Origin of the sequence: Nonomuraea marmarensis (assembly GCF_043197025.1) — a bacterium.
Classification (GTDB): domain Bacteria; phylum Actinomycetota; class Actinomycetes; order Streptosporangiales; family Streptosporangiaceae; genus Nonomuraea; species Nonomuraea marmarensis.
The window spans coordinates 56,725-114,395 of record NZ_JBICRM010000013.1 but is presented as its reverse complement, the minus strand read 5'-3'; the positions used below and the strand labels follow the sequence as shown (position 1 = coordinate 114,395).

General features: G+C 69.9%; 46 protein-coding genes (2 of these 46 only partly in view). 21 read left to right on the top strand and 25 right to left on the bottom strand.

Features of this window, described 5'->3' with window-relative positions; all coding sequences use genetic code 11:
- Nucleotides 1–1,146 carry the 5' portion of a hypothetical protein gene (locus ACFLIM_RS22550; RefSeq protein WP_393168419.1) on the bottom strand. It extends 240 nt beyond the left edge of the window, so 1,146 of the gene's 1,386 nt are visible here — the first part of the coding sequence; the start codon lies at nucleotides 1,144–1,146; its stop codon lies off the left edge, out of view.
- Between the two features lie 849 nt (nucleotides 1,147–1,995).
- Here ACFLIM_RS22550 and leuS point away from each other — a divergent pair.
- Entirely contained in the window at nucleotides 1,996–4,476 is a 2,481-nt protein-coding gene (gene leuS, locus ACFLIM_RS22545) for a leucine--tRNA ligase (RefSeq protein ID WP_393168417.1), read from the top strand.
- Here leuS and ACFLIM_RS22540 read toward each other — a convergent pair whose 3' ends face one another.
- The gene (locus tag ACFLIM_RS22540) at nucleotides 4,477–5,445 is read right to left on the bottom strand and encodes a TIGR03557 family F420-dependent LLM class oxidoreductase (RefSeq protein ID WP_393168415.1); all 969 of its coding nucleotides are present in this window, start codon (nucleotides 5,443–5,445) and stop codon (nucleotides 4,477–4,479) included.
- Nucleotides 5,446–5,611: 166 nt separating this feature from the next.
- On the opposite strand from ACFLIM_RS22540, the gene ACFLIM_RS22535 reads away from it, so the two are divergent.
- Entirely contained in the window at nucleotides 5,612–8,758 is a 3,147-nt protein-coding gene (locus tag ACFLIM_RS22535; RefSeq protein WP_393168414.1) for a S41 family peptidase, read from the top strand.
- Nucleotides 8,759–9,000: 242 nt separating this feature from the next.
- Here ACFLIM_RS22535 and lexA read toward each other — a convergent pair whose 3' ends face one another.
- A complete protein-coding gene (gene lexA, locus ACFLIM_RS22530; RefSeq protein ID WP_393168413.1) occupies nucleotides 9,001–9,708 on the bottom strand; it encodes a transcriptional repressor LexA in 708 nt (235 codons plus the stop codon).
- 934 nt (nucleotides 9,709–10,642) lie between these two features.
- Here lexA and ACFLIM_RS22525 point away from each other — a divergent pair.
- The 3 genes from ACFLIM_RS22525 (at nucleotide 10,643) to ACFLIM_RS22515 (ending at nucleotide 14,794) form a co-directional block, all read left to right on the top strand.
- Entirely contained in the window at nucleotides 10,643–10,954 is a 312-nt protein-coding gene (locus ACFLIM_RS22525) for a LysM peptidoglycan-binding domain-containing protein (protein WP_393168412.1), read from the top strand.
- A gap of 577 nt (nucleotides 10,955–11,531) precedes the next feature.
- Nucleotides 11,532–11,987: a transcriptional regulator NrdR gene (gene nrdR / locus ACFLIM_RS22520; protein ID WP_138719270.1), complete on the top strand. Its 456-nt coding sequence runs from the start codon at nucleotides 11,532–11,534 to the stop codon at nucleotides 11,985–11,987.
- Nucleotides 11,984–14,794 carry a vitamin B12-dependent ribonucleotide reductase gene (locus ACFLIM_RS22515; RefSeq protein ID WP_393168410.1) on the top strand — a complete coding sequence of 937 codons (2,811 nt, stop codon included), beginning with the start codon at nucleotides 11,984–11,986 and terminating at the stop codon, nucleotides 14,792–14,794. The genes nrdR and ACFLIM_RS22515 overlap by 4 nt, the downstream gene beginning before the upstream one ends.
- A 113-nt stretch (nucleotides 14,795–14,907) precedes the next feature.
- Here ACFLIM_RS22515 and ACFLIM_RS22510 read toward each other — a convergent pair whose 3' ends face one another.
- Nucleotides 14,908–15,750, bottom strand: coding sequence for a nucleotidyltransferase domain-containing protein (locus ACFLIM_RS22510; RefSeq protein ID WP_393168657.1), 843 nt, complete (start codon nucleotides 15,748–15,750; stop codon nucleotides 14,908–14,910).
- Between the two features lie 140 nt (nucleotides 15,751–15,890).
- On the opposite strand from ACFLIM_RS22510, the gene ACFLIM_RS22505 reads away from it, so the two are divergent.
- Nucleotides 15,891–16,928, top strand: coding sequence for a MalY/PatB family protein (locus tag ACFLIM_RS22505; RefSeq protein ID WP_393168408.1), 1,038 nt, complete (start codon nucleotides 15,891–15,893; stop codon nucleotides 16,926–16,928).
- 10 nt (nucleotides 16,929–16,938) lie between these two features.
- Here ACFLIM_RS22505 and ACFLIM_RS22500 read toward each other — a convergent pair whose 3' ends face one another.
- Nucleotides 16,939–17,763, bottom strand: a complete 825-nt coding sequence (locus tag ACFLIM_RS22500; RefSeq protein ID WP_393168406.1) for a glycerophosphodiester phosphodiesterase — start codon at nucleotides 17,761–17,763, stop codon at nucleotides 16,939–16,941.
- A gap of 377 nt (nucleotides 17,764–18,140) precedes the next feature.
- Here ACFLIM_RS22500 and ACFLIM_RS22495 point away from each other — a divergent pair, with 377 nt between their 5' ends.
- Nucleotides 18,141–19,544: an MFS transporter gene (locus ACFLIM_RS22495; RefSeq protein WP_393168404.1), complete on the top strand. Its 1,404-nt coding sequence runs from the start codon at nucleotides 18,141–18,143 to the stop codon at nucleotides 19,542–19,544.
- On the opposite strand, the gene ACFLIM_RS22490 is transcribed toward ACFLIM_RS22495, so the two are convergent.
- Entirely contained in the window at nucleotides 19,495–19,965 is a 471-nt protein-coding gene (locus ACFLIM_RS22490) for a pyridoxamine 5'-phosphate oxidase family protein (RefSeq protein ID WP_393168402.1), read from the bottom strand. The two genes, ACFLIM_RS22495 and ACFLIM_RS22490, sit on opposite strands and share 50 nt — an antisense overlap.
- A 138-nt stretch (nucleotides 19,966–20,103) precedes the next feature.
- Here ACFLIM_RS22490 and ACFLIM_RS22485 point away from each other — a divergent pair, with 138 nt between their 5' ends.
- The 3 genes from ACFLIM_RS22485 to ACFLIM_RS22475 all read left to right on the top strand — a co-directional run bounded on the left by ACFLIM_RS22485 (nucleotide 20,104) and on the right by ACFLIM_RS22475 (nucleotide 23,126).
- Nucleotides 20,104–21,309 carry an amidohydrolase gene (locus tag ACFLIM_RS22485; RefSeq protein ID WP_393168400.1) on the top strand — a complete coding sequence of 402 codons (1,206 nt, stop codon included), beginning with the start codon at nucleotides 20,104–20,106 and terminating at the stop codon, nucleotides 21,307–21,309.
- 65 nt (nucleotides 21,310–21,374) lie between these two features.
- Nucleotides 21,375–22,460 (top strand): PrsW family intramembrane metalloprotease, encoded by a 1,086-nt coding sequence (locus ACFLIM_RS22480; RefSeq protein ID WP_393168398.1) that lies wholly within the window; start codon nucleotides 21,375–21,377, stop codon nucleotides 22,458–22,460.
- 45 nt (nucleotides 22,461–22,505) lie between these two features.
- Nucleotides 22,506–23,126 (top strand): pyridoxamine 5'-phosphate oxidase family protein, encoded by a 621-nt coding sequence (locus tag ACFLIM_RS22475; protein WP_393168396.1) that lies wholly within the window; start codon nucleotides 22,506–22,508, stop codon nucleotides 23,124–23,126.
- Nucleotides 23,127–23,147: 21 nt separating this feature from the next.
- Here the strand turns inward: ACFLIM_RS22475 and ACFLIM_RS22470 are convergent, their stop codons facing one another.
- The 3 genes from ACFLIM_RS22470 to ACFLIM_RS22460 all read right to left on the bottom strand — a co-directional run bounded on the left by ACFLIM_RS22470 (nucleotide 23,148) and on the right by ACFLIM_RS22460 (nucleotide 24,642).
- A complete protein-coding gene (locus tag ACFLIM_RS22470) occupies nucleotides 23,148–23,315 on the bottom strand; it encodes a hypothetical protein (protein ID WP_393168394.1) in 168 nt (55 codons plus the stop codon).
- 326 nt (nucleotides 23,316–23,641) lie between these two features.
- Complete coding sequence (locus ACFLIM_RS22465; protein WP_393168392.1) at nucleotides 23,642–24,085, bottom strand: carboxymuconolactone decarboxylase family protein; 444 nt, start codon at nucleotides 24,083–24,085, stop codon at nucleotides 23,642–23,644.
- A 107-nt stretch (nucleotides 24,086–24,192) separates the two neighbouring features.
- Nucleotides 24,193–24,642 (bottom strand): hypothetical protein, encoded by a 450-nt coding sequence (locus ACFLIM_RS22460; RefSeq protein WP_393168390.1) that lies wholly within the window; start codon nucleotides 24,640–24,642, stop codon nucleotides 24,193–24,195.
- A gap of 81 nt (nucleotides 24,643–24,723) precedes the next feature.
- Here ACFLIM_RS22460 and ACFLIM_RS22455 point away from each other — a divergent pair, with 81 nt between their 5' ends.
- Nucleotides 24,724–25,818 (top strand): MFS transporter, encoded by a 1,095-nt coding sequence (locus ACFLIM_RS22455; protein ID WP_393168388.1) that lies wholly within the window; start codon nucleotides 24,724–24,726, stop codon nucleotides 25,816–25,818.
- Between the two features lie 86 nt (nucleotides 25,819–25,904).
- The gene (locus ACFLIM_RS22450) at nucleotides 25,905–26,156 is read left to right on the top strand and encodes a hypothetical protein (RefSeq protein WP_393168386.1); all 252 of its coding nucleotides are present in this window, start codon (nucleotides 25,905–25,907) and stop codon (nucleotides 26,154–26,156) included.
- 311 nt (nucleotides 26,157–26,467) lie between these two features.
- Here the strand turns inward: ACFLIM_RS22450 and ACFLIM_RS22445 are convergent, their stop codons facing one another.
- The 7 genes from ACFLIM_RS22445 to ACFLIM_RS22415 form a co-directional block, all read right to left on the bottom strand.
- Nucleotides 26,468–28,162, bottom strand: a complete 1,695-nt coding sequence (locus ACFLIM_RS22445; RefSeq protein ID WP_393168384.1) for an ABC transporter family substrate-binding protein — start codon at nucleotides 28,160–28,162, stop codon at nucleotides 26,468–26,470.
- 31 nt (nucleotides 28,163–28,193) lie between these two features.
- Entirely contained in the window at nucleotides 28,194–30,212 is a 2,019-nt protein-coding gene (locus ACFLIM_RS22440; RefSeq protein WP_393168382.1) for a dipeptide ABC transporter ATP-binding protein, read from the bottom strand.
- Nucleotides 30,209–31,117 carry an ABC transporter permease gene (locus ACFLIM_RS22435; protein ID WP_393168655.1) on the bottom strand — a complete coding sequence of 303 codons (909 nt, stop codon included), beginning with the start codon at nucleotides 31,115–31,117 and terminating at the stop codon, nucleotides 30,209–30,211. Before ACFLIM_RS22435 ends, ACFLIM_RS22440 begins: the two co-directional genes overlap by 4 nt.
- Nucleotides 31,117–32,100, bottom strand: coding sequence for an ABC transporter permease (locus ACFLIM_RS22430; protein WP_393168380.1), 984 nt, complete (start codon nucleotides 32,098–32,100; stop codon nucleotides 31,117–31,119). The genes ACFLIM_RS22435 and ACFLIM_RS22430 overlap by 1 nt, the downstream gene beginning before the upstream one ends.
- Before the next feature lie 108 nt (nucleotides 32,101–32,208).
- Complete coding sequence (locus tag ACFLIM_RS22425; protein WP_393168378.1) at nucleotides 32,209–34,560, bottom strand: AAA family ATPase; 2,352 nt, start codon at nucleotides 34,558–34,560, stop codon at nucleotides 32,209–32,211.
- 64 nt (nucleotides 34,561–34,624) lie between these two features.
- Complete coding sequence (locus ACFLIM_RS22420; protein ID WP_393168376.1) at nucleotides 34,625–35,521, bottom strand: haloalkane dehalogenase; 897 nt, start codon at nucleotides 35,519–35,521, stop codon at nucleotides 34,625–34,627.
- Nucleotides 35,522–35,536: 15 nt separating this feature from the next.
- Nucleotides 35,537–37,192 carry a tetratricopeptide repeat protein gene (locus tag ACFLIM_RS22415; protein WP_393168374.1) on the bottom strand — a complete coding sequence of 552 codons (1,656 nt, stop codon included), beginning with the start codon at nucleotides 37,190–37,192 and terminating at the stop codon, nucleotides 35,537–35,539.
- 319 nt (nucleotides 37,193–37,511) lie between these two features.
- On the opposite strand from ACFLIM_RS22415, the gene ACFLIM_RS22410 reads away from it, so the two are divergent.
- The 4 genes from ACFLIM_RS22410 to ACFLIM_RS22395 all read left to right on the top strand — a co-directional run bounded on the left by ACFLIM_RS22410 (nucleotide 37,512) and on the right by ACFLIM_RS22395 (nucleotide 42,785).
- A complete protein-coding gene (locus ACFLIM_RS22410; protein ID WP_393168372.1) occupies nucleotides 37,512–39,041 on the top strand; it encodes an MFS transporter in 1,530 nt (509 codons plus the stop codon).
- Between the two features lie 8 nt (nucleotides 39,042–39,049).
- Entirely contained in the window at nucleotides 39,050–39,730 is a 681-nt protein-coding gene (locus tag ACFLIM_RS22405) for a DoxX family protein (RefSeq protein WP_393168371.1), read from the top strand.
- 52 nt (nucleotides 39,731–39,782) lie between these two features.
- Nucleotides 39,783–40,805: a LacI family DNA-binding transcriptional regulator gene (locus ACFLIM_RS22400; RefSeq protein WP_393168369.1), complete on the top strand. Its 1,023-nt coding sequence runs from the start codon at nucleotides 39,783–39,785 to the stop codon at nucleotides 40,803–40,805.
- Nucleotides 40,806–40,931: 126 nt separating this feature from the next.
- On the top strand, nucleotides 40,932–42,785 hold the full coding sequence (locus ACFLIM_RS22395; RefSeq protein ID WP_393168367.1) for a ricin-type beta-trefoil lectin domain protein: 1,854 nt from the start codon (nucleotides 40,932–40,934) through the stop codon (nucleotides 42,783–42,785).
- A 19-nt stretch (nucleotides 42,786–42,804) separates the two neighbouring features.
- On the opposite strand, the gene sthA is transcribed toward ACFLIM_RS22395, so the two are convergent.
- From sthA to ACFLIM_RS22360, 7 genes are all read right to left on the bottom strand, one after another.
- On the bottom strand, nucleotides 42,805–44,220 hold the full coding sequence (gene sthA / locus ACFLIM_RS22390; protein WP_393168365.1) for a Si-specific NAD(P)(+) transhydrogenase: 1,416 nt from the start codon (nucleotides 44,218–44,220) through the stop codon (nucleotides 42,805–42,807).
- A gap of 120 nt (nucleotides 44,221–44,340) precedes the next feature.
- Nucleotides 44,341–45,168: a 5-oxoprolinase subunit C family protein gene (locus ACFLIM_RS22385; protein ID WP_393168363.1), complete on the bottom strand. Its 828-nt coding sequence runs from the start codon at nucleotides 45,166–45,168 to the stop codon at nucleotides 44,341–44,343.
- A complete protein-coding gene (locus ACFLIM_RS22380) occupies nucleotides 45,165–45,779 on the bottom strand; it encodes a 5-oxoprolinase subunit B family protein (RefSeq protein ID WP_393168361.1) in 615 nt (204 codons plus the stop codon). Before ACFLIM_RS22380 ends, ACFLIM_RS22385 begins: the two co-directional genes overlap by 4 nt.
- Complete coding sequence (locus ACFLIM_RS22375; protein WP_393168359.1) at nucleotides 45,776–46,531, bottom strand: LamB/YcsF family protein; 756 nt, start codon at nucleotides 46,529–46,531, stop codon at nucleotides 45,776–45,778. Before ACFLIM_RS22375 ends, ACFLIM_RS22380 begins: the two co-directional genes overlap by 4 nt.
- Nucleotides 46,532–46,553: 22 nt before the next feature.
- Nucleotides 46,554–47,324, bottom strand: a complete 771-nt coding sequence (locus ACFLIM_RS22370) for a thioesterase family protein (protein ID WP_393168357.1) — start codon at nucleotides 47,322–47,324, stop codon at nucleotides 46,554–46,556.
- Between the two features lie 9 nt (nucleotides 47,325–47,333).
- Complete coding sequence (locus tag ACFLIM_RS22365; RefSeq protein ID WP_449291480.1) at nucleotides 47,334–48,884, bottom strand: hypothetical protein; 1,551 nt, start codon at nucleotides 48,882–48,884, stop codon at nucleotides 47,334–47,336.
- Nucleotides 48,885–49,033: 149 nt separating this feature from the next.
- Entirely contained in the window at nucleotides 49,034–49,258 is a 225-nt protein-coding gene (locus tag ACFLIM_RS22360) for a hypothetical protein (protein WP_393168355.1), read from the bottom strand.
- Nucleotides 49,259–49,412: 154 nt separating this feature from the next.
- On the opposite strand from ACFLIM_RS22360, the gene ACFLIM_RS22355 reads away from it, so the two are divergent.
- The 3 genes from ACFLIM_RS22355 (at nucleotide 49,413) to ACFLIM_RS22345 (ending at nucleotide 54,215) form a co-directional block, all read left to right on the top strand.
- Nucleotides 49,413–49,982 (top strand): HhH-GPD-type base excision DNA repair protein, encoded by a 570-nt coding sequence (locus ACFLIM_RS22355; RefSeq protein WP_393168353.1) that lies wholly within the window; start codon nucleotides 49,413–49,415, stop codon nucleotides 49,980–49,982.
- 232 nt (nucleotides 49,983–50,214) lie between these two features.
- The gene (locus tag ACFLIM_RS22350) at nucleotides 50,215–52,308 is read left to right on the top strand and encodes a SpoIIE family protein phosphatase (protein WP_393168351.1); all 2,094 of its coding nucleotides are present in this window, start codon (nucleotides 50,215–50,217) and stop codon (nucleotides 52,306–52,308) included.
- 242 nt (nucleotides 52,309–52,550) lie between these two features.
- On the top strand, nucleotides 52,551–54,215 hold the full coding sequence (locus tag ACFLIM_RS22345; RefSeq protein WP_393168349.1) for an RNA polymerase sigma factor: 1,665 nt from the start codon (nucleotides 52,551–52,553) through the stop codon (nucleotides 54,213–54,215).
- Between the two features lie 190 nt (nucleotides 54,216–54,405).
- Here the strand turns inward: ACFLIM_RS22345 and ACFLIM_RS22340 are convergent, their stop codons facing one another.
- Nucleotides 54,406–55,152, bottom strand: a complete 747-nt coding sequence (locus ACFLIM_RS22340; protein WP_393168347.1) for a YaaA family protein — start codon at nucleotides 55,150–55,152, stop codon at nucleotides 54,406–54,408.
- A 124-nt stretch (nucleotides 55,153–55,276) separates the two neighbouring features.
- Between ACFLIM_RS22340 and ACFLIM_RS22335 the strand changes: the two genes are divergently transcribed.
- The gene (locus tag ACFLIM_RS22335; RefSeq protein WP_393168345.1) at nucleotides 55,277–55,981 is read left to right on the top strand and encodes a GNAT family N-acetyltransferase; all 705 of its coding nucleotides are present in this window, start codon (nucleotides 55,277–55,279) and stop codon (nucleotides 55,979–55,981) included.
- 134 nt (nucleotides 55,982–56,115) lie between these two features.
- Here the strand turns inward: ACFLIM_RS22335 and ACFLIM_RS22330 are convergent, their stop codons facing one another.
- Entirely contained in the window at nucleotides 56,116–56,346 is a 231-nt protein-coding gene (locus tag ACFLIM_RS22330) for a DUF7455 domain-containing protein (protein ID WP_393168343.1), read from the bottom strand.
- Between the two features lie 247 nt (nucleotides 56,347–56,593).
- On the opposite strand from ACFLIM_RS22330, the gene ACFLIM_RS22325 reads away from it, so the two are divergent.
- Nucleotides 56,594–57,671, top strand: partial view of a DNA gyrase/topoisomerase IV subunit B gene (locus ACFLIM_RS22325; protein WP_393168341.1) — the 5' portion only. Its footprint extends 989 nt past the window's final position; 1,078 of the gene's 2,067 nt are visible here — the first part of the coding sequence; its start codon is at nucleotides 56,594–56,596; the stop codon falls past the right edge of the window.

Here is a 57,671-nt window from a genome sequence, read left to right as displayed (position 1 = left end):
CGGGAAGAAGCGCTTGCGGGCGGTCAGCACCACCTGCTTGATGACCGGCTCCAGGTTGTCCTGCTCGTAGTACGAGGCCAGCTTGGGCGACAGCGGGCCCGACAGGAGCTGGGCGAACTTCTCCGGCGCGACCTGGACGTACTGGCGGGTGTCGAAGCCGTAGGTGGCCTTGACCGTGGCGCGCTGGTCGAGTTGCCAGGTGCCGCCCAGCCGCGGGACCGAGATGCCGGCGGCGGCGTCCGGGACCCGGCCGACGACCGGAGCGGCCTTGCCCGGGTATTTCGGCAGCGGGCCGATCGAGGTCGAGGTCCTGGTGGCGCTCGGCTTCTGCGAGGCGGTGGAGTTGCCCTCGGCGGCGTTCGAGCTCGTGGGGTCGTCACTCGCCAGCGGCCCGGCCAGGAACGCCCACAGCAGCGCGGCCACCAGCGCGATCGCCACCGAGCCGCCGAGCGCGTAGATCCAGATGGGCTTGCCCCGCTCCTCGTCGTCCAAGGAGTCCTGGTCGTCCATGGCCTGGTAGTTGTCGCCGAAGACGGTGTTCCAGAGCTCCTGCTGGCGCTCGGGCGGCGGGGTGCGGGAGCCGCTGACCTGGCCCGCGGTCACGAACGGGCGGTCGGGGTCGGAGGGGTCGCGGCTCAGGTTCGAGCCGGGGCGGGGGCCCTGGTCCTCGGCCGGGAGCGCGCCGGTGTGGGCGGACTCCATGGGGGTGGAGGGCACGGCGCGGTCGTTGAGCAGGTTCTCCGAGTGCTGGTTGTAGGCGGTCGTTCGCTCGCCGGACGGGTGGGCCTGGGGCGGCTGCTGCGGCCCGGACGGCGGGCCCTGCGGCGGGGCGTCGAGCGGGGTGGACTGGTTGTACATGACCGTGTGCTCGGCGGAGTCTCCCGGATGGCGCTCGGCCTGCGGCCAAGGGGCGGGGGAGGCGAGGTTCGACCAGGCGTCGGGGGAGGGCGGCGGCGGTTGCGACCACGCGGGGACCGGGTCGGGGACCGACGGCGGCTCGGGCCGGGCGGAGTGCCGCGCGCTGCCCTGCGGCGACGCTTCCGGCCAGGAGACGGGTACGTCCTGCGCGGACGTGTCGGGCCACGACGTCGGTACGTCCTGACGGGGCGTGTCGGGCCACCCGGCGTCCTGACGGGGTGCGTCCACCCGCCCGGCGTCCTGACGGGATGCGTCGGGCCATCCGGCGTCCTGGCGAGGCGCCTCCGGCCAGGAGGGCGCGGCGTTCTGCGGCTGCGCATCTGGCCACGGTCCCTGCGGTGAGGTGTCCGGCCACGAAGACGGTCCGGCGGTGCCTTGCGGCGGCCACGACGAGGGCCCGGCGGTGCTTTGTGGTGGCGTTTCCGGCCACGAAGAGGGTCCCTGCTGTGGCGTGTCCGGCCAGGAGGAAGGGCCCGCGGCGTCGTGCTGCGGGGAATCGGGCCTGGAGTGGCGGGACGGCTCGGGCCAGGAGTCGTCCTTGCGCGGTGGCTCGGGCCAGGAGGGCTCCTGGTGGCCGGAGTGCCTGGGGGCTTCTGGCCAGGACTGCGGCAGGTGTGGTCCGGAATTCTCCGCTGCCATTGCTGCCGGCCCTCCCGAGGTTGTGTCCGGATATCCCGTTATATCCGGATTTGACGTACCAGGCATGATCTCATGGGATTTTCCAGGAGATGCTGGTGGTTCCGCAGCGAAACGAGCGAAGCCATGAGGATCGGTCGGCGGATCCTGCAGCGGCAGGTCGGCCTCCGGTCGATCAGGCTCAGCTGGGTACACCACGGCGACAAGGCTATTCTTGTGGGACGAATGAGGTCACAACGGATACATCACCATCAGGTCTCGCTGGACCTGAAGGGTCCATTGTGCCCGTGGACCTCGATCGAGTATCTGCATTCAGCCGAAGACGTGCGCTACGCTTGATACGTGCGTTCCGCGACCCTGCTTCTTAGCGGGCCGCGACGGCCCTAGAAGGTTCTCGCCGTCGCGGCTCCACCCCTCGTTGTGTGCGCGAGGGGTTTTCTTATGGGTCCGAGTCAAGCCAGAAGGACAGTAGCCGTGAGTGAGTACGATCCGCAGGCGCTGCAGGCCAAGTGGCAGCAGCGATGGGAGGAGCAGGACACCTATCGCGCGAGCGAGGACGCCGACGACCCCCGGGAGCGGCGCTACATGCTCGACATGTTCCCCTACCCGTCGGGCGACCTGCACATGGGGCATGGCGAGGTGTTCGCCATCGCCGACGTCATCGCGCGCTACTGGATGCAGCAGGGCTACAACGTCCTGCACCCGATCGGCTGGGACTCCTTCGGCCTGCCCGCGGAGAACGCCGCGATCAAGCGCAACGCCCACCCGGCCGAGTGGACCTACGCCAACATCGAGACGCAGGCCACCTCGTTCAAGCGCTACGGCATCTCCTTCGACTGGTCGCGCCGCCTGCACACCAGCGACCCCGACTACTACCGGTGGAACCAGTGGCTGTTCAACCGGTTCTTCGAGCGGGGCCTGGCCTACCGCAAGGGCGGCCTGGTCAACTGGTGCCCCAACGACCAGACCGTGCTGGCCAACGAGCAGGTCGTGGCGGGCAAGTGCGAGCGCTGCGGCGCCGACGTCATCCGCCGCGAGCTGACGCAGTGGTACTTCAAGATCACTGACTATGCGCAGCGCCTGCTGGACGACATGGAGGAGCTGAACGGCTGGCCGGAGCGGCTGCTGACCATGCAGCGCAACTGGATCGGCCGCTCCGAGGGCGCCGACGTGCTGTTCGAGATCGAGGGGCGCGAGGAGCCGGTCCACGTCTACACCACGCGGCCCGACACCCTGTTCGGCGCCACGTTCTTTGTGGTCGCCGTGGACGCCGCGCTGGCCGACGAGATCGTCACCGACGAGCACCGCGCCGAGTTCGAGGCCTACCGTGCCGAGGTCGCCAAGCTGAGCGACATCGAGCGGCTGTCCACCGACAAGGAGAAGACCGGCGTCTTCCTGGGCCGCTACGCGATCAACCCGGTCAACGGCGAGCGCATCCCGGTCTGGGCGGCCGACTACGTGTTGTCCGACTACGGCCACGGCGCCATCATGGCGGTGCCCGCCCACGACCAGCGCGACCTGGACTTCGCGGTGAAGTTCGGGCTGCCGGTCAAGGTCGTCGTGCACACCGGGCTGGCCGATCCCGGCGAGACCGGCGAGGCCACGCCCGGCGAGGGCACGCTGGTCAACTCCGGGCCGCTGGACTGCCTGAGCAAGACCGAGGCCATCGCCAAGATCATCGAGGTTCTGGAGGTCGAGGGCAGGGGCACGGGCGCGATCAACTTCCGGCTGCGCGACTGGCTGCTGTCCAGGCAGCGGTTCTGGGGCACGCCGATCCCGATCATCCACTGCCCCGACTGCGGTGAGGTGCCCGTCCCCGACGAGCAGCTGCCGGTCACGCTGCCCGACCTGCGCGGCGACGCGCTGGCGCCCAAGGGCGTCTCCCCGCTGGCCAGCGCCACCGAGTGGGTCAACGTCGAGTGCCCCAAGTGCGGCGGCGCGGCCAAGCGCGACACCGACACGATGGACACCTTCGTCGACTCGTCCTGGTACTTCCTGCGTTACTGCTCGCCCGGCTACACCGAGGGCCCGTTCGACGTCGAGCAGGTGCGCAAGTGGGGCCCGATCGACCAGTACGTCGGCGGCATCGAGCACGCGGTGCTGCACCTGCTGTATTCACGGTTCTTCACCAAGGTCCTGCACGACATGGGCATGGTCGACTTCACCGAGCCGTTCCTGCGCATGCTGAACCAGGGGCAGGTGATCAACGGCGGCAAGGCCATGTCGAAGTCCCTCGGCAACGGCGTGGACCTGGGCCAGCAGATCGACGACTTCGGAGTCGACGCCGTACGCCTGACCATGGTGTTCGCCGGGCCGCCGGAGGACGACATCGACTGGGCGGACCTGTCGCCCGCCTCTTCGCAGAAGTTCCTGGCCCGCGCGCTGCGCGTGATGTCGGAGGCGGCCGGCGAGCCCGGCGTGCCGTTCGAGCGCGGCGAGGTCAAGCTGCGCAAGGTCACGCACCACACGATCGACGAGGTCACCAAGCTGGTCGAGTCCCACCGCTTCAACGTGGCGGTGGCCCGCATGATGGAGCTGACCACGGCGACGCGCAGGGCCATCGACTCCGGTCCCGGTGCCGGTGACCCCGCCGTGCGCGAGGCCGCGGAGACGCTGGCGATCATGTTGTCGCTGGTGGCCCCCTACACCGCCGAGGAGGGCTGGGAGCGGCTGGGCCGCACCGGGTCCGTCGCGTTCGCCGGGTGGCCGGTGGCCGAGCCGGAGCTGCTGGTGCAGGAGTCGGTCACCTGCGTGGTGCAGGTGGCGGGCAAGGTGCGCGACCGGCTGGAGGTCTCGCCCGACATCTCCGAGGATGACCTGCGGGCGCTGGCCCTGGCCTCGGAGAAGGTGGCGCCCTACCTGACGAACGCGCCCCGCAAGGTGATCGTCAGGGCGCCGAAGCTGGTCAACATCGTCCCGTAGCTAGAGGTTGCGCAGAGCCGGCAGCAGCTCCTTCTCCGCCCAGTCGAAGAACGGCTGCTGCTGGTCGTGGCCGATCTGGACGAGTGCCACGTGCGTGTACCCGGCGTCGGTGAACTTCCTGAGCCCCGCCACGACCGCGTCCACGTCGTTGCCGCACGGCACGTTCCTGGCCACGTCATCGGGGCGGACCGTGCCGGTCGCGGCCGCGAAGTTCACCGGTGAGGGCAGCTCGGCCATGACCTTCCAGCCGCCGCAGGCCGCCCAGCTCCACAGCTTGTGCGCCCGCTCCTTGGCGGCCTCCGGGTCGGTGTCGTACGCGATCGGGAGCTGGCCGTAGACCGGCTTGCCCTGGCCGCCGGCCGCGTTGAACAGCTTGACCACCTCCGGCATCGGCTCGTTGACGACCAGGACGTCGGCGTACTCGGCGGCGATCTCCGCCGACTGGCCGCCGGAGGCGGCGATGCCGATCGGGACCGGCTCGTCCGGCAGGTCGTAGAGCTTGGCCGAGTCCACGTCGTAGAACTCGCCCTGGTGGGTGATGTACTCGCCGCTGAACAGCTCCCTGATGATCTGCACCGCCTCGGCGAACATCCGGTGCCTGGTGTCGACGGGCGGCCATCCCTCACCGATGACGTGCTCGTTCAGGTTCTCGCCCGCACCGAGGCCGAGCGTGAACCTGCCCCCGCTCAGCACCCCCATCGTGGCCGCCTTCTGCGCCACCACGGCCGGGTGATAACGCATGATGGGGCACGTCACGTACGTCATGAGCGGCAGCCGCTGGGTGACCTGGGCCGCGGCGCCGAGCACCGACCAGCAGTAGGGTGAGTGCCCCATCTCCTCGACCCACGGGAAGTAGTGGTCGGAGATGACCGCGTAGTCGAAGCCGACGCGCTCGGCCGTCGCGGCGTAGTCGACCAGCTCGCGCGCCGGGGTCTGCTCGGACATCAGGGTGTAGCCGATTTGCACCATGCGGTCGGGGCTACCCGGGTGTGTCCGGATTAGCGTCCAGGGAGTGGAGATCCTCGATGGCGAGCTCCGCCGGCCCTCGCCCGGCTTGACCGTTCGAAGGACAGCACAGGTGGGCTGGGCGGAGAATTCTTGGGCTGACCTTGGCATTTAGCATTAGTGTGCACCTGTGACAAATGGCGCATACCTGAGATATCCGCACCTGCACGGTGACCTGGTCACCTTCGTCGCCGACGACGATGTCTGGCTGGCTCCGCTGACCGGCGGGAGGGCCTGGCGGTTCACCGCGGACCGCGTACCGGTGTCTCATCCGAGGTTCTCGCCCGACGGCACCCGCATCGCGTGGAGCGGCGGCAGAGAGGGCGCGCCGGAGGTGTTCGCGGCCGAGATCGACGGGCCCGAGGGGGAGCGGCTGACCTACTGGGGCAGCGCCACGACCGGCGTGCGCGGGTGGACCGGCGAGGGGGACGTGCTCGCGATCACCTCGGCGGGGCAGAGCGAGCGCAGCAGGAACTGGGCCTACGCGGTGCCGCTCGACGGCGGCCCGGCCACCCGCCTGCCGTACGGGTGGGTCAGTGACGTCGCCGTCAGTGGCGCCAAGGTCGCCACCGTGTCGGCGTTGTGGCGCGAACCGTCGCAGTGGAAGCGGTACCGGGGCGGCACGGCGGGCAAGATCTGGGTCGACGCCGGCGGGGACGGGGAGTTCACCAGGCTGTTCGCCGACAGCACGGCCCAGTACTGGTCGGTCAGCTGGGTGGGGGACCGGATCGTGTTCCTGGCCGACATCGACGGCATCGGGAACGTGTACTCCGCCCTGCCCGACGGGTCCGACCTGCGCCGGCACAGCTCCCATGCGGAGTTCTACGCCCGTCACGCGGCCGGCGACGGGGAGCGGGTGATCTACGGTCACGCCGGGGATCTGTGGTTGCTGGAGAGCCTGGACGCGGAGCCGTACCGGCTGGACGTGCGGCTCGGCGGGCCGCGTCCCGGGCGGGCCAGGCGGCCCGCGCCCACGCGGGTCGGCTCGTACTCGCCGGACACGACCGGGCGAGCCAGCGCGGTGGAGATCCGCGGGACCGCGCACTGGGTGACCCACCGCGACGGGCCCGCGGGCGCGTTGCGGGTGCAGGCGGGCGTCCGGGTACGCCTGCCGCGCGCGCTCGACGCGGACGGGAAGGCCGTGTGGGTGTCCGACGCCAGCGGGGAGGACGGGCTGGAGATCGGCACGCCCGGCGGCGAGGTCAGGACGCTGGCCGCCGGGCAACTCGGGCGGGTGCTCGAACTGGAGGCATCGCCCGACGGCAAGCACGTGGCAGTGGCCACGCATGACGGGCGGCTGCTGGTGGTCGACCTCGAGTCCGGAAATATCCGGGAACTGGATCGGACCACGCAGGGGGACGTCAGCGGGCTGACGTTCTCGCCCGACTCGGGCTGGCTGGCCTGGGAACATCCGCATCACGAACCGCTGTCGCAGATCAAGATGGGGCGGGTGGACGGTACGTCGGTGATCGACGTGACGCCGGTGCGGTTCGCCGACTACGACCCGGTGTTCAGCAAGGACGGGAAACATCTGGCATTCCTGTCGGTGCGCACGTTCGATCCCGTTTACGACGCGCACGTCTTCGACCTGTCGTTCCCTGCCGGGTGCAAGCCGTACATCGTGCCTCTGCAGGCCGCCACGCCGTCGCCGTTCGACCCCTCGTTGCAGGGGCGCGGGTTCAACGGCGAGGACGACAAGCCCGGCAAGGAGGAGAAGAAGGACGACGCGCCGCCGCGTACCGAGGTCGATCCCGAGGGGCTCGCCTCGCGGGTCGTGCCGGTGCCGGTGCCCGCCGGGCGGTATCACAACCTGCGTACCGCGAAGGACGCGCTGTTGTGGCTGCGCTACCCGCTCGCGGGGCAACTCGGCGACGGGACCGAGTCCACGAACGAGATCGTGCTGGAACGCTACGACCTCAAGAAGCGCGCCAAGACCGAGCTGGGCAGGGAGGTGCGCTCGTTCGAGGTCAGCGGCGACGGCACCAGGCTCGTCACCAACGGCAAGAACGGCCTGCAGACCCGCGCCGCCGGGGAGGGCGACGAGGTCGTCACCATCGACCTCGACCGGATCACCGTGCAGCTCGACCCGGTCGCCGAGTGGCGGCAGGGCTTCCGCGAGGCGGGGCGGCTCATGCGCGACCACTTCTGGCGCGAGGACATGAACGGCGTCGACTGGCAGGCCGTGCTCGACCGCTACGAACCGCTGGTCGAACGCATCGGCGCCCATTCCGAGCTGATCGACGTGCTCTGGGAGACGCAGGGCGAGCTGGGCACCTCACACGCCTACGCCTACGGCAACGGCGGCGGCTACGACCCCCGGCGCCGCCAGGGCCTGCTCGGCGCCGACCTCTCGCGTGACGCCGACGGGGTGTGGCGGGTCACGCGCATCCTGCCCGGCGAGTCCTCCGACCACGCCGCCCGCTCGCCGCTCCTCGCGCCCGGCGTGGCCGTCCGTCCGGGCGACGCGATCGTCGCGGTGGGCGGGCGTCCGGTGGATCCGGTACGCGGCCCCCTCGCCCTCCTCGCCGGCACCGCCAACCAGCCGATCGAGCTGACCGTGCGGCCCGCCGCCGGTGGGGACCCGCGCCGGGTCGTGGTCAGCCCGATCGCGGACGAGTCGCAGCTGCGCTACCACGACTGGGTGGAGAGTCGCCGGGCCCACGTCAGGGAGGCGTCCGGCGGCAGGCTCGGATACCTGCACGTGCCCGACATGGTGGCTTCCGGGTGGGCGCAGTTCCATCGGGACCTGCGTACCGAGATGGCTTATGACGGGCTGGTCGTGGACGTGCGGGAGAACGGCGGCGGGCACCTGTCTGAGCTGGTGCTGGAGAAGCTGTCCCGCAAGGTCACCGGGTGGGCGCGGGCGCGCGGGTACGAGCCGATGCGGTATCCGGAGGACTCACCTCGGGGGCCGATCGTGACGATCACCGACGAGTTCGCGGCCTCCGACGGTGACATCGTGAGCGCCGGGATCAAGAACCGTGGCATCGGGCCGCTGGTGGGGACCCGGACGTGGGGCGGGGTGATCGGGATCGACTCGCGGTATTCGCTGGTGGACGGGACCCGGGTCACGCAGCCTCGGTACTCGTTCTGGATCGACGGGCAGGGGTGGGGGGTGGAGAACCACGGGGTGGAGCCGGACATCGAAGTGGTGATCACACCGCAGGACCGGGTGGCGGGGCGGGATCCGCAACTGGAGAAGGCGATCGAGCTGGCTCTGGCCGCCCTTGAGGAGCACCCGGCCGCGACTCCGCCCGACCTGCCGCCGCTGCCCTGACACTGGCTCGCGTCCGTCTGGTCGCCATCCTGGCGCGCGTCGCTGACGGCGCGTGCCAGCTCACCACGGCGGCTACGACGTCCACTCCGGACCATGGCCGTTCGGCCGAAGGACGGTGCGGCGAGGATGACCGCCTGGCCTGGGTGGTGTCGTACCCCGTGCATGTATGTGTTTTTGGCGCGCGCCGGAACGCGGCGCGACGCATGACGCGCGCCCGAGTGGCCGTCGGTTACGACGTCCGATTACAACCGGCGGAGGACTGCTACGACCTTGCCCAGGACGCTGGCCTCGTCGCCGGGGATGGGCTCGTAGTTGGCGTTGTGCGGGACGAGCCAGACGTGGCCGTCCTTGCGCTTGAAGGTCTTGACGGTGGCCTCGCCCTCGATCATGGCGGCCACGATGTCGCCGCTCTCCGCCACCGGCTGCTGGCGGACGACCACCCAGTCGCCGTCGGCGATGGCGGCCTCGATCATCGAGTCACCGGTGACCTGCAGGAGGAACAGCGTGCCCTCGCCGACGAGCTGCTTGGGCAGCGCGAAGACGTCCTCGACGCTCTCCTCGGCGAGGATCGGGCCACCGGCGGCGATGCGGCCGACGAGCGGCACGTAGGCGGCCGTGGGGCGGCTGATCGTGGGCTCGTCGTCGCTGGCGTCGGGGTCGACCCACAACACGGGCTCGCCCGGCAGGCGCACCTCGAGCGCGCGCGGCCGGTGCGGGTCGCGGCGCAGGTAGCCCTTGCGCTGCAGCGCCGTCAGCTGGTGCGACACGCTGGACGTGCTGGTCAGCTGCACCGCCTCGCCGATTTCGCGCATGGAGGGCGGATATCCGCGCTGTTGCACCGAGTCGCGAATCACTTCGAGGATCTTGCGCTGTCTGGGAGTCAGCCCCAGGGAATCGCGCCGGCGCACCGCGAGGTCGCTGACCCCGTTTGCGTCATCCCGCTCACTCATGCTCTTCCTCCTCGCCTGGCGGCCCGCCTCACCGGCGAACCTCCCGGTCCGTGGTCTTGATGTCGCACACAGCGACCGTATCGCTGTTGAAGATCATCTTCAAACAATTGTTCGAGTCTTCCTCGAAATTGTCGCCAGTGTGGTGTACAACATCGTACGGGAGTTCGATCGACACCGTGTTCGATTTGCTGATCTTTTATTGGGCCTTTTCCAGGGGTCACACGGCGGGAGGTCATCCATGCGAACGACCACGAATACGGACACGACCAGCGAAGACACCAAACGACTCACACTCATCGCCGATGCCACGCAGGGCAAGGATCGACGGGGAGACAATACGCGCTCGGGGGCTGGATCCCGCGGGAATTCCGGCAAGAGGTTGGGGCCCCGTTCGAGTGGCGGGGGGCGGCGTGAGGGCCCTTCGTCCGGCGGGGGTGTGGCTCGGGGGCGCGGAAAGCCCTATTTGCGGCTTGTCCCGTCACCGCGTCCAGGCGCCCAACTGCAGGGCCGGGGAGGTGCCGACGCCGACACCCTCGATGCAGGGGGGCGTCGAGGGCAGGCCATAGGGGCGGAGGGCGGCACAGGCGGCGGGCGAAGGCCACCAGAGACGTCCAGGGCCGGTGCTGATACGGGTCGCGCGCGCAGCGCCGGCGGCGACGCGGGTGGCGGGCCGGGGGCTGGCCGCGTTCGGGGGCGCGGGCCGAGGGCCATCCCCGGTGGGGGCCGGGGGATGGGGGGCGGCGTTGATGGAGGTCGAGGGGCGAGGGCGACCAGTAGGGCGGTGCGGGGGTCGGCTGCTGACGGGCAGCGGGGATGGGGCCGGAGGGCTGCGAAGCGCCGCGAGCAACGGGCTGAGAGGCGGCGCGAGCGACGCGGATTGAGGTGGCGTGAGCGGCGGGTGGCGGCGCGGCTCAGGCGTCGTTCCGCCCCGCCGGTGCGGCTGACTCGTCGCGGGCGGGTCGTGCTGGTGGTCGCGGTGGCGTTATTGTCGCTGGGCGGGTTCTGGCTCGGGACGCGCACGGCGGGGCATGCGGCGGTGAAGGTCGTGGTGCCCAGCCATGCGGGGTTGCCCTGGGTGGAGGTGCACAAAGGGGACACGCTCTGGGTGATCGCCGACGCGCTCGCCCAAGGGGACGATCCCGGCGTTGTGGTGGCGGAGATCAAGCGCTTGAACGGCCTGCCCGACTCCATCATCCGCCCCGGCACCCGCCTCTACGTCCCAAGCGACACAACCGCCTTACGCTGATCGCCGGGTCGCCGGGTCGCCGGGGCTGGGGTGGGGCGGTCTCAGGTCGATTGGTTGCCTGGTCGGCTCCGGCTCCGGGGTTTCTGATGTCTCGGTCGCGCGCCGTTGACGGGGGACGTGGATGTGGCACGCGAACCGCAGGGTGGCGCGCGCCCCGGGCGTCCTGGGCACGTGCGGTGGTGCACGTGCGCTCGCCTAGTGGGCTGAGGTGTGCCGGGAGGCGCGATTTGTGGCCTACGGGGTCTCCGGTACCTTTGTGAGGTTTGTTCACGAACGAGCGCCCATGCAACTCCTGTGACGTCTCTACCGGCGGGAACATCGTTCAGCGGCCCGGTGTTGATGGCGACACGCCCGAGTCAGGAGGGATGGCGGGGCTGATCAGCGACTTCAGTTCGATTGGGGTCGGTCAACTTGCGTTCATGGTCGCTCGCTTCTACGGTTGGACCACAACATCTAGTAGTTACACCGATGTAGTTCACCACACCTTGTGTTTACGTGACCGCTCCATGGACAACCGTGGGGCGTGCGCGAGCATCCCGCTACGTGCGCGGTGGTGGCCATAGATGGAGGCGAAAGCGTGCACTGTCCGTTCTGTCGCCACCCTGACACCAGGGTCATCGACAGCCGCTCCACGGACGACGGCGGGGCCATCAGACGCCGTCGCACCTGTCCCGAGTGCGGGCGCAGGTTCACCACGCAGGAGACCGTACTGCTCATGGTGAGCAAGCGCAGCGGAGTGACAGAGCCGTTCTCGCGGGACAAGGTCGTCGCGGGCGTGCGGCGGGCATGTCAGGGCAGACCGGTCAGTGAGGACTCACTGGCGCAGCTCGGGCAGCGGGTGGAAGAGGCCATCAGGGCCAAGGGCGCGGCCGAGCTCCCCTCCAACGAAGTGGGTCTGGCCATCCTGGGCCCGCTGCGGGAGCTCGACGAGGTGGCCTACCTGCGGTTCGCATCGGTGTATCGCGGTTTCGAGAGCCTGGCGGACTTCGAGGCCGAGATCTCACAGTTGAAGGCGGAGAAGGGGGAGTCATGACGGAGACGGCCAGCGGTTCAGTCACGCGCGGAGGCAAGCGTCCGCGCAAGGGACTGAAGATGAAGCGGATCTTCACCAAGCCCGGCGTGCACCCGTATGACGAGATCCAGTGGGAGCGCCGCGACGTCGTCATGACGAACTGGCGCGACGGCACGATCAATTTTGAGCAGCGAGGTGTCGAGTTCCCCGAGTTCTGGTCGGTCAACGCGACCAACATCGTGACGACCAAATACTTCCGCGGCGCCGTGGGCACCCCGCAGCGCGAGTGGAGCCTGAAGCAGCTGATCGACCGGGTCGTCGGCGTCTACACCAGGACCGGGATCGAGCACGGCTACTTCGCCGGCGACGAGGACGCCGAGATCTTCGACCACGAGCTCAAGCACGCGCTCGCGCACCAGGTGTTCGCGTTCAACTCGCCGGTCTGGTTCAACGTGGGCACGCAGTCACCTCAACAAGTAAGCGCTTGCTTTATCCTCTCCGTGGACGACCAGATGGAGTCGATCCTGGAGTGGTACAAGGAAGAGGGCGTGATCTTCAAGGGCGGCTCTGGCTCGGGTGTGAACCTGTCCCGGATCCGCTCGTCGAAGGAACTGCTGTCGAGCGGCGGCACGGCTAGCGGGCCGGTGTCGTTCATGCGTGGCGCGGACGCCTCAGCAGGGACGATCAAGTCGGGCGGCGCGACCCGCAGGGCGGCCAAGATGGTCGTGCTCGACGTCGACCACCCCGACGTCGAGGAGTTCATCGAGACCAAGGCGCGCGAAGAGGACAAGATCCGCGCGCTGCGCGACGCCGGGTTCGACATGGACCTGGGCGGCAAGGACATCGTCAGCGTCCAGTACCAGAACGCCAACAACTCCGTACGCGTCTCCGACGAGTTCATGGGCTCGGTGGAGAAGGGCGGCGAGTTCGGCCTGCGGGCCCGCCTGACCGGTGAGGTCATCGAGACGGTCGACGCGCAGGGCCTGTTCCGCAAGATGGCCAAGGCGGCCTGGGAGTGCGCCGACCCCGGCGTGCAGTACGACGACACGATCAACGACTGGCACACCACCCCGGAAACCGGACGAATCACTGCAAGCAACCCATGTAGTGAATACGTCCATTTGGACAATTCATCCTGCAACCTGGCCAGCATCAACCTGCTGAAGTTCCTGAAGGACGACAACTCCTTCAACGTCGCCGACTTCGTCAAGCTGACCGAGCTGATCATCACCGCGATGGACATCTCGATCACGTTCGCCGACTTCCCCACAGAGAAGATCGGGGAGACCACGCGGGCCTACCGCCAGCTCGGCATCGGCTATGCCAACCTGGGCGCGCTGCTGATGGCGACGGGCCACGCCTACGACTCCGACGGCGGCCGGGCCGTGGCGGGGGCGATCACCAGCCTCATGACCGGTGTGTCCTACCGCCGCAGTGCCGAACTGGCCGGGGTCGTGGGGCCGTACGACGGATATGCCAGGAACGCGGAGCCGCACAAGCGCGTCATGCGCAAGCATGCGGCGGGGAACGACGACCTGCGCACGATCGGCGCCATGGACGCGAAGATCCACGCCGAGGCGTCCCGCCAGTGGTCGGAATGCCTCAAGCTCGGCGAGAAGAACGGGTACAGAAACGCCCAAGCCAGCCTATTGGCCCCAACTGGGACGATTGGCTTGATGATGGACTGCGACACGACCGGGATCGAGCCGGACCTGGCGCTGGTCAAGTTCAAGAAGCTCGTCGGCGGCGGGTCCATGCAGATCGTCAACCAGACGATCCCGAGGGCGCTCAGGCAGCTCGGCTACCAGCAGGAGCAGACCGAGGCCATCGTCGAGTACATCGCCGAGCACGGCCACGTCGTCGAGGCGCCCGGGCTGCGCCAGGAGCACTACGAGGTGTTCGACTGCGCGATGGGTGAGCGGGCGATCGCGCCGATGGGGCACGTCCGGATGATGGCGGCCACTCAGCCGTTCCTGTCCGGCGCCATCTCGAAAACGGTCAATCTTCCCGAGTCGGCCACGATCGACGACATCGAACAGGTCTACCTCGAGGGCTGGAAGCTCGGGCTCAAGGCGCTGGCGGTCTACCGCGACAACTGCAAGGTCGGCCAGCCGCTGTCGGTCGGCAACGGCTCCAAGAAGGAGGAGCAGAAGGCCGAGCCCGAGGTCAAGGTCATCGAGGTCAACCGGCCGACCCGGCGGCGCATGCCCAACCAGCGGCCGAGCATGACCACCCGCTTCACGGTGGGCGGCGCCAAGGGTTACATGACCGCTTCGTCCTACCCGGACAACGGGCTGGGCGAGGTCTTCCTCAAGATGTCCAAGCAGGGTTCGACGCTGGCGGGCGTCATGGACGCGTTCTCCGTCGCGATCTCCATAGGGCTCCAGTACGGCGTGCCGCTGGAGACGTACATGGGCAAGTTCGTGAACATGCGGTTCGAGCCCGCGGGGATGACGGACGACCCGGACATCCGGATGGCCACGTCGGTGATGGACTACATCTTCCGTCGGCTGGCCCTCGACCACCTCCCCTACGACGAGCGGGCGGCCCTGGGCATCTTCTCGGCGGCCGAGCGGACCGCGCAGCAGCGTGGCGAGGACCCGGCGGCGCTGCAGGAGACGTTGGACCGCGAGACGCTGGCCCAGTCGGCGCCCATCGAGGCGAAGCCGAAGGAGGAGGAGCAGCAGCCGGTCAAGGAGCTGACGCTGGAGAGCCACCAGCGGTTCACGGCCGACGCGCCGCTCTGCATGACCTGCGGCACCAAGATGCGTCCTGCCGGTAGTTGCTACGTCTGCGAGGGGTGCGGCTCTACCAGCGGCTGCAGCTGATACCAGGCCGCCGTCGGCCGATCGTTCGACGCCTCGGATTTCGGTAAGGAGGGTGCTCCGGCCTCATCAGGGGCTGGGGCACCGCCGGGCGCTCGCCAGGAAAGCGCTGATCCCTAGCGGGCCGCGTACAGCGCGTGTGCGGCAGTGATCGCCTGTTCGGCGAAGCCGAGCACGTCCCGTCGCCGTTCGAACGGCGACCCGTACAGCGAGCACCGGGGTGTCCCGAAGTGGTCGCCCAGCCCGGAGACCGCGCTGGCCACCGTCGGCAGCGCGGCGTCCTCCTCGCGCAGCCGCAGGGCCTCGTTCACCACGCGGTGCCAGCGCTCGGGGAACGTCTCCAAGGCGTGCCGCCCGGCCCCCGCCTTCGAGGTGATCTCGCCCGTCGCCAGCGTGTAGTGCAGCCGGGCCACACCCGTGACGACCCATACGGCCCCGTAGCTCCCGAGGCAGGTCAGCCCCCAGGGAGAGGCCAGCCGGGAGGCGCGGATCACGAGGCGCCGCCAGTAGCTGTCGAGGTTGCCGTCGGTCCAGGCGGCGAGGGTGGCCGGATCGTTCCAGATCTCCAGTTCGTCCGGCTTGGGCCCGCGGCAGGTCAGGCCGTGGTGAGCGAGCGTGTGCCAGGTGATCGGATTGACGCCGCCCCGGCGGTTGAGCCGGCCCGCGTGCGCCTGCGGGCGGGCCTCCAGGTCCGAGGGGTCGCGGCGGAGATCGTCCCAGGTGAGGTAGACACCGTCGAACGGGTGCGCGCCGAGCCGGTCGTGAATGCGCCCCAGCACCTCGACCGGCGGTTCGGCGGCCGTCACCGCGACGAAGTCCACGTCGCTCGTGCCGGGTCGGTAGTCGCCCAGGGCCGCGGAGCCCTCCAGGTAGAGCCCTTCCACCAGCCCGGGAGCCTCGGCGTCGGCCAGCGACAGGTAGGTCTCGACGATGGCGTCGATCTTCGGGTGGGGCGTCATGGCCGCCCAGCCTGCCACAATCGACTCCATCGGCTCATCACATTCCAGGATTCTAGAATAGCGGGGTGAATGAGGCATCTACCCCCGAAGTCCTCAGGGTTATACATGACGGTCTTAAATGGTCAGCGGTTGAGCCGGGTGTGATCCCCGCCTGGGTGGCCGACATGGACCTGCCCACCGCGCCCGAGGTGGTCGAGGCCCTGCGGCGGCGGGCACAGGGAGATCTCGGCTATCCGGCCTGGATGATCGAGCCCAACGCGGGACCGCTGGCCGAGGCGTTCGCCGAACGCATGACGAACAGGTACGGCTGGCCCGCGGACCCCTCCCTCGTGCGTTCCTACTGCGACCTCAACCAGGCCCTCCAGGTGCTCCTCCAGATCTGGACCAGGCCCGGTGACGGCGTCGCCGTGCACACCCCGGCCTACCACCCGTTCCTGACGACGCTGGACGTCATGGAACGCCCCCTCCGCCCCATCCAGTTAGAGCCCGACGGCGACTCGTGGCGCTTCGAGGTGCCCGACCTGTCGGGCTGCCGGGTGCTCCTGCTGGTCAACCCGCACAACCCGACCGGCAGGGTCTTCACCCGCGCGGAGCTGACCGAGCTGGCCGAGCACGCGGAACGCCACGACCTGCTGGTCATCGCGGACGAGATCCACGCCGACCTGGCCTACGAGCCGCACCGGCACATCCCGTTCGCCACGATCCTCCCCGAACGCACGGTGACGATCACGTCCGCGACGAAGGCGTTCAACCTGGGCGGCATCCGCTGCTCGGTCGCCCACTTCGGGCACCCGGGCGTCCTCGAGGCACTCAAGGCACAACCCCCCTTCCTGTACGGCTCCGCGAACCTCTTCGGCGTCGAGGCCACGGTGGCGGCGTGGCGGCACGGAGACGCCTGGCTCCAGGAGACCCTGGCGGTGCTCGACCGCAACCGGCGCACGATCGCCGAACGCCTGCCCGGCAGGTTCGGATACCGGCTCCCGGAGGCGACGTACCTGGCCTGGCTGCACGCGGATCGGCCCGGCATGGCCGAGGTGATCGAGCGCGAGGCCAGGGTGCGTCTGAACGACGGCGCGGCGTTCGGTCCGGGCGGCGAGCACTACGTCCGCCTGAACTTCGCCACCACGGAACCCATCCTCACCGAGATCCTCGACCGTCTGGCCCGCGTCAAAGCCTGAGGCACGGGCCTCAGGCGCTGATCAGGTCGGCGAGGACGTCGGGTTTGTTGGTGATGATGCCGTCCACGTGGAAATCGATCATGCGACGCATGACCTGCGAGTTGTTGATCGTGTAGGTGTGGACCCGCATGCCGGCCTGGTGAACGCGCTCCACGTACTCGGCGGTGAGGGTCTTGTGCGGCGGGTTGATCAGGTCGGCGTACTCCGCCAGCCCGGGGAGCTGCTCGGCCGTGGGCGTGCCGAGCAGCCCGATCGGCACGTCGGACATCAGCCCGTGGAACTTCCGCATGGAGTCCCAGTTGAACGACTGCACCGCCAGCCGCCGCTCTGACAACCAGCTGGGGTTGCGGCGCAACTCGGCGACGACCCGCTCCTCGATGCCCGGGTAGAGCTTGGCGCCCTTGACCTCCAGCATCAGGCTCAGGTTCGAGTCCTTCATCGCGTTCAGCGCCTCGCTGAGGGTGGGCACCCGCTCGCCGGAGTATCTGGACGAGAACCACGAGCCGGCGTCGAGCTTGCGGATCTCGGCGAGCGTGAGGTCGCGGACGTTCCACGGGGAGCGGTCGGGGTACACCCGCTCGGCGTCGGTGGTCCGGGACAGGGTCGAGTCGTGCATCACGACCAGCTGGTGGTCCTTGGTCTCCTGGACGTCGAGCTCGAACACGTCGGCGTCCAGGCGGCTCGCCAGCCGGAAGGAGGCGATCGTGTTCTCGGGAGCGTACGCGGAGGCGCCTCGATGGGCGACGTTGGCGACGGTCTCGGCGTCGGCCGGGGCTGCCGGTGCCGCCAGGAGGGAGAGCGTGGTCGCGAGGATGAGTGCGAGTCGCTGGAACATGGGTCTCCTCCGTTACGGGGAGAGGCCACGACTCGACGGTGACTATCACTCGTGACTGCGAGTTGATGGCTGAAAGTAACCCGATGGTGCCCGGCAAATGAGCATTCGACGCGCGGGGTAGGACATATTGCCGCACCCCGCGAAATGTCTTTACTTGATCGCTGTGTCCAGTGCGTTGGCGATCGCGCCGGTGTCGCCTGACATCTCCCAAATCAGGCCCTCGCTCCGTGGCCGGCCCGCCTTCTCGCCGATCGGCCAGGAGTCGCCGGACGTCCGCCACGGCCCACCACAGCACGAACCTGCCCGCGGGGCCGGACAGCGCGGGGAGGCCGCATCCCGCTGGAGATCGAGAATTGCGAGCCTTTAGCCTGAATGTCGTGAAATTTGGTGGAACGCTGGCGGTGCTGCTCTCGGCCTGGTTCATGGCGCAGTTCGACTTCTTCGTGGTCAACGTGGCAGCGCCGTCCATCGAGCGGGACCTGAACGCCGGTCCCGCGGCCCTGGAGGTGATCGTGGGCGGCTACGCCTTCACGTATGCGGCGGGCATGATCACCGGAGGCCGGCTCGGCGACCGTTACGGCTACCGGCGCCTGTTCATCTGGGGCGTCGTCGCGTTCACCATCGCCTCCGTGCTCTGCGGGATCGCCGTGAACCCGGTCCAGCTCGTCGCCGCCCGCCTGCTGCAGGGGCTGACGGGCGCCGCGATGGTGCCGCAGGTGCTGGCCACCATCTCGGCCGGGTACCCGCCGCACGAGCGAGCCCGCGCCCTCGGCTGGTACGGCGCCACCGGCGGCCTCGGCTCGATCGCCGGCCAGGTGCTGGGCGGGCTGCTGCTGGATGCCGACGTGCTGGGCCTGGGCTGGCGGATCATCTTCCTCATCAACCTGCCCGTCGGCCTGGTCGTCGTGCCGCTGGCCGCCTGGCTGCTGCCCAGGGTCGAGACGCCCCGGCGGTCCCGCCTCGACCTGCCCGGCGCGGCGGGCCTGGCCGCCGCCCTGGCGCTGGTGCTGGTGCCGCTCGGCCTCGGCAACAGCCTGGGCTGGCCCGCCTGGACGTGGGTGTGCATGGCGGTCAGCGTGCCGCTGTTCGCGCTGACCTGGCGCTGGCAGCGGGTGCTCGGCCGGCGCGGCGGGCAGCCGATCCTCGACCTGGCGCTGCTCAAGGTCCACTCCTACCAGGCGGGCGTCGGCTCGATCGTGGCGTTCATGGCGTACTTCGCGTCGTTCATGTTCACGCTGACGCTGCTGTTGCAGGGCGGGCTCGGACTCACGGCCCTCCAGGCAGGGCTGGCGTTCGCGCCGATGGGGGTGCTGTTCTCGGTCACCTCGCTGCTGGGCACCCGGCTGGTCAGGAGGTATGGGCTGGTCGTCCCCATGGTCGGCGGCACGGTCGTGGCGCTCGGACTCGGCCTGCTGGCGGTCTCGATGGGGCTCGGCCTGCCGTGGATCATGGTTTCGCTCATGCTGGTCGGCTCCGGCAACGGGCTGGTCCTGCCGCAGCTCATCGGGGCGGCGCTGGTCGAGGTCGAGCCGCACCAGGCCGGCATCGGATCCGGCATTCTCAGCACGTCGCAGCAGTTCGCAGGGGCCGGAGGCGTGGCCGTGATCGGCGCGGTCTTCTTCGCGGCGGCCGAAGGCGGGCACCATCTCCAGGCCATGCGCTGGTCGGCCGCCATCGACCTGGGGCTGATCCTCGTCGTGATCGGGTCGGTGGCCTACAACAGGCGCCGCGCTACTCGGCAGGTACGGACAGAGCTGTCCCGTACAGTCGCGACGCCCTGAGCCTGATCACCAGCCGCCGGTCGGCGACCATCTGCTGCAAGAAGGCGGCTTCGTCATCCACGCGGGGCTGCATGGCGAGCAGTTCCCGGCCCACCTCGTCGCCCGGCTCGCCGCTCACCGGCGACAGCTCCGCCGCGCCCTCGGCCACGGCGTACGACCCGAAGTCGTTGCTGGCCACGTAGAGCGCGCAGCTCGGATCCTGGTGCAGCTGCCGCACCTTGAGCCGGTCGGCGATGGTCGAGATCCGCACCACGAGCTGCCCGGGGTCCCAGGTGTAGATGACCGTGGACAGGTGCGGGTAGCCGCTGCTCTTGTTGGTGGCCAGCGCGCCGAACCGCTGCTCGCCCAGCAGCCGCGAGAGCTCGTCGTCGGTCAGCGATCGAGGCCCCGGGCCCGCGCCTGGCCCGTCGTCCTGCGACATCCCGCCCTCTCACCTCCAAAACCGTAAATATCAGCCTATCCGCAGCTCTGGGGTGAATGTCGGCGCGTTTGAGATCACGATCGGCCCCACGTCGAGCGGCTCGTACTCCGTTACCCGGCCACCGGTAGGTTACAAATCATGAATTTTGCCATTATCAGCGGATATGTCGTACCGATCGACGGCGACCCCATCGACGGCGGCACCGTACTCGTCCAGGACGGGAAGATCACCGCGGTCGGCCGGGACGTGCCGGTGCCCGACGGGATCCCCGTCGTGGACGCCGCGGGCGGCTGGGTGCTGCCCGGTTTCGTCGAGGCCCACGGCCACCTCGGCGTGCACGAGGAGGCCGAGGGCTGGGCCGGCCAGGACACCAACGAGATGACCGACCCGAACGGCGCCCGCCTGCGCGCGCTCGACGCCATCAACCCCGCCGACCTGGCCTTCGCCGACGCGCTCTCCGGCGGCGTGACGACCGCGGTGATCAAGCCGGGCTCCGGCAACCCGATCGGCGGCCAGACGGTCGCGATCAAGTGCTGGGGCAGGTCCGTGGACGAGATGCTGATCAAGGAGCCGGTGAGCGTCAAGAGCGCGCTCGGTGAGAACCCCAAGCGGGTCTACGGCGACCAGAAGAAGTTGCCGTCCACCCGGCAGGGCGTGGCCGCGGTGATCCGGGACGCGTTCATGAAGGCGCAGGACTACCGGGCCAGGCGGGAGGCCGCCGACGCGGAGGACAAGCCGTTCGACCGTGACGGCACGCTGGAGATCCTGGCGCGCGTGCTGGACGGCGAGCTGCCGTGGTGCCAGCACACGCACCGGGCCGACGACATCGCCACCGCGCTCAGGCTGGCCGACGAGTTCGGCTACCGGGTGGTGATCAATCACGGCACGGAGGGCCACCTGCTGGCCGACACCCTGGCCGCCAGAAACGTTCCGGTCATCATCGGCCCGCTCTTCACCAGCCGGTCGAAGGTGGAGCTGCGGGAACGTTCGCTGCGCAACCCGGGCATCCTAGCGCGGGCGGGCGTCGAGCTGGCCATCACCACCGACCATCCCGTCGTGCCGATCCACTTCCTCGTCCACCAGGCCACGCTGGCGGTCAAGGAGGGCATGGACCCGGCTGCGGCGTTGCGCTCGATCACCTTGAACCCGGCCCGGATCATGGGGATCGACGACCGGGTGGGCGCGCTCCGTCCCGGGCTCGACGGTGACGTGGTGATCTGGTCGGGGGATCCGCTGGACGTCATGAGCCGGGCGCTGCGGGTTTTCGTCTCGGGGCGGGAGGTGTACACGTACGCGAACGGCGAGCCTGTCGTGGCGGATCCGTACTACCGCGAAATCAAGTAACCGTTAAGTGACTGTAGATACGACACGCGCATAGTGGGCGGACCAACGGGAAAAGAGGCACCACAATGACAGCACCGTTGCTCGCCCAGCGCCCCAGCAAGGCACTGCTGATCGGCCTCGTCGTCTCGGGCGTCCTCGCGCTGGTCGTGCTGGCCCTCATGCTCTGGTCCGGCGGCCCCGTCGGGTTCGGCCTGTCCGCATTGCTGGCCGTGGCGCCGCTGCCGGTGCTGCTCGCGGCCGTGCTCTCGCTCGACAGGCTCGAACCGGAGCCGAAGCTCAACCTCGCGTTCGCGTTCGCGTGGGGCGCGGGGGTGGCGATCGTGCTGGGGGTCGCGCTGACGTTCGTGGGCCAGGAGCTGTTCGCCAGGGCCGGCTACGGCTCCGCGGTCGTCGACGACGTGGGCACCGTGCTCCTGGCCCCCGTGATCGAGGAGGCGCTCAAGGGCTCGGCGCTGCTCCTGCTGCTGCGCCGGCGGCGGGAGATCGACGGCCTGACCGACGGCATCGTGTACGCCTCCATGGCCGGCCTGGGCTTCGCCGCCGTGGAGAACGTCGGCTACTACCTGCTCGCGTTCGGCGAGAACGGCGCCGGGGGAGCGGTGCAGCTGTTCGTGATGAGGGGGCTGATCGACCCGCTCGGCCACCCCATCTACACCTCCCTGATCGGCGTCGGCGTCGCCTACGCGCTCACCCGCCGCACTCCGGCCAGGTTCGCCGCGATCCCGCTCGGCTACCTGGGCGCGGTCTTCCTGCACGGTCTGTGGAACGGCGCCGCCACCACGGGGTCGCTGGCCTGGCTGGGCACGGCGTACCTCGTGATCATGGCCGCGCTGGTCCTGCTGATCGTCGTGACCGTCGCCGAACGCCGTCACCTCGTCGCCAGGATGGGCGTCTACCTGCCCGGCTACCGGGACACCGGGCTGGTCTCCGAGGCCGACGTGCGCATGCTCACCACGTTGCCCGCGCGCAAGATTGCCCGTAAGTGGGCCAGGTCCGCCGGCCTCGGCCGGGCCATGAGCGACTACCAGCAGGCGGCGACCGAGCTGACGCTGCTGCACCTGCGGGCCGAGCGGAAGGGCATGGACCCGGTCAGGTTCGCGGTGGAGCGCGACGCGTACCTGGGAGTGATGGCGCACGCCCGCCGGTGGTGAGCCCGATTCCCTGACAAAATGGGGAAAACCCCGAAAGGAGATCACATGAGCTGGGCGGAGATCGGGTCAGAGGCCGAGCTGCGGGAGCTGCTCGGCGAGGTCATGCCGAGGGCCGCGACCAAGGAACGTGTCCGGCTGCACGAGCGTGACCTGGAATGGCTGGCGACCTCGCCGTTCTGCCTGATCGCCACCTCCGACGACCACGGCAACTGCGACGTGTCTCCCAAGGGCGACCCGGCCGGGTTCGTCCACGTCATCGACGACACCACGATCGCCATCCCGGACCGCCCCGGGAACCGCAGAGCGGACGGATTCCTCAATATCCTGAAAAATCCGCATGTGGGGTTGATTTTCCTGATTCCTGGGCGCAACGAGACGCTGCGCGTCAACGGGCGGGCCCGGCTGGTGCGTGATGCCCCGTTCTTCGACGAGATGATCGTCAAGGGCCACCGCCCGCACCTCGCGCTCGTGGTGGAGATCGAGCAGATCTTCTTCCACTGCGCCAAGGCGTTCCTGCGCTCCTCGTTGTGGAAGCCGGACAACTGGGGCGGCGACCGCCTGCCCTCGCACGCGACGCTGGTCAAGGACGTGCAGAAGGTCGAAGAGAGCCTCGAAGAGCTCGAGAGTTACTACGGCGAGAGCTACGCCAAGCGGCTCTACGGCTGATCTCGGAGCTCGGCCTGGGCGTCAGGCGGCGGGGGTGGGACCGCCGGGGAAGCGGATCACGTTTCTGCCGCTGTAGGCTCGCAGGTCGACGACCTTGGGGTCGGCGAGCGGCTTGCGGCCGTCTGCCGAGCGGATGTCGCGGACCTTGTGCCTGGCGATGTGTGGCGGCACCACCACAAGCCTCTTCATCGTAAGCCCCCCGTGATGTTCTTGTTACCTATGTTATCTACAGATACCCCCGTAAGTTCGGTGTAAGGAGTAAGTCAATAGGGAAGCCAGCGGCCCGCCGGTGACCGCAGGTCCAGCTCCATGGCCGGCCGGGTGCGCCGCTTGGTGGCCGACTTCCTGACTCTGACGCGTTTCATGGTCTCCCCCTTCCGAAGCGCGTCTTGCTCTCCTCCAACGACTGTGCGCCGCGCCGCTTGGCGGCGGCATGACGGGCACTTGCCACCCGCCATGCGCGCCAACCTAACCGGCCGCGACCGGCCGGCTCAATGCATTTCTACCTACTGGCCTCAGGTTCCAGGAGTGAGCCGGGCGGTGACCCCGATCCTGTTCCAGGCGTTGATCATGGCGATCGCCACGACGAGCAGCGAGAGCTGCTTCTCGTCGTAGTGCTCGGCCGCCTGCTGCCACACCGCGTCCGGCACGGCCTCGCGGTCGGGCAGCCTGGTCGCCTCCTCCGTCAGCGCCAGCGCGGCCCGCTCGGCCGGGGTGTAGACGGTGGCCTCGCGCCAGGCGGCGACCGACCACAGCCGCTCGTCGCTCTCGCCGGCCTTCTTCATGTCCCTGCTGTGCATGTCCACGCAGTAGCCGCAACCGTTGATCTGGCTGGCACGCAGCTTGATCAGCTCGATGGTGCTGGTGGGCAACTCGCTCTCGTGCAGCAGCTTCTCCACCGACAGGAACAGGTGGTACGCCTGGGGAACGTTCTTCGCGACGTTGATCCGCTGAGTCATATGAGCCTCCGTAGTTTCGTCGTTCGTGACACTGGACGGGACAGCTCGCCCAGTTGTGACAACTTCGACAAATCCGGCGGCTAACCCGCAATGGGGGGCGTTCGGTCTCAGCCCTGGCAGTTGCCCCAGGACTTGCGGCCGCCCCAGGCCTGGACGCGGTTGCCGGGGTCGCGGGTCCAGCCCGCGTACCGCACGCACTTCCAGGCCCCGTCGATGTGGCCGGTCTCGGCGTAGTAGCGGTACTTCTGCACGTCCTCCGTCCGGCCGCCGCCCCGCACCTCGAGATAGGCGCCGGTGACCGTACGGGCGCCCAGGTACGCGGTCTTGATCGCGGCGACGCAGTTCTTGCCGCTGCGCTTGCTATACATCAGATACACGTGCCCGAACACGGCTCCGTCGCGGGTCTTCATCGCCCGGTGACCGTCCTTGACCCGGTGGAAGCCGTGGCCGCAGACGCGTTCGGGGGTGTAGGCGGCCGAGGCGGCGTACGCGGAGGAGGGGATGGCGGCGATCCCGGCGGCTACCAGGGCGGCCGCGATGACCGTTCGCGTGAGCACGAGTTTCCCTTCGGCAGGGGGTAATAGGGACACTGACGATCTTTACTGCCGCTTGACCGAAATTTCAAGAGGTGCTGGTAAATGCCGCTCATTGCGGTCTGTGCGGCGTGGGCCGTGTTCTGGGGGTCATGGTCGGCCCTGCTGCCCGCCATCAAGCTGGAGCTGGGCATCTCGACCGGAGATCTCGGGCTGGCGCTGAGCGCCGGACCCGTGGGGGCCCTTCCCGCGATGGCGCTGGCGGGGCGGCTCGCGCGGGGGCGCGAGCGGGCCGCCCTGATGGCGGCCACGGGGCTGTTCGCGGCCAGTGTCGCGGGCGTGGGGCTGGTCGCCACGCCCTGGCAGCTCGCGCTGGCGCTGCTGGTCGTGGGCGCCACCAGCGGCGCCCTCGACGTAACGCTGAACCTGGCCACCGGACGAGCCGAGCGCGAGACCGGCCGCAGGCTCTTCCAGCCGGTACACGCCGCCTTTCCCGTCACGGTCATCGCGGCGGCCCCGCTCACGGGGCTGGCGCGCTCGCTCGGACTCGACGTCGGTACGGTGCTCCTGGCGATCGCGCTGATCGTGCTCCTGGCGTGCCTGCCGTTGCTGGCGTTGCCCATGGGTCGAGGCCTGCCCGCCTCCTCCTCGGAGACCGACCGTCGGTCGCTCTGGGGAGCGGCGATCGTGCTCGGGGCGCTGGCCGCGTGCGTGCTGGTCATCGAGAACTCGGTCGAGCAGTGGTCGGTGCTGCTGCTGGAGGAGCAGCACGGCGCCGCGCCCCTGGTGTCCAGCGCCGCGCCCTCGGTCTACATGGCGGCGCTCACGGCCGGGCGGCTCGTCGTGCAGGCGCTGCCCCGGGTGCCGCTCAGGATGTTGTACCTGGTGGCGGGGCTGGGCGGGGGCGCGGGCATCGCCCTGGCCGGACTGGGCGGCAACGTGCTGAGCTCCATGGCCGGGTTCGCGGTGACCGGGTTGGCGCTCGGGCCGCTGGTGCCCGCCCTGCTCAGCCACGCGGCCGCCGGAGATCCGAGCGGGACGATGGTGTGGGGGGTGTCCACGATCTCGTACACGGGATTTGTCGTCAGCCCGCTGCTGGTGGCCGGGCTGAGCAACTGGCTGGGGCTGCCCGCCGCGCTGGCCGCGCTCGGCTTCCTGGGCCTGCCGCTGCTGGCCCGCGTCGCTCTGCGGCGGCCGTAATGGCCGGAATATGGTGGTCCTTTGGGGAAAAGGGACCCAGGAACCGGGTATCCCCCGGGCGGATGGACTTTGCAAAGGGGATCACCATGGCTGTCTGCGAGACCTGCGGCAACGACTATGACATGGCGTTCGAGGTGCACGCGCAGGGGGCGGTGCACACCTTCGACTGCTTCCAGTGCGCGATCGAGGCGATGGCGCCCATCTGCGAGCACTGCGGCACCAAGCTCATCGGGCATGGGGTGCAGTCGGGCGAACACTGGTACTGCTGCGCGCACTGCGCCCGCCAGGAGGGCAACAAGGGCATCGTCGACCGCGTCATGGCCGGCACCTCGGCCTAGCCCGCGTTTCCTGGGGCGCTGCCCAGCGCTGACCGACCCGTGCACGGGCCATCGGCCCCGGAGTTCGCTGCCGAGCGTGGCTGAGCGGTGCTTGGGCGCGTCGCCCCAGGCACCTGCCGCACACGGCGGATCGGCGCCGCGCCACGTGCCATGCCTGCCACGCTGCGCCGTGTCGCGCCGTGTCGCGCCGTGCTGCGTCATGCCGTTGGTTAGGCCGTGCCCTCGCCCAAGCACACCGCCATCGGGTCCCGCCGTCGAACGGCAGCTCGGCCTGCGGGCGCGGGCCCAACGACGGGCCCGCGCGCTGAGGGTCAGCCCGTGAAGCCGATGTCCTCGTAACGGATGTCGTAGAACCCGCGCGCCCCCACGTTGGCCAGCGTCTGCCTGGCCGCGACGTTCTGCGGTCGCTGGTAGAGCGGCAGCACGTTCACCTCCTGCCAGATCAGCTCGTCCGCCTCATTCGTCTGCGTACGAGCCCGCACCGGGTCCAAACTCTGGCCCGCCTCGCTCATGGCCTGGTCGATGGCCGCCGACCCGGTACGCCCGAAGTTCGCGTTCCACGTCTTGCCATCGGCCGAGTTCGCGTAGATCCCGTAACTGCTCGAAATCGGGAAGGGCGTACCGATGTAGGCGAAGGGCGTGATGTCGAAGTTCCCGGGGATCACGTACTTGGTGAAGAAGTCGTCGCTGGGCACGGCCTTGATGGTCAGTTTCACGCCGATCTGGGCGAGCATGGTCTGCGCCAGCTCCCCCTCCGACTTGCTGATCTGGACCCCGGACGGCACCACGAAGCGCAGGTCGAGGGGCTTGCCGTTCTTCTGCCTGACCGCGCCGCTCAGCTTCCACCCGGCCGCGTCCAGCATCTGCCGCGCGCGGTCGGGATTGTATACGCCGAGATTTCCGGCGTTGTCCTGGTAACCCTCCTGGGTGTTCATGAAGAAGTGGTTGTTCAGCAAGGCGATCGGCCAGTCGAGCCCCTGCAGGTCGGACTGCGCGATGGCCTGGCGGTTGATGCCCAGCTGGATGGCCTGCCGGACGTTCCGGTCCTTCAGCAGCTCGCTCGACCCGTTGAAGGTGAAATGCCGGAAATCGGGCCCGGCCGCCTGCCGTACCTGCGCTCCCGCCGTGGTCTTGGCGCGTGAATAGTCCGGAGCGGAGGGCCCGACGTCGATGATGTCCAGCTCGCCGTTGCTGAACGCGCCGATCAGCGAGTCCTGCTCCGACGACCGGTAGATGATCCGGTCGAGCTTGGCCCGGTTGCCCCACCACGCGTTGTCACGTACCACCGTGATCGTCTTCGCCGTCTGGTCGAACCCCCCGAACTTGAACGGCCCCGCCGTCACCGGGATCTTGTTCAGCCAGGCGTTGTTGAAGGTCGCGGGCGTCTTGTTGGTGGAGGCGGGCAGCAGCGGCCCGAACAGCGACTGCCAGTCCCCGAACGGCCTGGCGAACGTCACCACCACCTCGTAGTCGTCCTTGCCCCGCGCCACCTTCTCGATGTCCTGGTAGCCGGTGGACGAGGCGATGTGGAAGTCGGCGTTCTTCCCGTTCAGGGCCTGCCACTGCGCCTGGTAGTCGGCCCACGTGATGGGCTGCCCGGTGGACCACCTGGCCTTCGGGTTCAGCGTGTACGTGACCACCTGCTTGGGCCGCTGCGCCGTGACCTTGGCGTCGACCAGGTAGTTGCGGTCCGGCGAGATCTCCGCCTTCTCGTTGGACACGAACGGCGTGGGCAGCAGCGCGTTGCTGACCACGGCGGCCATGGCCAGGTTGCCGTCGACGTGGTTCCGGTTCCACTGCGAGGGGAACTCGTTGATGCCCCACCGCAGCGTCCCGCCGTCCTTGACCTTGTCGCGCGGCTGCGGATTGATGTCGAAGGCCTTGAGCGTCCGCTCATCCCCGGCACTGGCCCGGTCCTCCCGCCCGCCCCCCGAGCCGCCACCGCAGCCCGCCAGGCACAGCGAGCCCGCCACGGCGACGGCCACGACAAGACGTGATGCTTTCATCGAGCGAATTCCTCCTGGTCATGAGCGACGTCTATACGACCTCGCGCTTTTCGGCGTAATGGCAGGCCGCACCCTGGTCCTCGCCGACCGGCAGCACCTCGGGCTCGACGTCCACGCAGAGCCTGCGTTCCTCGTCGGTCAGCTCACCGCGGAACTTCGGGCACCTGGTGCGGAATCGGCAGCCCGACGGAGGGTGGGCCGGGCTGGGCAGATCGCCTTCGAGCAGGATCCGCTCCCGCGAGCGCTCGCGTACCGGATCGGGCAGCGGGATCGCCGACAGCAGAGCCTGCGTGTACGGATGCGCCGGACCGTCGAAAACGGCGTCCACCTGGCCGATCTCGGCGATCCTGCCCAGGTACATCACCGCGACTCGATCGGCGATGTAGCGCACCACGGCCAGGTCGTGCGCCACGAACAGGTAGGACAACCCGAGCCTGGCCTTCAGCGAGTCGAGCAGGTTGATCACCCCGGCCTGGATCGACACGTCCAGCGCGGAGACCGGCTCGTCCAGCACCAGCAGCCTGGGCTCCAGGGCGAGCGCCCGGGCGATGCCGATGCGCTGCCGTTGCCCGCCCGAGAAGTCCTGCGGGTAGCGGGCGGCGTGTGAGATGTCCAGCCCGACCAGGGTGAGCAACTCGCCGACCCGCCGCCCCGCAGGCTTCCCGTGGGTGCGCAGCGGCTCGGCCAGGATGTCGTGCACCGTCATGCGCGGGTCGAGCGAGGCCAGCGGGTCCTGGAAGACGACCTGCATGTCGCGCCTGATCTCCGTGCGCTCCCCGCGGCCGAGCCGCGCGGTGTCGTGCCCGAGCACGACGATGCGGCCCTCCTGCGGCGCGACCAGCTCCAGGATCTGCGTCAGCGTGGTCGTCTTGCCGCTGCCCGACTCGCCGACCAGCCCCAGCGTCTCGCCCTGGTGGATGTCGAAGCTGACCCCGGCCACCGCGTGCACCGTGCCGACCCTGCGCTTGAACACCGCCCCCTTGAGCAGCGGATAGTCCTTGACCAGGCCGCGCACGGCCAGCACCGTCCGCTCGCCGCGCACCCGCAGCCCGGACATGCCGTTCGGCGCCGCGGGCGGGACCTGTCCGTTCGGGTGCACCTCGTCCCAGCGGATGCACGCCGCCCCGTGACCAGGGCCCACCTCGAACAGCGGCGGCTCCCGCTCGTCGCACGCGTCGATCCGCATCGGGCAGCGTGGCGCGAAGGGGCATCCCGGCGGCAGCGCCGTGGGCGACGGCGGGGTGCCCTCGATCGGCGCCAGCGGCTGCCGGCCGTCCCGGTCCACGCGCGGGATCGAGCCGAGCAACCCCACCGTGTACGGCATCCGCGTCCGGTAGTAGATGTCGTCCACCTCGCCCACCTCGACGGGACGCCCGGCGTACATGACCAGCACCCGGTCCGCGAACCCGGCCACCACCCCGAGATCGTGCGTGATCATGATGATCGCGGCGCCGGTCTTCGCCTGGGCCCTCTTCAGCACCTCCAGCACCTGCGCCTGGATGGTGACGTCGAGCGCCGTGGTCGGCTCGTCGCAGATGATCACGTCGGGGTCGTTGGCGATGGCCATCGCGATCACCACGCGCTGCCGCATCCCGCCGGAGAACTCGTGCGGGAAGGCCAGCGCCCGCTCGGCCGGATGCGGGATGCCGACGAGCTCCAGCAACTCGATGGCCTTGACCAGGGCCGTCTCCTTGCTGACCCGCTGGTGCACGCGCACGGCCTCGGCGATCTGGTCGCCCACCCGGTAGACCGGGGTGAGCGCGGACAGCGGGTCCTGGAACACCATCGACATGGTCTTGCCGCGGAACGCGGTCAGCTCCCGCTCGGGGGCCCCGATCAGCTCCCGGCCGTGCAGGCGTACGGACCCGGTGACGCGCGCCTGCGGCGGCAGCAGCCCCATGACGGCCGCCGAGGTGACCGACTTGCCCGAGCCGGACTCGCCGACGATCCCGAGGACCTCGCCAGGTTGTACGACATAGCTCACCCCGCGTACGGCGTGCACGTCGCCGAACGACACGTTGAGCTCGCTGACCTCGAGAACCGGGCTCATCGCGACCTCTTGGCGGAGGGGTCGAACGCGTCCCGCAGCGCGTCGCCCATGAGGTTGACCGCGAGCACGGTCACTATCAGCAGCCCCGCCACGAACCAGAACGTCCACGGCGCGTAGACCGCGGTCCTGGACCCGTCGGCGATGAGCGTCCCGAACGACACGTCGGGCGGCTGGATGCCGAACCCGAAGTACGACAGCGAGGTCTCGGTGAGGATCGCGGCGCTGACGTTGAGCGTGGCGTCCACGATCAGCAGCGACGACAGGTTGGGGATCACGTGCCGGAAGATGATCCGTACCGGCGGCACGCCCATGTAGCGGGCGGCCTGGACGAACTCCCGCTCCTTCACCGAGATCGCCATCCCCCTGACGATCTTCGAGGTGACCATCCACAGGAACAGCGCCAGCATGATCACGAACAGCGGCCATTGCCCGGACCCGAACAGCGGCGACATGATCGCCAGGATGAGGAACCCGGGCAACACCAGCAGCAGGTCGGTCACCCAGCTCAGCGCCCGGTCGGTCCACCCCAGGAAGTAACCGCCGAACGCCCCGACCACGGCCGCCAGCGCCGTGGACACCAGCGCCGCGAGCAGCCCCACGACCAGCGACTTCTGCATCCCGCGCAACGTCACCGCGTAGACGTCGGACCCGGTTTGGAGCGTTCCGAACCAATGGTCGGCCGACGGCGGTTGCATGAACGCGGTGAAGTCCTTGTCGGTATAGGTCCACCTGCTGAACAGCGGACCCACGAAGGCCAGCAGGAACATCAGCGCCAGCACCGCGAACCCGATCTGCCCCTGCCTGGAGCGGAAGAAGCGCCCGGAGACCACCCGCACCCTGGACGGCGCCTTGGCCGGCACGCCGTCGGAGAGTTCCTCGGCCAGCTCCTCCTCGGAAAGCGTCATCACGCCCGCACCCTCGGGTCGAGCGCGGCGCGCAGCAGGTCGGAGGCCAGCGAGGCGCACAAGACGGCGACGGCCGCCAGGAAGGAGATGGCCGCGACGGTGTTGACGTCGTTGGTGAAGATGGAGTTGATCAGCTGCTCGCCCAGCCCGTGCCAGCCGAAGATCTTCTCCGTGAACGTGGCCCCCATCAGCAACGTCCCGAACGTGAACGCGAAGTAGGTCACCACCGGGATCAGCGCGGTCCGCAGCGCGTGCCGGATGAGCGCCTGCCGCCTGCTCAGTCCCTTGGCCAGCGCAGTGCGTACGAAGTCCGCGCCCAGCACGTCGAGCATCATGTTGCGCTGGTAGCGGCTGAAGACGGCGATGAGCCCCACGGACAACGAGACCGTCGGCAGGATCAGGTGCTGCAGCCGGTCGAGCACGTGCCCCCAGAACCCGGCGACGAGCCCGTCGCTGTATTCGCCGCTGACCAGGAACACCTGGTGGCCGAACAGATTGAAGTTGGCCCAGGCCGCGAGCAGGATCAGCATGTTGGCCAGCACGACCACCGGCACGGCGAGCACCAGGAAGGACCCGCCGGTCGAGAGCCGGTCGAACCAGCCGTACTGCTTGACCGCCGCGAACGCGCCGAGCAGCACGCCGAGCAGGCTCCCGCAGATCAGCCCGAGCACGACCAGCCGGAAGGTGACCCCCCCGCGCCGCTTGAGATCGTCGTTGACCGGGGCGCCCGCGACGGACTTGCCGAAGTCACCGTGCAGCACGTCGCCCGCCCAGGTGGCGTAGCGCTGCAGCAGCGGCGTCTTGTCGTTGAGGTTGAGCGCGGTGAGTTGCGCGTCGACGACGGCCGGCGGCGGCTTGGGGGTGCGGTCGGCGTAGTTGGAGCGGGGGTCGAGGGCCGTGGCCGCCAGCAGGTAGGCGAGGCTGGCGGCCACCACGACGAGCACGGCGTAGTTGAGCAGCCTGCGGGCCAGAAACCCCGCCATCGCTCCCCCTCCGACGCGCTACCTGCAGCGGGACGCTGAACATGCCCCCTTGTAGCCATAGTGCTACACCATGTGAGTGCCGTCGCGCACGGAACCTTCAAAGATGGTTCAACGGCCGGAGAGCTCGTCCACGGCGGTGCGCACGTCCTCGCTCGTGATCGTGGTCAGGTCGGCCGAGCTGGCGGAGCCGCCGCGCGAGGCGTGGGCGGCCAGTCGCACGTCGCGGCGCATCGCGGCACGCTCGAACAGCGACCTGGCGAACCTGCCGTTGCCGAGCCCGTCGATCAGCCGCTCCTCGCACACCCAGGCGAACACCTCGTCGAGGTTGCGCAGCGCCTCCTCGTCGAACGAGTCGCCCGACTTCTCCGCCAGCAGCACCGCGATCTCCGACAGCTCGCCGGGGGAGTAGCTGGGGAAGGCCACGCGCTGACTGAACCGGCTGGCCAGGCCGGGGTTGGTGGCCAGGAAGGTGTTCATCTCACGCTCGTAGCCCGCCAGCACGATGACGAGCCGGTCGCGGTCGTCCTCGGCGCGCTTGAGCAGGGTCTGCACGGCCTCCGCACCGAACGCGTCGCCGCCCTGGTAGCCGGGGTTGACCAGGCTGTAGGCCTCGTCGATGAACAACACCCCGCCCAGCGCCCGGTCGACCAGCTCGTTGGTCTTGATCGCGGTCGCGCCGAGGTGCTGGCCGACGAGGTCGGCCCGGTGCGCCTCGACCACGTCGGGCCTGGCCAGCAGGCCGAGCGCGGCGAAAATGCGGCCCAGGACCCTGGCGACGGTGGTCTTGCCGGTGCCGGGCGGCCCGACGAACACGAAGTGGCGCGTCTGCGCCGGCGTGGGCAGCCCGCGCTCCTGCCGCATCCGCGCCACCTGGAGCTGGGCCGCGATGGCGTGCACCTGCCGCTTGACCGGCGCCAGGCCCGCCATCCTGTCGAGGTCGGCCAGCGCCTCCTCCAGCGTGGGCGTGGCCACGTAGCCGCGGAAACGCGCGGTCAGCTCGTTGAACGCCTTGGTCACGTCGGGGGTCATGGTGGTCACCAGGTCCTGCGTGGTCGGGGTGCCGCCGGCGCCCACCACGCGTACGTCACGGGCCTGCGCGGCGGCCTCGACCAGGCTGCGCGCGAACCTGGCGTTGCCCAGCTCGTCGACCAGCCCGCGCCGGTGCACGTCCTCGAACAGGCCGAGCACCGCCCGCCTGGTCTCGGGGTCCATCGTGTCGCCCCGGCGCCGCTGGAGCAGCTCGGTGACCTCGACCAGCTCGGCGGGGGAGTAGCCGGGGAAACGCACTCTGGTGGCGAACCGGCTGGCCAGGCCCGGGTTGCTGGACAGGAACGAGCTCATCTCCTGCTCGTAGCCGGCCAGGATGATGATCAGCCGCTCGCGGTCGTCCTCGGCCCGCTTGAGCAGGGTCTGCACGGCCTCGGCGCCGAACCTGTCGGGCTGCCCGTCGGAGGAGTTGACCAGCCCGTACGCCTCGTCGATGAACAACACGCCGCCCAGCGCCCGGTCCACCAGCTCGTTGGTCTTGATCGCGGTCGCGCCCAGGAACTCGCCCACCAGGTCGGCCCGCTGCGCCTCGACCACGTAGGGGGTCTCCAGCAGGCCGAACGCGTAGAAGATCTTGGCGAGCGCGCGGGCCACGCTGGTCTTGCCGGTGCCGGGCGGGCCGGCGAAGACGAAGTGCCTGGTGGGGCGCCCGGTGGTGTAGCCGGCCTCGGCCCGGAGCCTGGAGGCCTCGATGGAGGCGGCGATCGAGCGTACCTGCTCCTTGACCGGCGCCAGGCCGATCATGCTCTCCAGCTCGCTGAGCGCGTCCTCCACGGAGATCTGCGGCGGCGCGCCCGACTTGTCATGCGGCGCCTCCGGCCTGCCCTCGCGCACCCTGACCCTGACCTGCTGTTCCTCGGCCGCGGCGGTCGCCGCCTTCGCTTTGCGGGCGAGCAGGAACCGGTAGACGAGCACGGCGGCCGCGGCGGCGCAGGCCGACCAGACGGCCACGTCGTCGGAGATGGGGGAGACGGCGGCGGCGAGCATGCCCGCGGGCGCGAGCGCCATCAGCGTGGTCACCCAGGGCACGACCCAGCGGATGAGGTGGGCGGCCGCGGCGACGGGCAGGGCGAGCGCGACCATCAGGTGCACGGAGCCGGCGCCTTCGGGGAACAGCCCGGAGAAGACCGGCAGGGCCAGCACGACCCACCCCGCGACCACCAGCGCGGTGGCGGCGGCGCGCGGGAAGCGCATGGTCAGCGCGATGAACGCGAGCACCAGGAGCACCAGGGGGAAGGTCTTGAGCAGATCCCACCCCAGCGCCGCGCCCACACCCATGGTGGCGATCAGCACGACGACGTAGAGCACCCGGCGCACGGCGGGGGGAATCTGGAAATAACGCAGCCGAACCTTTTCGAACAGATCCCGCGCCGCGGCCCGCCCCGCGGCCTGGGCCCTGTCGGACTCACGCATCACGCCTCCCCGGTCCGCCCCCGGTTATACCGCACCAGACCGACGGATGGGCGGTCCTGACACGCTAGGTGGAGGTCACGAAAACGGCTATCTGACGCCCGAGTTCCGCGCCCGCGTCCTCCTGGAGGAAGTGCCCCGCACCCTTGATGACGGGATGTCGCAGGCCGGACGTGCCCGCGATCGACTTGAGCAGAATCGGCGCCATGCCCCCGGTGATCGGATCGCCGTCGGAGAACGCCACCAGGAACGGCCTGTCGAGCGTGGTGAGAACCTGCCAGGCAGCGCGGTTGGCGGGCGCGGCGGGATCGTCGGGCGTGATGGGCACGAGGCTCGGCATGACGCGGGGGCCCGCTTTGTACGACTCGTCGGGGAACGGCGCGTCATAGGCCGCGCGCACCTGCTTCGGTAGCTCGGTCTTGCAGCCCGCCTGGACCAACCTGGCGATATCGAGCACCGGTGCGTTGAGCACCGCGGTCTTGAACCGATGCCACACATCGGGCATGGGAATGTCACCCGAGGGCAAGCCCGTGTTGGCGGCCACGATCCTGGCGACGCGCCCCGGGTGCTCGGCGGCGATGCGCAGCCCGATCAGCCCGCCCCAGTCCTGGCCGACGATGGTGACGCGGCTCAGGCCGAGCGCGTCGAGCAGCAGGGCCCGCGTCCACTCGACGTGCCTGGCGTAGGTGTGCTCGGCCTGGTCGACCGGCTTGTCCGAGCGGCCGAACCCCACCAGGTCGACCGCGATCGCGCGCAGCCCGGCCGCCGCCAGCTCGCGCATGACGTGCCGGTAGAGGAACGACCAGCTCGGCTCGCCGTGCAGCAGCACGACGGCCTGGCCGTCGGACGGTCCCGCCTCGACGTACGCCATGCGCAACCCGTCGGGCACGCCGGCGAAGCGGGGCTCGTAGGGGAAGTCGGGCAGGTCCGCGAAGCGATCTTCCGGGGTGCGCAAGGTCCGCATAGAACAACATTCTAGCTAGCGGCGCTGATGCCGCCCAGGGAATTCGCCGACGAGCACTTGCTTGGGGGTGACACGCAGGACGTCCGAGTCGGCCAGGGCGATCCCGCGCACCTCCACCCAGAACCGCCGTTGCAGCGGGTCCGTCGCGAACACCGCCACCCGGGGATCGGCCTCGATGGCATCCCAGGCCTCGGTCTCCGCTATCAGCCGCAACTCGCCGGAGGAGGTGACGGACGCGACCGCGCCGGCGACCCGGGGGCCGAGGTGATCGGCGTAGGACAGGACGATGCTGCGGGCGTACGAGAAGGTCTGGCGCACCTCCGTGTCCAGGGCGACGGACGGCGCGGCCCCCATGGGCAGGTCGCACATGATCAGAGAGGCCCGCCACGGGCCGGGACCGCCCCGCCACCAGGCGCGCAGCCCCCGCCCCGCGAACACGATCATCGCCGCGCCCAGCGACCCCAGCCCGACCCGCCACGCCCAGGCCGACCCGAGCACCCCGCCGGCCGCGCAGGCCACGGCGGACAGGACGACGAGCCCGGTAGCGGCCGGCAGCCACCTGTCGTCGCGGTGCCGGGCGCGCAGGTAGCCGCGCACCATCGGGTACGGCACCGCCACCGCCATCACGGCGGCCCTGGGCTCCACCGCGAGCGCCCCGCCCAGCAGCGGCACCAGCACCGACCAGGTCCTGCCGAGCACGACCCAGAGCGTCACGCCGGCGTTCCTCCTGGCGGTGCGCTCGCTCGCCTTCGCCGTCTCGGCCAGCGCCAGCAGGGGACGGCCCCGCCACGCCTCCGCCAGCGCGCGCACGCCCGCCAGCGCCGGCCAGCCCAGCACCACGATGCCCGCCAGTCCCGCCCACACCGGGTCGAACGCGGACGGCACCGCGGGCATCGCCCCCAGCAGCAGCCAGGCCGCGAACGCGAGCACCGACACCGCCGCCGACACGACGGCCGCGCCGAGCCAGGGGTCCCTGCAGAGCATCGCGGGCACGTACGACCAGAGGCCGACCCGCCGCGCCTGCCTGACCGTGAGCGGCGCCAGCAGGACGAGCACGGCGAAGCCGCCGAGCTGGGCCTGGGCGCCCCAGTCGAGGAAGAGCGCGCACACCGCGATCGCGATCGTGGCCGCGGCGACCAGGAGGCGGGCCTGGCGGGACCAGACCTCCAGCGCGCGCCTGGCCCGGCCCGTCTCGCGTGGGTCCACCGGCCAGGCCGGATCGTGGTGCGGGCGCGGCCGGTCCCAGCGCAGCAGGGCCAGGCCCAGGTTCACGTGGGCCTGCTGGTGCTCTGGGTCGGCGGCGAGCGCGGCCCGGTAGGACCGCTCGGCGCGGGCGTGGTCGCCGCGCAGCAGGGCCAGGTCGCCGAGCAGGACCTCCGGATCGGGCTCCTCCGGCGCGAACTTCCTGGCCGTCGCGGCGTGCTCGACCGCCTCCGGATAGCGCCCCGGCACCCGGCGCAGGACCGCCGCCAGGCGCAGGCGGGCTGACCAGGAGCCGCGGGCCAGCTCCGCCGCCCGCTCGGCCGCGCGCACCGCGTCGGCGTCGCGACCCAGCCGCTCGTGGGCCAGGCTGACGAGCCGGTACGGCCATTCCGCGCCCGGATCCAGGTCGGCGGCCCGGCGGGCGGCCTCCAGGGCGGACTCGGGGCGGCCCGCGTTCAGCCTGGTCACGGCCTCGGCGCACCAGTCACGTGAGGACCTGTCGGGAATGTTGCTATTTTTGCCACTTGGATCGGTCCCCACGTGACCCATGATCGGCTGACGGACGAATGTTGGATAGATACCGACATATGGCTGTATCTCTCTAGAGAGGTACGGGCCGCCGTGGATCAACCGATACCGCTATGACAAGTGCCTGGCATGGCCTAAGCTGCCACGCAAGCCGGAGCGCAGGAGCTCGGGAGGAGCGAGCGTCGAGCCCTCGGTTCGCCTGCGGCCGACCAACAGCACGTGCGGGCCCTGTGAAACGGATCGGCCTGCAAGGAGGCCCATGACCGTCACACAGGCCGCACCCCTCGTACGGACTGCCGATCGGGAGCACCGGGACCACCGCTGGTCCATCCTCGTGCTGCTCTGCCTGAGCCTGCTGCTGATCACGGTCGACGCCACTGTCCTGCACATCGCGGTGCCCGCGCTTACGGCCGCGCTCGAACCCTCCGCGGTGCAACTGCTGTGGATCATCGACATCTACTCGCTGGTGGTCGCGCCGCTGCTGATCATGTTCGGCACGCTCGGCGACAGGTACGGTCGTAAACGGCTGGTCCTGTGCGGCTTCGTGCTGTTCGGGGTGGCCTCGGCGGGCGCCGCGTTCGCCCCGACCCCGCTGACCCTGATCCTGGCCAGGGCGCTGCTCGGCGTCGGCGGCGCGATGATCATGCCGGCCACGCTCTCCTTGATCCGCCAGGTGTTCACCGACAGGCGCGAGCGGGCCGTCGCGCTGGGCGTCTGGAGCGCGGTCGCGGCGGCCGGGGCGGCCGTCGGGCCGCTCATCGGCGGCGTGCTCGTCGGCATCTGGTGGGGCGCGGTCTTCCTGATCAACGTGCCGATCCTGCTGGTGCTGCTGCCCGCCGCCGTCCGGCTGCTGCCGGAGTCGCGCGAGCGCAAGGGGCAGCGGTGGGACGCCACGAGCGCGGTGTTGTCCGTGCTCGGCATCCTGGCGCTGGCCTTCGGGCTGAAGGAGGCGGGCTCGGGCAGCCTGATGCCGCTGTGGGCGTCGGCGCTGGTCTTCCTGGCCGGGCTGGGGCTGCTGGTGGTGTTCGTCCAGCGGCAGACGCGGCTGCGCACGCCGCTGCTGGAGGTCGGGCTGTTCCGGCGGCGCGAGTTCGCCACCGGGGTCGCGGGCGTGCTGCTCGGCGTGTTCGCGCTGGTGGGCCTGCAGCTCATGCTCGCCCAATACCTGCAGCTCGTGCTCGGCGACAGCCCGCTGCGCGCTGCGATCAGGATGTTGCCGCTGGTGATCTCGGCCATCTCGGGTGGGCTGGCCGCCGCCCACATCCTGCCGAGGGTCGGCATGCGGGCCACGATGAGCGGCGGGCTCGGGCTCGTCGCGCTCGCCCTCACCCCCACCCTGACCTGGGGCGTCGAAGGTCATCCGGTGATGCTGGCGATGTGCTTCGTGGGCATCGGGTTCGGGGTGCAGGTGGCGCTGCTCGCCGCCTCCGACACGATCATGGCGTCCGCGTCGGAGGGGCAGGCGGGCGGGGCCGCGGCCATCGAGGAGACCGCGTACGAGCTGGGGGCGGGCCTGGGCGTGGCCGTGCTCGGCACCATCACCGCGATCGTGTACGCCCCGGGCCTGCCCTCCGTACCGGGAGTGTCCGCGGGTGGCATGGACGAGGCCAGGCAGTCGCTCGCCTCCGCCGCGCACGTGGCGGACGAGGTCGGCGGCAGCGCCGGCGGCGCGTTGCTCGACGCCGCGCGTTGGGCCTTCGTCAACGCCCTGCACACGACCGTGGTCGTCAGCGTCGTCCTGCTCAGCCTGACCGCCGTAGCGGTGGCCATGCTGCTCAGCCGTGATTGAGGTGTGCCATGTCCCGTTCAGGGCAGACAACTACCGTGAAACAGGTCCTTCGTGATCTTGCTGCTTTAGTCGCCCGCGTAGGCGTGGGCGGTATTTTCTTCGCCAACGGCTGGACCAAGCTGGAAGACGGGCTGAAAGTCACCGGGGCGAAGTTCTTCGAGCAGGGTGCCCCCGCACCCGGCGCCTGGGCCACGGTCACCATGCTCGCCGAGCTCATCGGCGGCGCGCTGCTGATCGCCGGGCTGGCGGTCTCCGCCACCGGCCTGATCCTCTTCGCCGAGGCGCTCGCGGTCTTCCTGGTGGCCCCGCCGCTCAATCCGATCAGCATGAACGAGCTGATCCTCCTCGGAGCGGCCTCGCTCCTGCTCGCCGTGGTGGGCGCGGGGCGGGTGTCGGTGGACCACATGGTCGTGATCCGGCGGAGGGAGTCGGCGGCGGCCGACGAGTTCGCCGCCGATACCGAGGCCGACCAGGTGATCGCGTCATTGCGCGATCCGGACAAGCCCGCCGCCCCGGCCGCGGAGGAGCCGCCGGCCTCGGCGACCGAGGACACGGCTCCGCGCCAGCGGCCACGCGCGCAGGGCGGCGAGTCCGGCCGCGCCGAGGACCCCGCCTCCGCTCCTGGCGACACGCTGGTGGCGGGCCGCAAGAAACCCCCGGCCCGCGGCCGCCGCCCCAGCACCGACTGACCCGCCCGCCGGGCTGGCTATCCTGGCGGCACAGCGGAGCAGGGGGGCGCGGATGGCGGCCAGGGCGGGCAGGTTGCGCGCGACGGTGCGTGACGTCGCGGCGGAGACCGGCCTGTCCATCGCCACCGTCTCGCGCGTGCTCAACGGGCAGTCCAACGTCGCCCCGCACACCCGCGAGCTGGTGCTGCGGGCGGTCGGCAGGCTCGGCGACCAGGCGCCGCGGCCGCGCACGCCGCACGAGGGCGGTGCCGTCTACGTGCGCTGCCCGTATGTGCTGACGGACTATTTCGGGCTCATCGTCTCCTCGGTGGGGGAGACCGTCGAGCTGCACGGCAGGCAGATGATCCTCGGCGCGGGGGAGGCGGCCCAGCACTCCGCGGTGTTGCCCGGCCTGCCCGACCGTCCCGAGGTCGCGGGCGCGATCCTGATCCTGCCTCCAGAGCCGGGAGACGAGCTCGTACGCCTGCGCGACCGCCGCTTCCCCTTCGTGGTGATCGACCCGAGGACCCCGCCGCCCAAGGACATCGCGGCGGTGTCGGCCGCTCACTTCGCCGGCGGCCGCAAGCTGATGGCGCACGTGGTGGAGCTCGGCCACCGCCGGGTCGGGATCATCGGCGGCCCGGTGAAGTGGCTGCCGAGCGAGGCCAGGCTGGCCGGGTACACGGCCTCGCTGGCGGACGCGGGCGTCCTGCCCGTGCCCGAGCTGCTGCGCAACGTGCCGGAGCCGAGCATCGAGCACGGCTACCGCGCGGCCTGCGAGCTGCTGGACCTGCCCGAGCGGCCGACGGCGCTGGTGGCGTTCAACGACAAGATGGCGGTGGGGGCGCTCTGGGCGGCGGCCGAGCGCGGGCTGAGCGTTCCCGGCGACCTGTCGGTGGCGGGGTTCGACGACATCGACGTCAGCAGGGCGACCTCGCCGGCCCTCACCACCGTGCGCCAGCCGCTGCAGGAGATGGGCCGGATGGCGGTCACGCTGCTGATGCGGCTGCTCAGCAGGCACACCCTGGAGGCGCTGCACGTCTCGCTGGGCACCGAGCTGATCGTCCGCGGCTCCACCGGACCCGCCCCGCGCTGAACGTTTCATTTGTTTCAGCGCTTGACGGCTCCCCTGACTCGTGTTGTCCTGCTGGGGCAAAGAAAAGTTTCTTTTCTGTTTCATTTGTTACACGGGCATCACCCCCGCCCCGAAAGGACCCCAGCCGTGTCCAGAATCCTTCTCGCGCTCGCCTGCGCCGCCGCATTGTGGCTGGCCGGGCCCGTACCGGCGTTCGCCGCCAACGAGCCCGTGAACGTCTGGCTCACCACCACCTCCGACTCGGGAGGCAGGACCGTCACTCGCGGCCTCGCCCAGCAGGCGCCGATCGCCTTCGGCCCCGCGGGCGGCACCGCCAACCACACGATCACCGTCAACGAGGGCACCACGTACCAGCAGTTCGAGGGCGGGGGCGCGTCGATCACCGACACGACCGCGTACCTGCTGCGCGGCGGTCCGGTCAGCGCGGCCACGCGGGACGCGGCGATGCGCAAGCTGTTCTCGCCGACGGACGGGATCGGGTTGTCGTTCGTCCGCAACCCGATCGGCGCCTCCGACCTGTCGCGCCCCGGCATGGTCTCGCTCGACGACACCTGCTGCGACCTGAACGACTTCGGCGCCAACGGCTACGACACCGACGTCCGCCTCCTGACCGCGCAGGCCAAGCAGCTCAACCCGGCGCTGCGGGTCAAGGGCGTGCCGTGGAGCGCCCCCGGCTGGATGAAGGACAACGGCCGGATGGACCAGATGGGCTGGCTGAAGTCGCAGTACTACGGCCTGTACGCCCAGTATCTGGTCAAGTACGTCCAGAGCTACCAGGCCGCCGGCGTCCCGGTGAACTACATCTCGGTCCAGAACGAGCCCAACTGCTGCCAGGCGGGCAACCCCACCGCCATGAATTACCCCGGCATGTCCTGGAACGCCTCGGGCCTGATCGAGCTGACCAAGAACTTCGTCTACCCGGCCTTCCGCGCCGCCGGGATCACCACGAAGGTGCTCGTACACGACTGGAACTACGGCGACTACGGCCAGATCGGCAGCCCCATCCTGGCCGACTCGGCGCTGCGCAACGACCCGCTGTTCGGCGGCATCGCCTGGCACGGCTACTTCGGTGACCCGGCGGTCGGCACGCAGGTGCACAACCAGTATCCGTCGGTACGGCAGTTCAGCACCGAGCACTCGGGCGGCACCTGGATCGGCAACCAGCACAACGAGGACATGGCCGACATCGTCACCTACGCCCGCAACTGGAGCGGCAGCCTGGTCAAGTGGAGCCTGGCGCTCAACCAGTTCATGGGCCCGCACAACGGCGGCTGCGACGTCTGCACGGGCCTGATCACCGTCCAGGAGGGCGGCGCCCGCGCGGGCCAGATCGACTACACGATCGAGTACTACACGACCGGCCACCTCACCAAGTTCGTCAAGCCGGGGGCGTACCGGATCGACTCGACCGCCAACGGCACGATCCAGAACGTCGCCTGGCGCAACCCCGACGGCTCCAAGGCGCTGATCGCCCACAACGGCGGCACCTCGGCCCAGTCCGTCAGGGTCAACTGGGGCAACCAGTCCTTCGTGTACTCGCTGCCCGCCCGCACCACCGCCACGTTCACCTGGTCGGGCACGCCCGGCTCAGGCGGCGGCACGCAGGGCACGATCACGGGGCTGGCGGGCAAGTGCGTGGACGTGGCCGGCGGCAGCGGCGCCGACGGCGCCGCCGTACAGCTCTACACCTGCAACGGCACCGCCGCCCAGCAGTGGACCCGCCCGGGCGACGGCACGCTGCGCGCGCTCGGCAAGTGTCTCGACGTGGTCGATCGCGGCACCGCCGACGGCAGCCGGCTCCAGTTGTGGTCGTGTACGGGCGCCGCCAACCAGCAGTGGACCTACACCGCCAGCCGGGACCTGGTGAACCCCGCCGCGAACAAGTGCGCCGACGTCACCGGCAACACCAGCGCCGACGGCACCCGCCTGCAGATCTGGACCTGCACGGGCGCCGCCAACCAGAAGTGGACGCTGAACTGATGTGAGCAGGTCGCCCGGCTCACATGCCCGCCGTCAGCCGGGCGACCACCCGCATCTTGTTCATCGCGTCCAGCGCCGCCACCTTGTACGACTCCGCCAGCGTCGGATAGTTGAACACGGCGTTGACCAGGTAGTCGATCGTGCCGCCGCAGCCCATGACCGTCTGCCCGATGTGCACCAGCTCCGTCGCCCCCGTGCCGAACACGTGCACGCCCAGCAGCCGCCGGTCCTCGGAGGAGACGAGCAGCTTGAGCATCCCGTACGAGTCGCCGATGATCTGCCCTCTGGCCAGCTCCCGGTACCGCGAGATGCCCACCTCGAACGGCACCTTCTCCCTGGTCAGCTCGTCCTCCGACTTCCCGACGAAGCTGATCTCGGGAATGGTGTAGATGCCGATGGGCGGCAGCTCGCGCGCGTCCTCGACCGGCTCGCCGCACGCGTGCTGGGCGGCCAGGCGGCCCTGCTCCATGGAGGTGGCCGCCAGCGCGGGGAAGCCGATCACGTCGCCGACGGCGTAGATGTGCGGCACGGACGTGGCGTAGTTCGCGTCCACGGCGATCCTGCCCCGGTCGTCGGCGGCCAGGCCGGCGGCCTCCAGGCACAGCTCGGTCGTCTTGCCCTGCCGCCCGGCCGAGTACATGACGCAGTCGGCGGGGATCTTCTTGCCGCTTTCGAGCAGGGTCAACGCACCGCCGGGGCGGCGCTCGACGGCCGCCACGTTCTCGCCGAACCTGAAGGTCACCGCCAGGTCGCGCAGGTGGTATTTCAGCGCCTCCACGATCTCCAGGTCGCAGAACTCCAGCATGCGCTCGCGCCGCTCCACCACGGTCACCTTGGTGCCGAGGGCGGCGAACATGGAGGCGTACTCGATGCCGATGACCCCGGCGCCCACCACGACCAGGGTCTCGGGGACGCGGTCGAGGTGCAGGATGGCGTCGGAGTCGATGACCGTCCTGTCGTCGAACTCGACGCTGTCGGGACGGGCGGGCGAGGTGCCCGTGGCGATCACGATCTTCTCCGCGCTGACCTTCGTCTCTTCGGTCTTCCCCTCGTCACTGGTGATCCCGATCGTGTGCGGGTCCAGGAACCGTCCCGTGCCGTGGAGCACGGTCACGTGGTTGCGGCCGAGCTGACTGCGGATCACCTGGATCTCGCGGCCGATCACGTGCTGGGTGCGCATCCCGAGGTCGCCGACCGTGATCTCGTCCTTGACGCGGTAGCTGGCGCCGTACAGGTCCCGCTGGTTGAGCCCCGTGAGGTAGAGCACGGCCTCCCGTAAGGTCTTGGACGGGATCGTGCCCGTGTTGATGCACACGCCGCCGATCATGTGCCGCTTCTCGACTATCGCGACCCGCTTGCCGAGTTTCGCGGCCGCGATCGCGGCCTTCTGCCCACCTGGTCCGGAACCCAGGACCACAACATCAAAGTCCGCCACACCGTCCAGTCTGCGGGTGGCGTGTTAACGGCGAAAGACCTCTCTGCGAGACTCCGAGGTATGTTGCGCCCATTCACCGGGATACAGACGTCTGGGTGGGCGATTCCGCCCTCACGTGCGTCACCGGGGTCGAGTTGTGAACCGCACCTCGTCACCGGGCCTGAGCTGGGCGGCGACCGGCAGGTCGGCGGCGCGTACGACGCCGATCACCGGATAGCCGCCCGTCGGCGGATGGTCGGCCAGGAAGACGATCGGCTGCCCGCTGGGCGGCACCTGGATCGCCCCGGTGACCATGCCCTCGCTCGGCAGCTCGCCCTCCTTGGCCCTGGCCAGTTCGGGGCCGTGCAGGCGGACGCCGACGCGGTTGCTGTCCTGGCTCACCGCGTAGGGCCGCGCGCACAGCTCCGCCAGCGCCTCCGGGACGAACCAGTCGTCGCGCGGCCCCGGCAGCACCCGCAACACGGCGGGTCGCGGCTCGGGCAGCGGCGCCAGATCCACGGAAATGTCACCTTCCGGGGCGCCGACGGGCAGTACCGTGCCCGCCCGCAGCGGCTCGGGACCCAGCCCAGACAACGAGTCGGTGGACCGGCTGCCGAGCACCGGCTCGACCGCGATCCCGCCCCGCACGGCCAGATAGGTACGCAGCCCGCGCACGGGCATGCCCAGCCGCAACTCCTTCCCGGCCGGAACCCAGAACGGCACCCCCATCGCCGCCTCCAGGGGCGCGCCCGTCAACGCCGCCCACCCGCCGTCCAGGAACAGCAGCCTGGCCAGGCCGAACGTCAGCTCGATCCCCGCCAGCCCCTCGGCGTTGCCCACGAGCCGGTTGGCCAGCTTCAGGCTCTCCGCGTCGGCCGCTCCAGAGCGGGGCACCCCCAGGTGGGCGTAACCGGGCCGCCCCAGATCCTGGACGGTCGCGTACGGACCGGGCGCCAGCACCTCGATCATGTCGGCTGGAACCGCACGCGCATGCCCGGCCTGAACAGCGAAGGCGGGTCGGCCGCCACATCCCACACCCGAACGGACGTGCGCCCCAGCAACCGCCACCCGCCGGGCGAGGCCGTCGGATAGACCGCGGAATACGGCCCCGCCACCGCCACGGACCCTGCCGGCACCGAGGTGCGCGGCGTGTCCAGCCTGGGCATCTCCAGCACCGGATCGAGCCCGGTGAGATAGGCGAACCCCGGAGCGAACCCCAGCCACCCCACCACCAGCTCGCGCCCGCTGTGCCGGGAGATCACCTCCGCCACCGAGATCCCCGCCAGCGCCGCCACGGAATCGAGATCCGCCCCGTCATAGACCACGGGAATCGTCACGACGGGCCCCTCCACCGCCCCGGCGCCCGCCTTGCCGCGCTCGCGGCCCACGACCGCCTCCAGCCGCGCCCGCAACCGGCCCTGGTCCACACCGGGCGCCACCACGAGCACGGTCTCCGGCCCCGGCACGATCTCCACGACCCCGCCCAGCTCCTCGGCCCGCAACGCCGCGTCCAGCCGGTGCGACAACTCCAGCGACCCGGTCTCGACGAGCAGCGCGTGCTCCCCGGCCGTACGGATCACGCGAACGCCTGCAGGACCACTCCGGCCCCCAGCAACTCGTCCCGCACCGCCTGCGCCAGCCGGACCGCGTCAGGCGTGTCTCCGTGGACGCAGATGGAACGGGCAGAAATAGGTACGGAACTACCGTCAACGGCCGTCACAGAGCCTTCTACGGCCATCTGACGCGCACGGGCGGCCACCGCGGCGACGTCGTGGATGACCGCGCCCGGCTCGCGCCGCGAGACCAGCATCCCTTCGGGGGTGTACGCCCGGTCGGCGAACGCCTCGCTAACCGTCGGCACCCCCTCGGCCGCCGCCACCTCGTGCACCACCGAGCCGGGCAGCGTGAGCACCGGCAACGAGGGGTCGTAGTCGGCCACGGCGTCGATCACCGCCGCCGCCTGCGTCTTGTCGCGGCAGATGCGGTTGTAGAGCGCGCCGTGCGGCTTGATGTAGGACACCCGGCCGCCCATCGCCCTGGCGATGCCGTCCACGGCCGCGAGCTGGTAGAGCACCTCGGCGCACAGCTCCTCCGGCTCGACGTCCATCTCCCTGCGCCCGAAGTGCGCCAGGTCGCGATAGGACACCTGCGCCCCGATCGCCACCCCCCGGTCCACGGCCGCCGCGCACGTGCGCCTGATCGTCACGGGGTCGCCCGCGTGGAAGCCGCAGGCCACGTTGGCGCTCGTGACGATGTCGAGCAGCGCCAGGTCGTCGCCGAGCCGCCAGATGCCGAAGCCCTCGCCCAGGTCCGCGTTGAGGTCGATCACCATGCCCCCATCATGGCGTCAATGACTACCTCGGCGCGACGAACAACGTCTGCGTCGCCGTGCCCACCTCGCCGTACTCGTCGTACAGGGTCGATCGGGTCAGCCCTCTGCCGGACGGGCCGATGACGGTGGCGGCGTCCATGCAGATCCACTCGCCCTCAGGGGCACGGAACAGGGAGATCGTCAGGTCCACGTTCACGAACAGGTGGGTCTGGAAGTCGAGGGCGAAGCTGACGCCGTTGCCGCTGTCGGCGAACACCGCCAGCCGCTCGAGCGGGGTGATCTCCTCGCCGTCGACCAGCGGCGTCGTGAGCCTGCCCCAGACCGTGGCCGGGCCCACCTCCATGGGGCCGCCGGTGACGAAACGCCAGTCGAGCGCCTTGCCGTACCCGAAGCCCGAGCCCAGCCACGAGCGCGCGTGCTCCTCAGAACGCGGCGGGACGGGGGCGGGCGGCCCGGGAACGGGCGTCGCGGGCGTGTCCGCCTCGCGGATGCGCCAGGCGCTCGCCCGGCAGTATTCGCGTCCGCCGGACGAGACGCTCGCCGTCAGGCACTGCACACGCTTGCCGTCACGGGCCACGTCGGTCGAGATCTCCAGCTCGGCCAAGGGCACCGGCGCGAACACGTCCACCACCAGCCTGGACAGCTCCAGCCCGGGTCGCGGGGCGGTCTGGGCGAGCTCGTGCACGATCAGCGCGGTGACGGGCCCCATGTGCTGGGTGCCGGGATCCCACGGCCCCTGGGTGTGCTCCGACGCCAGGTAACGGCCTTCGCCCAAGCGCGCGTACATCGCCATGGAACGATGTTAGATCTCGTCTGGGATGTCGGCGATGTCGTCCAGAGCCGCCGCCAGCTCGTCCGGGTCGCCGCCGATCCGCTCGGCGATCTCAATCAGCACGTGCAGCACGTCGTGACGGTCGTGGCCGAGGTCCAGCAGCCGCTGCGCGGCCTCCCACAACTGCGGCGGGTCGCCCTCCCACAGCCGCGTGGCGATCTCCTCGTGCCAGGCCAGGTGCTCCTGGTCGATCGCACCGCCATGGTCGAGCTCGAGTAACGTACGGCGGTCGGCCTCGTCGGCCGGGTTGAGCCGGTCGAGCTCGATCCCGTTGTGCGTGCCCTGCAGATAGGGGAATGCGAAGACCCGCCGCGCCAGCGCCGACAGGTCGCCGTCCGGCAGCAACCGCTCAAGCAGCGGCCGGTCCAGCCCGAACGACGTCGGATCCCGATACGCCTCGGGGAACTTGCCGATGGCCTCCCACACCGCGTCGAGCGTGGCCTTGAGCCCCTGCTCCGGCAGGCCCGAGCGGTGGGCGGCGAAGCGCACCCACGCCGACATCACGTGCGGCATCGCCTCCTGCTCGGCCACGCTCAGCATCACCTTGCGCGGCAGCCAGTCCAGCAGGAACGTCTGGCACTTGGTCGGGCTGACCCGCAGCGGCCGGTTGAAGTCCTGCTCGCAGCCGTAGTCGATGATGTGGTCGGCGCAGCGCGAGGCCGCCGACGGGTCGGACAGGTGCTCGGCCGCGTCCGACGCCAGGAACTCCGCCGCCAGCATGGCCCGCCGCTCCCTGCTGTACGGGGCCTCGATGTGCAGCGGCGCCGGCCGCTTGCGCCCCGGGGGCAGCGCCTTGAGCCTGGCGCGGGCGAAGGCGTGGTAGGCGCTGTAGCTGTCGCTCACCGGGGGCGGCGTCTTCGGCTCCCTGGTGGCCTTCATCGCCGACTCCAGCAACGCCCTGGCCTGCTCGGGCTGGATCTCCTCGAACAGCAGCAGCGGATTGCCCGCCGCCTCGGCCCTGGCCTGCTCCAGCAGCTTGTCGACCTGCGAGGACACCCAGGCGTCGCGGGCCATGCCGGTCATGTTGTAGTCGACGACCATGACGAGGGCGTGCCGGTCCTTAGGCAGCGCGCCTTCGTTGAACCGGTAGGCGAACGTGCAGATCACCGTGTCCTGGTCGCCGTAGGCGTCGCGGGAGACGTAGCAGCCGGCCGGCTTGACGGCGCCCACCCGGTCGGCCCAGCCCGGCCTGGCCACGCCCGACTCCATCATCGCCAGGGCCGCGCCCTCGGCCTTGGCGCCCTGGCGGGCCGTGCCGAGATAGGCCAGGCAGATCAGCAGCGTCAGCGAGGCGGGCGTGCCTGCCTTGGCGGCGTAGTCGACCAGCCCCTCCCCGAGCACCTGCTCCACGTCGCCGCCCCTGACCCGCCTGCCCCACCAGGCACCGATCATGTCGGAGACCATCAGCTCCGCGTCTAGCGGAGAGCGCACGGCGAGCAGCTCGCGAGCCGCCTGCACCATCTCCTTGAACACGTCGTCTGGCGGGGTGCTCTCCCGGGGATCTCGTCGGTGTCGGCGCACGCCCTCACTCTCTCGTATTCCAGGCGCAAACGGTGCGTACAACTCGGCCTGGTGACCCCGATGTTATCGGGGAAAGGTCGTGCCGGAGGCGCGCATTGGATGTCGTGCTGGAGGCGCGCTTCGGACATCGCGCTTCGTGCCGGGGCGCGCTATCGGAGGCTTCGGGGCGGAGGCGCGGAGTTGACGATCGCGAGCAGGTGCTCGCGAGCGATGCGTTCCACGATCTCGGGCGTCGCCGAGACGCCCAGATGCTGCGCGCACGCGCATACGTCGGCGACACAGCGGTCGATCGTGTCCACGGGTACGGTCAGGAACTCATCGGCCAGCCTGTGGCTGACCGGCTCCCGTAGGAACCGTGTGGCCAGAGCGAGCATAGAAGTGAGATTCCTCTGGAGACCCAGGGGCAAACCCCCAGGAATGTCTGCAGGGCGACTTGCGCTCTCATTTCACCTTTTCTCGGGCAGGTGTCAAGGCTCCGCGACGTCTGTGTTCACTTCACCGGGGGCCCATTCGTGCAAAGCTGTCTCCATGCGCATCCAGCTCGCCCAGCGGAGCGAGGCAGACGAGCTCCTCGGCCGCAGCCCGCTCGCCCTGCTCGTCGGCATGCTGCTCGACCAGCAGATCCCCATGGAGTGGGCGTTCACGGGGCCGTACACCATCTCGCAGCGGCTGGGGCATGACCTCACCGCGACCGAGATCGCCTCCTATGATCCTGAGGCGTTCACCGCGCTGCTGGCCGAGAAGCCGGCCGTGCACCGCTATCCCAAGTCTATGGCGGCCAGGGTCCAGCAGCTCGCGGCCTACCTCGTCGAACAGTACGACGGGCAGCCGGAGAGGATCTGGGCCGAGGCCGCCGACGGCAAAGAGTTGCTGAAACGATTGATGGCCCTCCCGGGATACGGCAAGCAGAAGGCCCAGATTTTTTTGGCATTGCTGGGCAAGCAGTTGGGGGTCCAGCCATCAGGCTGGCGAGAGGCAGCCGGACTCTACGGCGAGGAGGGGTCACACCGATCGGTCGCCGACGTGGTGGACGCCGACAGCCTGACCAGCGTGCGCGCAGCCAAGCAGGAGGCCAAGCGCGCGGCGAAGGCCCAGTAGGCGGGCCCGAGAATCCCGCGCTGTAACCTGATCTTGCTGCGCAACGTGGAGCGACTTTGACAGGATGCGTTGACCCTAAAGGCGACCCGGCCGCGACGGGGGCTTCCGTCCGCACATGCCCATCGCCGATGATGTACTGCAGAATCCGGTCGCCCGGAGCTGCGCTACGCCGATACACAGTTATGGAGATGTGCCGCGTGGGAGACCCTGGCACGCGACGGAGGTGCCGACGATGAGCGCCGAGACCTCCGTTCCCCGTCCCCGGGAGTCGGATGTGGACATCTCAGACTCCGCCCTCTTCAAGGGCATGCTGTCGGAGGCCGAGTTCGCCTTCGCGTTCTTCGACGGCGATGGCCGCGTCCAGCGGGTCAACGACGTGTTCAGCGATGTCGTCAACGTGCCCGCGGACCGCATGCTCGGCAGGCAGCCCGTCGAGGTGCTGGCCGCCGACCTCAGTCAGATCATCACCCATGCCGTGCAGGCCGTCATCGAGAGCGACGCGCCGGTCACCGAGGGCCGCGTGCGGGTTCGGTCCTCGGAGGGCGACACCAGGCACTGGTCGCTGTCGTTCTCGCCGGTCCACGACGAGGCCGGCGAGTTGCGGGCCATCGCCCTGGTCGGGCTCGACGTGACCGAGAGCCGCCAGACCGAGGAGGCGCTGCGCCGCAGCGAGGAGCGCTACCGGTCGCTGGTCGAGGCGCAGTCGCAGCTCGTCTGGATCACCTCGCCCACCGGCGCCGTCGTCGAGGACGCGCCGCAGTGGCGCGCCATCACCGGCCAGGGGCTCGAGGAATACCTCGCCAACGGCTGGCTGGAGGTCGTGCATCCCGAGGAGCGCCCGCAGACCGAGGAGGCCTGGCGGGAGGCGCTGCGCGGGCGGACCATGTTCGAGTGGAACTACCGGGTGCGCACCCGGGCCAGCGGCTACCGCCACTTCGAGGTGCGGGCCGTGCCGATCATCCGCCACGGCAGGGTGGTGGAGTGGGTCGGCGCCAACACCGACGTGACCCCGCAGCGCGAGGCCGAGGAGATGCGCGGCAGGCTGACCGACCAGCTCGGCGCCGCGGCCCTGCGCACCGCGAGGCTGCAGGGCGCCACCGCCCAGCTCGCCGAGGCCCTGACGGTCGAGCAGGTGGTGCAGGTCATCATCGACGTGGGCCGCACCGCCCTGGCCGCCGACCGCTCGGCGGTCGCTCTGCTCGACCCCGACCGCGCCGCGCTCAAACTGATCAACGGCGAGGGCGTGCCCGAGGCGTCGGGCGTGGCGGGCGAGGAGATCCCGCTGTCCAGCTCCAGCGTGATGACCATGGCGGTCAACAGCCGCAGGCCGATGTTCGCCGAGTCGCCGGAGAGCCTCAAGGCGCAACTGCTGGAGGCGGGCGGCGAGGAGGAGATCCTGGCCAACTACCTGATCAACAGCGACGAGCGGGCGTGGGTCGGCCTGCCGCTGCTCGCCGCGGGACGGGCTTTGGGAGCGCTCCGATTCTCCTTCACCAGGCCGCAGAAGATCTCCCAGGAGGACGGCGTCTTCCTGGAGGCGCTGGCCGGCCAGTGCGCGCTGGCGGTCGAGCGGGCCACGCTGTTCGAGCGTGAGCACCGCACCGCCGAGACGCTGCAGCGCAGCCTGCTGCCCGACCGCCTGCCCGTGGTCAAGGGCCTGGTGCTGGCCCAGCGCTTCCGCTCCGGCAGCCGCCACGTCCAGGTCGGCGGCGACTGGTACGACGCGTTCGTGCTGCAGGACGGGCGGGTCGCGGCCGTGGTCGGCGACGTCATGGGCAAGGGCGTCAAGGCCGCGGCGGGCATGGGCCGCATCCGCAACGCCATGCGGGCGCTGGCGCTGACCAACCCGCCGCCCGCGGCCGTGCTCACCGGGCTCGACCGGGTCTTCGAGGCCACGGAAGAGGAGGAGCAGGTCACGACGCTGGCGTACATGGTCGTCGAGCCCGTCACCGGCGAGGGCACGCTGGCGCTGGCCGGCCACCCGCCGCCCGTCCTGGTTTCCCCGCAGGGCACGGCGATCCTCTGCGACGGCGAGCCCGGCACTCCGCTAGGCTGGCCGACCAGCCGCAGGCAGTTCCGGTTCGTGGTGCCGCCCGGCCATACCGCCGTGCTCTACTCCGACGGACTCGTGGAGAACAGGAAGCGCGGGCTGGATGCCGGACTCGCAGAGATTTGCAGTGTTGTGACCGAAGCGCCGCCTGAGGTCGTGAGTAGTCCGCACATGTTGCTGGACTTCCTGGTTGACCGGATGTTGTCTGGATATGAACAGGATGATGACGTTACCGCCCTGGCCATTCACGTGCCGCCCGCCACGAAGAGTGACTGAATGAAACAGTCATAACGGTTGCTTTCGGGTATCAGTGCCCCGCTTACGTACGCACTACTGTCTTGGTCGGCCTAGGGTGGAGGTCAACCGCCGGGAGGTGGCCGTATGGAGTGCGGGGTCGTGCCACAATGCTGTGCAGGTCCGTCGCGGTCCGCACGGCCTCACCGATCTCCGAGAGAGGCAACAGCCCCCCAGCGGGCATCTGGGTCCATTGTCGCCACGCGTTCGTTCGAGAGGTGTTCGTGTCGCCTGCAAGTTCGACTCGCTCGAAGCCACAAGAGCTGAACGAGCCCGTCATTCAGCGACTGCTCGAGCGTGGGCGCTCGCAGGGTTTCCTCGAGTCTGAGGATGTCCGTCAGGCCTTCGAGGAGGCGGACATCCCCATGTCGCACGCCGCCGCGTTCTTGCGGAACCTCAGCAAAGAGGGCGTGACCGTGGTGGTGACCGCCGCGGATTCGGCTGCGCCGAAGAAGAAGTCTCGAGGTCCAGCAAAGCGCCAGACCGCCGCACCCGTCAAGACCAAGACGGCGGCGGCCGCCAAAGAGCAGCAGCCCGAGACCGTGACCGCGGTCGTGGGCACCGCTGAAGCCGAGCCGGCCGCCAAGAAGGCGGCCCCTGCCAAGAAGGCCGCCCCGGCGGCGAAGAAGGCCGCGGCTCCCGCCGCCGCCAAGAAGGCCGAGCCGAAGAACGGTGGGCCTGCCGAGAGCAAGCAGAAGTCGCCCGAGGCCCCGAAGGCCGACACGGACGACGACGAGGACATCGAGCTCGACGGCGACGTGGAGCTGGAGGACCTCGAGGAGATCGAAGTCGACGACGAGGAGATCGTCGCCGAGGGCGACTCCGCCTCCGAGGGCGACTCCGACTCGGAGGGTGACTCCGAGGACGAGCCCAAGGCCGTCGAGGTCGCCGCCGTGGAGAAGAGCGAGGACGAGGTCCTCATCCTCTCCGACGACGACGATGACGCGCCGATCGCGCAGGTCGCCGCCGCCGGCGCCACCGCCGACCCGGTCAAGGACTACCTCAAGCAGATCGGCAAGGTCCCCCTGCTCAACGCCGAGCAGGAGGTCGAGCTGGCCAAGCGCATCGAGGCGGGCCTGTTCGCGGAGGAGCAGCTGGGCGGGGGAGAGACCGACGGGCTGCCCGTCGACGTCCGGGCCGAGCTGGAGTGGATCGCCGAAGACGGCCGCCGCGCCAAGAACCACCTGCTGGAGGCCAACCTCCGGCTCGTGGTCTCGCTGGCCAAGCGCTACACCGGGCGCGGCATGCTGTTCCTCGACCTGATCCAGGAAGGCAACCTGGGCCTGATCAGGGCCGTCGAGAAGTTCGACTACACCAAGGGCTACAAGTTCTCCACCTACGCCACGTGGTGGATCCGGCAGGCGATCACGCGCGCCATGGCCGACCAGGCGCGGACCATCCGCATCCCGGTCCACATGGTCGAAGTGATCAACAAGCTGGCCCGCGTCCAGCGGCAGATGCTGCAGGACCTGGGCCGCGAGCCCACGCCGGAAGAGCTGGCCCGCGAGCTGGACATGACGCCCGAGAAGGTGGTCGAGGTCCAGAAGTACGGCCGCGAGCCCATCTCGCTCCACACCCCGCTGGGTGAGGAGGGCGACAGCGAGTTCGGCGACCTCATCGAGGACTCCGAGGCCATCGTCCCGGCCGACGCCGTCAGCTTCACGCTGCTGCAGGAGCAGCTGCACTCCGTTCTCGACACCTTGTCGGAGCGGGAGGCGGGCGTCGTGTCGATGCGCTTCGGGCTCACGGACGGTCAGCCGAAGACGCTGGACGAGATCGGCAAGGTCTACGGGGTGACGCGCGAGCGCATCCGCCAGATCGAGTCGAAGACCATGTCCAAGCTGCGCCACCCGTCGCGCTCCCAGGTCCTGCGGGACTACTTGGACTGATCACGCGCCATCCACCGCCCCGCCCGGGATCGCTTCGGGCGGGGCGGCGGCATTTTCCCACCGTTTCGGCCGGCGTTGCTTCGGGTGGCGTCTCTGGCGCTCTGTCCCGGGAGCGCCGCAACTCCTCCCACCGGCTCACAGACGTGGGGGCGGTGCTCTCAGCTGGTCTGGCGGCCGCGTTCCCTCGGGCCTAGGAAGCGTCGGTGACGTGGACGTCGAGCGTCCAGGGGCGGTTCGGGCGCGAGGGGGGCGTCAGGTCGACGGTGTAGCCGAGGGCGTCGAGGGTCTTGGCGAGCTCGTCGGCGGTCGAGGGGGTGGCGTCCTGCTGAAGCAGAGCTCGGGCGATCTCGCCCCTGGTGGCCTTGGCCATGTGGCTGACGACCTTGCCGTCCCTGAACACCCGTACCGTCACAGAACGCGCTCCGGGCTGCCAGGCGCCCGTGTACGTGGCCGAGCGGAGGTCCACCACCAGCCCAGGGATCCGGTCCAGCTCCTTCGTGATCTGCGGCCGCCAGAACGCCGCCAGGCCCCCGAGAGGCGGGAGATTGACGCCCATCGAGAGGCGGTATGGAGGAATCCTGTCTGTGATTCTCACCACACCCCAGAGGCCCGAGAAGATCAGCAGCGACTCCTCCGCGCGCCTCCTCGCCTCGCCGTCCAGGGTGCGCAGGGCGAGATTGTCGTACAGGACACCGGTGTAGAGATCGGCGGCGGAGAGCGTGGGGGCCGTCTTGAGCGCCGTGTTCTTGGCCAGCTCGCCCGCCAGGCCGGGCGTCAGGCCCAGCACGCCGAGGGCGTCGCGCCGCTTGGAGGCTCGTACGAGCGTGGTGATCACGCGCTTGCGGGCCCGGTCGAGAGCCGGAAAGGACAGCTCCCCGACGGGCGGGCCGTCCCCTTCTGGGGCCTTTCCCTCGGACGGCGGCAACAACATCAGCACGACCCCCAACCTTACGGCGTCGCCGTCCCGGCACGAACTCGAGCCGATGGCGTGACCCGTCCTGACCTCCCGCGTTCCAGGCCGGCCAGAATGTCCGGCGGCGCAGGCCAGCTAGGCTGCGCGGATGAACTTCGACGTTCTTGTCCACGAGGCCTGGCCCGCCTACGAGCAGCGTGCCCACGACGGATGGGTGCTGCGTTACGCGGGCGGCGTGACCAAGCGGGCCAACTCTGTGCTCCCCCTGAGCCCTCCTGCCGACCTGGACGGTGCGATCGGAGCGGCGGAGGCGTTCTACGGGGAGCGTGGGCAGCGCTGCGTCTTCTCAGTGGGTACGAACGCCTCGCCTGGCCTGGACGGGGAGCTGGAAGGAAGGGGTTACGCGCTGGTCGATCCGACGTTCATCATGGCCGGTTCACCGCGCGCTGATTCCGCCCACACGAATTCGGGGGTCAGGATCCAGGACCGGCCGTGGCCGGGCTGGCTGGAGGCGTGGTGGGCGGTGGACGGGCGCTACGGCAGCGGGTACGAGGACGCGGAGCGCATCTGCACCGGCGTACCGGCCTGGTATGGCGCGTTCGAGGAGGACGGGATGGCGCTCGCCGTGGGGCGGGCCGTTCCGCAGGGCGACACGCTCGGGATCTACTGCATGGCCACCCGCCCGGAGGCCCGTCGCCGGGGGCTGGCACGTACGGTGTTGCGGGCTCTGGTGCGGCATTCGGGCACGAACACCGCCTACCTGGTCACCACCGCCCCGAACCAGGCCGCGCAGGCCCTGTATCGCAGCGAGGGCTTCGAAATCGCCGGCCGGTACCACTACCGGGTCCGGTGAGCCGGCCGGCGCCCTGAGGCAGGTGTGTTGCCGGGGGGGACTATGGGTTTTGCGCAGAACGGCGGCCCCGGACGTGCCGGGGTCGCCGTTCTGGTTACGCGATATGTGGTTATCTCATCACGACGAGCGTTGGGTCAGCGTTCGTCGTTGGGGGCAATTACAGGGGTTTCACTGAGTCGAGCCGACTCGTCCAGGATGTCGGCGCCCTTTTCACGCAACGCTGCGACGTGCTGACGCCCATGGTGAGCGCAGAACAGCAGCTCCCCACCCACAGGCAGGGTTGCGCGAATATAGGCCTGGGCGCTGCAGCGGTCGCAGCGGTCGAGGGCCGTCAGCGGCTTAACGGGGGCGAGAGCTCCAGTCACGTATCGCCTTTCGGGTCACCCCCGCCGAAGCGAGGATCTGGCGTCAGTCACTTGGAACAACATCTAACCGGACGTGGACGTTCCCAACCGCCGGGTCTCTACGCCCAGAGCGGAATGTGTCCGATAGTAATGACGATCAGCCGGTTGGTAACAGCAAACGTGTCGCCATGGCAAGCTTGTACGCGCACGTTCGGGAAGAACGGTAAGCTACGCACACGTGTTCGATGCATAGACCAGGGGAGCTGGAGTGACGCTAGTGGAGGCGGGTTACACGGCTCGTCACCTGTCGGTGCTTGAGGGCCTCGAGGCCGTCCGCAAGCGACCGGGGATGTATATCGGGTCCACCGACAGCCGCGGGCTCATGCACTGCCTCTGGGAGATCGTGGACAACGGTGTCGACGAGGCGCTGGCGGGTCACTGCGACCGCATCGAGGTCGAGCTCTACGCGGACGGCTCGATCGAGGTCCGCGACAACGGCCGCGGCATCCCGGTCGACGTCGAGCCGAAGAGCGGTCTGGCGGGTGTCGAGCTCGTCTACACCAAGCTGCACGCGGGCGGGAAGTTCGGCGGCGGCTCCTACGGCGCGTCCGGCGGGCTGCACGGCGTCGGCGCCTCCGTGGTCAACGCCCTGTCCGCGCGGGTCGACGTCGAGGTCGACCGCGACGGTCTGGTGCACGAGATCAGCTTCCGGCGGGGTGTCCCCGGCATCTTCGACGGCGCGGGGCCTGCGGCCAAGTTCAAGAAGAAGTCCGGATTGCGGATCGGCAGCAAGCTGCCGAAAAAGGTCACCGGCACGCGCGTGCGCTTCTGGGCCGACACGCAGATCTTCCTCCCCGACGCCGAGGTCTCGCTCGACGAGATCCACGTGCGCCTGCGCCAGACCGCGTTCCTGGTCCCCGGCCTGACCCTGGCCGTCTGTGACAGCAGGCACGAGGAGCGCATCGAGGAGGAGTTCCGCTTCGACGGCGGCATCTCCGAGTTCACCGAGTTCCTGGCCCGTGACGAGGCCGTCTGTGACGTGCTGCGACTGCAGGGCGTGGGCCACTTCCACGAGACCGTGCCCGTGCTCGACGACCAGGGTCACATGACGCCCACCGAGGTGGAGCGCGAGCTCACCGTGGACGTGGCGGTCCGCTGGGGCAAGGGCTACGAGTCGACCGTGCGCTCGTTCGTCAACGTGATCGCCACCCCCAAGGGCGGCACGCATCTCACGGGGTTCGAGCGCGGGCTCGCCCGTACGATCAACGAACTGCTGCGCGAGACCCGCCTGCTGAAGAACGGCGACGATCCCGTCAACAAGGAGGACATCTCCGAGGGGCTGACCG

Bases quoted from the DNA above. Each gene is read 5' to 3' on its own strand.
- leuS (WP_393168417.1), top strand. From the start codon at position 1,996: ATGGGTCCGAGTCAAGCCAGAAGGACAGTAGCCGTGAGTGAGTACGAT.
- ACFLIM_RS22540 (WP_393168415.1), bottom strand. From the start codon at position 5,445: ATGGTGCAAATCGGCTACACCCTGATGTCCGAGCAGACCCCGGCGCGC.
- lexA (WP_393168413.1), bottom strand. From the start codon at position 9,708: ATGAGTGAGCGGGATGACGCAAACGGGGTCAGCGACCTCGCGGTGCGC.
- ACFLIM_RS22515 (WP_393168410.1), top strand. From the start codon at position 11,984: ATGACGGAGACGGCCAGCGGTTCAGTCACGCGCGGAGGCAAGCGTCCG.
- ACFLIM_RS22510 (WP_393168657.1), bottom strand. From the start codon at position 15,750: ATGACGCCCCACCCGAAGATCGACGCCATCGTCGAGACCTACCTGTCG.
- ACFLIM_RS22500 (WP_393168406.1), bottom strand. From the start codon at position 17,763: ATGTTCCAGCGACTCGCACTCATCCTCGCGACCACGCTCTCCCTCCTG.
- ACFLIM_RS22490 (WP_393168402.1), bottom strand. From the start codon at position 19,965: ATGTCGCAGGACGACGGGCCAGGCGCGGGCCCGGGGCCTCGATCGCTG.
- ACFLIM_RS22485 (WP_393168400.1), top strand. From the start codon at position 20,104: ATGAATTTTGCCATTATCAGCGGATATGTCGTACCGATCGACGGCGAC.
- ACFLIM_RS22480 (WP_393168398.1), top strand. From the start codon at position 21,375: ATGACAGCACCGTTGCTCGCCCAGCGCCCCAGCAAGGCACTGCTGATC.
- ACFLIM_RS22475 (WP_393168396.1), top strand. From the start codon at position 22,506: ATGAGCTGGGCGGAGATCGGGTCAGAGGCCGAGCTGCGGGAGCTGCTC.
- ACFLIM_RS22470 (WP_393168394.1), bottom strand. From the start codon at position 23,315: ATGAAGAGGCTTGTGGTGGTGCCGCCACACATCGCCAGGCACAAGGTC.
- ACFLIM_RS22465 (WP_393168392.1), bottom strand. From the start codon at position 24,085: ATGACTCAGCGGATCAACGTCGCGAAGAACGTTCCCCAGGCGTACCAC.
- ACFLIM_RS22455 (WP_393168388.1), top strand. From the start codon at position 24,724: ATGCCGCTCATTGCGGTCTGTGCGGCGTGGGCCGTGTTCTGGGGGTCA.
- ACFLIM_RS22450 (WP_393168386.1), top strand. From the start codon at position 25,905: ATGGCTGTCTGCGAGACCTGCGGCAACGACTATGACATGGCGTTCGAG.
- ACFLIM_RS22445 (WP_393168384.1), bottom strand. From the start codon at position 28,162: ATGAAAGCATCACGTCTTGTCGTGGCCGTCGCCGTGGCGGGCTCGCTG.
- ACFLIM_RS22440 (WP_393168382.1), bottom strand. From the start codon at position 30,212: ATGAGCCCGGTTCTCGAGGTCAGCGAGCTCAACGTGTCGTTCGGCGAC.
- ACFLIM_RS22435 (WP_393168655.1), bottom strand. From the start codon at position 31,117: ATGACGCTTTCCGAGGAGGAGCTGGCCGAGGAACTCTCCGACGGCGTG.
- ACFLIM_RS22430 (WP_393168380.1), bottom strand. From the start codon at position 32,100: ATGGCGGGGTTTCTGGCCCGCAGGCTGCTCAACTACGCCGTGCTCGTC.
- ACFLIM_RS22425 (WP_393168378.1), bottom strand. From the start codon at position 34,560: ATGCGTGAGTCCGACAGGGCCCAGGCCGCGGGGCGGGCCGCGGCGCGG.
- ACFLIM_RS22420 (WP_393168376.1), bottom strand. From the start codon at position 35,521: ATGCGGACCTTGCGCACCCCGGAAGATCGCTTCGCGGACCTGCCCGAC.
- ACFLIM_RS22410 (WP_393168372.1), top strand. From the start codon at position 37,512: ATGACCGTCACACAGGCCGCACCCCTCGTACGGACTGCCGATCGGGAG.
- ACFLIM_RS22405 (WP_393168371.1), top strand. From the start codon at position 39,050: ATGTCCCGTTCAGGGCAGACAACTACCGTGAAACAGGTCCTTCGTGAT.
- ACFLIM_RS22400 (WP_393168369.1), top strand. From the start codon at position 39,783: ATGGCGGCCAGGGCGGGCAGGTTGCGCGCGACGGTGCGTGACGTCGCG.
- ACFLIM_RS22385 (WP_393168363.1), bottom strand. From the start codon at position 45,168: ATGATCGAGGTGCTGGCGCCCGGTCCGTACGCGACCGTCCAGGATCTG.
- ACFLIM_RS22375 (WP_393168359.1), bottom strand. From the start codon at position 46,531: ATGGTGATCGACCTCAACGCGGACCTGGGCGAGGGCTTCGGCATCTGG.
- ACFLIM_RS22370 (WP_393168357.1), bottom strand. From the start codon at position 47,324: ATGGCGATGTACGCGCGCTTGGGCGAAGGCCGTTACCTGGCGTCGGAG.
- ACFLIM_RS22360 (WP_393168355.1), bottom strand. From the start codon at position 49,258: ATGCTCGCTCTGGCCACACGGTTCCTACGGGAGCCGGTCAGCCACAGG.
- ACFLIM_RS22355 (WP_393168353.1), top strand. From the start codon at position 49,413: ATGCGCATCCAGCTCGCCCAGCGGAGCGAGGCAGACGAGCTCCTCGGC.
- ACFLIM_RS22350 (WP_393168351.1), top strand. From the start codon at position 50,215: ATGAGCGCCGAGACCTCCGTTCCCCGTCCCCGGGAGTCGGATGTGGAC.
- ACFLIM_RS22335 (WP_393168345.1), top strand. From the start codon at position 55,277: ATGAACTTCGACGTTCTTGTCCACGAGGCCTGGCCCGCCTACGAGCAG.